Below are 51,621 nucleotides of genomic sequence, written 5' to 3'. Positions count from 1 at the left end.
CAAGCTTGACTGCCGCGGAACGCTCTTCCATCGAATAGTGCTCACCCGCACGCCGCGCCCGCGGCCTATCTCGTTCGTTCATCAAAATCACCCGAGAACAAGACTCCACCAAAACCGGGTCACCCCAGAGAGCATCCGTTTCACGCGAAGTCGTCGGTCTCGCCTGGCGTCGACCAGCGCGTGCCGTGCGAAGCCCGAACGCCCGCGCTACTCGATCTGGCCGATCGGCTCGCGCTTCTCGGCCTGGAACTGGTCCTCGGCGCGCCCGAGCGCCCAGTAGGCCGAGATCGAGAGCGACTCGCGCGGCACCTCGTGCTGCTTCAGCAGCGCACGCACCTGCTTGATCGTCCCCCGCTCGCCGTGTGCGAAGACGCCAGGGTGTCCCTCGGCCCAGGGCAGCGTCGAGAGCGCCTCGAGCAGCTCGGCATCCGTCTCGGTCCATCGCAGCGTCACGCCGGCCGGCACGGCGGGCAGCAGACGGTCGTCGGGGTTCGCGATCGACAGGATGACATGACCGACGGCATCCGCCGGCAGCGCCTCGACGGCGGAGGAGATCGCCGGCAGCGCGGTGTGATCGCCCACGAGCAGGTGCCACGGCGCCGACGGCGACGGCGCGTAGCCACCGCCCGCGCCGCTGACCACGATGGTGTCGCCGGGCTGCGCCTGCAGCGCCCAGGGACCGGCGACGCCCTCGTCGCCGTGCACCACGAAGTCGATCACGAGCCGACGGTTCGCCGGATCCGACCTGCGCACCGTGTACGTGCGCCGCGTCGGCAGCTTCTCGGGACTCTCCTCGCGCAGTCGGGCCAGATCATACGGCGGGGTCAGCCCGTGCCGAGGGTCCGCGAACAGGATCTTCACGTACTTGTCGGTCGAGTCGTTGTCGGCGAACTCCGCGTACCCGTCGCCACCGGCCGTGATGCGGATCAGATCGGGGCTCAGCCGCTCGACCTCCTGCACCGTGAGCACGGCCTGGCTGGGGGTTCTGCGCGGCTGATCCGACATTCCGACTCCTGACGTCGCTGATTCGTTGCCGCTCCAGTCTGCCCGCTCCCGACTGTGCAGGGCGCGGTTGCCCCGCCCGCTATCCAGAACCGGAGGCGCCCGGAGACACGAGCATCAGCGTCGAGCGGGTCGCCTCGGCGACGACCACCCCGTCCTGATTGCGCATCGTGTGGGCGAACTCGACCACGCCCTGCCCTGGACGCGACCGCGACAGCCGTTTGCCCGCCACGAGCGTCTCGGCATAGAGGGTGTCGCCGATACGCACGGGCGCGGGGAACCGCACGTCCGAGAAGCCCAGGTTCGCGACGATCGTGCCCTGCGTGAGCTGCGCGACCGAGAGTCCGACGAGAGTCGACAGCGTGAACATGCTGTTGACCAGCCGTTCCCCGAACTCGGTCGACGCCGACCAGACCGCGTCGAGGTGGAGCGACTGCGTGTTCATCGTGAGGGTCGTGAACAGCACGTTGTCGGCCTCGGTGACCGTGCGGCCGGGGCTGTGCACGTAGACCGCTCCTTCCTTCAGCTCGTCGAAGTACAGCCCGCGCTGTGTGATCCGCTCGGTCATTCATCCCCCTCACCCGGGTCCGCGACGATCGTCGCGAGCACCTGTCCTCTCGCCACGACGTCGCCCCGTGCGGCGCGCATCGTCACGACGCCCGCGACGGATGCCGTCACCGCGTGCTCCATCTTCATCGCCTCGACCGCGATCACCGGGTCGCCGACCGCGACCCGATCGCCGTCGGAGACGTAGGTCACGACGACCGTTCCCGGCATGGGCGAGACGATCTCCGGGTCGGCGACGCCTGCGGCATCCGCGGCGTACGAGACGACGTCCACGTCGACGCGGATCACCGCGCCCTGCCGCACGAGAGCCACGCCCGCCTCGTCGACGTGGGCGAGGAGCGTGCGCACCTCTCCGCCGACGTCGACCGTCACGCGTCCGTCGCCGACGTCGGTCATCCGCACCGGGACGAGCCCGTCGTCGGTGCGGACGGATGCTCCGACCAACCTCACCTCCCTCATCGAGTCGCCGTACCTCAGGCGGTACCGGCGATCCGCGGGAGCCCCGAGACGCCAGCCGTCGCGGCGCGCCCAGGGTCCATCGGCACGGGGACCCCCGCGGCCGGAGACTCCCGATCCGAAGGCCGACGCCGTCGCGCCCCCGGCCCCGTTCGCGCGCGGAAGCGCAGCAGGCTGCGCATCGATCAGCACAGCCGCCTCCACGAACGTCCGCTCATCCGCAGCCACGAACTCCAGCGAGTCGAGCACCCGGGCGATGAGCCCTGTGTCGAGATCGCCGGAGGCCACCGCCGGCACCTCGAGCAGCATCCGCAGGAACTCGACGTTGGTCGTGAACCCGAACACCGCGGTGTCGCCGAGGGCGGAGATCAGCCTGCGGCGGGCCTCATCGCGATCGGCCCCCCACGCGATCACCTTCGCGAGCATGGGGTCGTAGTCGACCGAGACGTCGAGTCCGTCCTCGAGAGCCGTGTCGACGCGCACCCCCGCGCCTGCGGGATGATGCACGCGATCGACATGTCCGCCGGTCGGCAGGAACCCGGCCGCCGGATCCTCCGCGTAGACACGGGCCTCGATCGCGTGCCCACGCAGCACGATGTCGTCCTGCGTCAGCGCGAGCGGCTCCCCCGCGGCCACGCGCAGCTGCTGCTCGACGAGATCGATGCCGGTGACCTCCTCGGTCACCGGATGCTCGACCTGCAAGCGCGTGTTCATCTCCATGAAGAAGAACTCGTCCGGCCGGTCTGCTGACACGATGAACTCGACCGTGCCCGCGCCGCGGTAGTCGACGCTGCGCGCGGTCTCGCACGCCGCCCGCCCGATGCGCTCGCGCGTCTCGGCGTCGAGCAGCGGCGACGGCGCCTCCTCGATGACCTTCTGGTGACGGCGCTGCAGCGAGCACTCCCGCTCACCGAGGTGGATCACCGCACCGTGCGCGTCGGCCAGTACCTGCACCTCGATGTGCCGGGGGTTGTGCACGTACCTCTCGAGGAACAGCGTGTCGTCGCCGAAGCTCGCTGCCGCCTCGCGCCGCGCCGCCGCGAGGGCCCCCGGCAGAGCATCCGCCGCCTCCACGACGTGCATGCCCTTGCCGCCGCCGCCGGCCGACGGCTTGATGAGCAGGGGGTATCCGACGGATGCCGCAGCATCCACCAGCTCGTCGTCGGTCATGCCCGCGTGCGCGACACCGGGGACCGTCGGCACGCCCCGCGCGCCCACCGCGGTCTTCGCCGTGATCTTGTCGCCCATGATCGAGATCGCCTCGGCGGTCGGACCGATGAACACGATGCCCGCCTCGGCACAGGCCCGCGCGAACGACGCGTTCTCCGACAGGAAGCCGTAGCCGGGATGGATCGCCTGCGCGCCCGTCCGGCGGGCTGCGTCGAGCACCGCGTCGGCATCGAGATAACTGCTCGCCGCAGGGGCCGGCCCCAGCCGCACGGCGACATCGGCGAGACGGACGTGCCGTGCGTCGGCATCCGCATCGCTGTAGACGGCGACCGAGCGGATGCCGAGCGCGCGCAGCGTGCGGATGATGCGGCAGGCGATCTCGCCGCGGTTGGCGATGAGCACGGTGTGGAACATGGGTGCGGCGTCGAACATCGTGGTCACATCCGGAAGACGCCGTAACCCGGCGCGTCGAGGGGCGTACGGGTGACGACGTCGAGGGCGAGGCCGAGTACGTCGCGCGTCTCGGCGGGGTCGATGATGCCGTCGTCCCAGAGGCGGGCGGTGGAGTAGTAGGGACTGCCCTGCTCGTCGTACGTCGCGCGGATCGGCGCCTCGAACTCGGCCTGCTCCGCGGCGCTCCATGTGCCGCCCGCCGCCTCGATCTGATCCCGGCGGACGGTGGACAGGACGGATGCCGCCTGCGGCCCGCCCATGACCGATACGCGTGCTCCCGGCCACAGCCAGAGGAAGCGCGGCGAGTAGGCGCGACCGCACATCGAATAGGTGCCGGCGCCGAAGGATCCCCCGACGACGACCGTCAGCTTGGGCACCGACGCGCAGGCGACAGCGTTGACCATCTTCGCGCCGTGCTTCGCGATGCCGGCCGACTCGTACTCCCGACCGACCATGAAGCCGGTGATGTTCTGCAGGAACAGCAGCGGGATGCCGCGCTGGTCGCACAGCTCGATGAAGTGCGCGCCCTTGAGCGCGGACTCGCCGAACAGCACGCCGTTGTTCGCGACGATCCCGACCCGATGCCCGTGGATGCGCGCGAACGCGGTGATGAGCGTGGTGCCGTACTCGGCCTTGAACTCGTGCACGCTGCCGCCGTCGACGAGGCGGGTCACGATCTCGCGGGCGTCGTAGGGCACCGTGAGCTCGACGGGTACGACGTCGACGAGCTCCTGCGGCGAGCGCGCCGGTTCTCGTACGCGCTCCGGTGCCACGGCGGGCTCGCGGTTCGGGGGCAGAGTGGCGACGATGTCGCGGACGATCTGCAGCGCGTGCTCATCGTTCTCGGCGAGGTGGTCGGCGACACCCGAGACCCGGGTGTGCACGACGCCGCCGCCGAGGTCCTCCGCTGAGACCACCTCGCCGGTGGCCGCCTTCACGAGCGGCGGGCCGCCGAGGAAGATCGTGCCCTGGTTCCGCACGATCACGGTCTCGTCGCTCATCGCCGGGACGTAGGCGCCGCCGGCGGTCGACGATCCCAGCACCGCGGCGATCTGCGGGATGCCGTCGCGCGACATCCGCGCCTGGTTGTAGAAGATGCGTCCGAAGTGATCGCGGTCGGGGAACACCTCGTCCTGCAGCGGGAGGTAGGCACCACCGGAGTCGACGAGGTAGACGCACGGCAGACGGTTCTCCGCGGCGACTTCCTGCGCGCGCAGGTGCTTCTTCACCGTGATCGGGAAGTAGGTGCCACCCTTCACCGTCGCGTCGTTCGCGATGACCATGACATGGCGGCCGTGCACGAGGCCGATTCCGGCGACGACTCCGGCCGCGGGAGCATCCCCGTCGTACATGCCGTCGGCCGCGAGCGGCGCGATCTCGAGGAAGGGGCTGCCGACGTCGAGCAGTACGTCGATGCGGTCACGGGCGAGCAGCTTGCCGCGCTCGACGTGCCTAACGCGAGCGGCCTCAGAGCCTCCGCGGGCGGCGATCTCACGCCGACGCCGGAGCTCGTCGACGAGGTCTCGATACGCGACGTTCTGCGCGGTCTCTGCCATGACAACTCTCCATCGGGTCATCGGCGGGTCAGCCGAATTCAGGTTACTCACCATTAACCGAGATGTCGAGGGTCGCCGGCGCGGAGCCCGATCCTCCAGACGGTGCCAGGATGGATCCGGCGCTCCCTCCGAGCGATGCCGTCCCCCTGGAAGAAGTCCCGTTTGTCCTCGAAGTCCCCCGTGCTCACCCCCAGCCGTCCGCATGAGATCGGGTTCTGGGTGGTCGCGATCTCGTTCCTGCTGGTCATGGCGTACTCGACCGTGCCGACGCCGCTGTATCCGCTGTACCAGCAGCTGGACGATTTTCCGGTGTCGACCATCACGATCATCTTCGCGGCGTACGCGGTGGGTGTGGTCGCCAGCCTCTTCCTGCTCGGCCATGTGAGCGACTGGATGGGCCGTCGCCGCATGATCGTCATCGCGATCCTCGTCTCGGCGCTCTCCGCGGTGTTGTTCATGGTCTTCACCGATGTCGCCGGCCTGCTCGTCGCCCGCGTCGTGAACGGCGTGAGCATCGGCGTGCTCACGGCAACCGCGACCGCGCACCTCGGCGAGCTGCGCGCGCAGGCGCGGCCCGATGAGAACGCGATCGTGGCGGCATCCGTCGCGGGTGGCGCCAACCTGGGCGGGCTGGGGCTCGGCCCCGTGATCGGCGGGCTGTTCGCGAACTACCTGCCCGACCCGCTGCACCTGCCGCACACGGTGTTCGCTGTCGTGCTGATCCTGCTCGCGATCGCGATCACGCTCGTCCCCGAGACGGTCACCCACACTCCGCGCGTCTACCGCCCGCAGCGCATCGCCGTGCCCGCCGCGGCGAAGAGCGCCTTCGTCGCGGCCGGCTTCGCCGCGTTCGCCGGGTTCGCGCTGTTCGGGCTCTTCACGTCCCTGGCGCCGAGCATCCTCGTCGGCACCTTCGAGGTGACCGACCATCTCGTCGCCGGTGTGACCGTCTTCCTCGTCTTCGGATCGGCGGCGGCCGCACAGATCGTCCTTGCCCGGATGGCGCGACACGGGCAGTTGCTGTTCGCCGCGATCGCCGCCGGCGTGGGTCTCGTCTCCGTGGCCGCGGGAGCCCTGCTGCCGTCTCTCGCCCTGTTCCTCCTCGGCGGCGTGATCTCGGGCGCCGGCGTCGGCGCCCTGTTCAAGAGCGCGCTGGCGGTGGCCGGCGAGGTCGCCGAGCCGGGCCGTCGCGGTGAGACGCTGGCCGGCATCTTCCTCGTCGCCTACTGCGGGCTGGCGCTGCCGGTGCTCGCTATCGGCGGAGCACTGACCGTGCTACCGCAGACCACGGTGCTGCTCGCGTTCGTCGTGATCGTCGCCGTCGTGGCCGTCACCGCGGCCCTGCGGATGCGTCGGCTCAGCCGCTGAGCGGACGCGGCTCCGCCGGCCCGCGCGTCGTCGCAGTAGCTGACCTTTTCCTGTGTACGCGTCGCTCGATTTGGTGAACCGGTCGTCCATCTGCTTATCATTACGAATCGATAACGGACTACCCGGCCGTTCGAGGAGCCTTCTCATCACTTCGTCATCACCCGATCTCACGCCTGCGCCCGAGGCGTCTCCCATGAACCCCACCGCCCCCTCCGGCATGCTGCGTCGAGACCGACGCCGTGCCCAAGAGGCGGCAGCCGCCGCAGAGGCTGCTGCGCAGCAGGCGATGGCCGCCGTCGCGGTCGGGATCGCCCAGGCATCGGCATCCGCCGGCATCGCGCACGAGACGCAGACGGTCGACGAGCCGGTTCCCGCTGAGATCGTCGCGGGTTCCGCTGAGCCCGTCGCCGTGGCTGAGCCTGTGGCTGCCGCTCACGTCGACCCGTTGTTCCCGGATGCTGCCGCTTCCGCGGAAGGCACCGTCGTCGGTGCCCCTGCATCCGACGTGGACACACCCGGGCAGGACCTGACCGATCTCGACGCCGACGCGTCGGACGAGGCCGACGCGCTCAGCGATGAGGTCACGGCCGAGCCGTCCGCCGAGACGTCGACGAACGCCCGCACTCCCCGCTTCTCCCGCGCTCGCCGCCCGAGGCGCCGCGGCGCTGCAGCATCCGTCGGATCCGGTCCGGCATCGGCATCCACTCCCCCCGTGGGTGGCCGTCGCAAGCTCCGGGTCGGCAAGTCCACGATCGCCGCATTCGCGATCGCGACGTTGGTCGGCGGCACCGCTCTTCCCGCGCTCGGCCTCGCCCAGTCAGGTCTCGGCACCGCATCGGCGGCATCCGCCGGCCTGTCGGTCGACGCGCAGTCGTTCACCGCGAGCTCCGACGTGATGCCGAACGTCCTCGTCTCCGGCGAGTTCTCGGCAACGACCCCCTCGGAGCTCGCCGACATCCGCGCATCCGCCGCAGCGACGGCGAAGAGCGGCATCGCACCCATCGCGAACCCCGGCCAGGTCATCATCCCGATGGCCGAGGGCACGTACGAGATGACCGACGGCTTCGGCGCGGCGCGTCCGGGTCGCAGCCACATGGGCCAGGACTACGCGGCACCGATCGGCACCCCGATCTACGCGGCCGCCGACGGCGTGGTCACCATGTCGCAAGACAGTTACAACGGGTACGGGGTCACCGTCCAGGTGCAGCACGTGATCGACGGCAAGGCCGTGACCACGCTCTACGGGCACATGAACTACGACAGCCGCGGCGTCGAGGTCGGCGACACGGTCGTGGCGGGTCAGTACCTGGGTCGCGTCGGCACCACCGGATACACGATCGGCTCGTGCCTGCACTTCGAGGTGCGCATCAACGGGACCCAGATCAACCCGATCCCGTGGCTCGAGGCGAACGTCCGCTAGACCTCCTCGCGGTCGCCACGGGTGTTCGGTGTGCTGGTGACGAGGAATCGCACCGGGCCGTCCGCCCAACTGGGTGATGGCTCCGCCCATGACTGCGCTCAGGAACGAGCGGTTCGGCGAGCAGCACGCTTCCCGTGCACCCACATCCCCACGGCGATCGCCACCGCGGTCACGTAGAACCACGTCGCCGCGTGGAAGACAGCGGAATAGGGCTCCGCAGACGCCGTTCCTGCTCCTGACGAAGAAAACACGACGGTGAGCAGCGCCAGACCGACCGTTCCGCCGAGCTGGTGCGCGGTATTGACGAGCCCGGATGCGGCCCCGCTGTCCTCGGTCGGGACTCCCGCCATGCCGAACTCGGTGAGCAGGATGATCGCGATGCCCTGCCCGGCGCCGAGCACGAGGAGGGGAAGAAGGATGCCGGGGAAGAAGACGCTGTCCCCGTCGATAGTGCTGAGCCAGAGCATCCCGAGCGTGGCCGTCGCCAACGACGTCACGAGGAGCGTCGGCTTGCTGATCCGCGCGACGAGGGGACGGATCACGTAGACCATCGCGAAGAACATGAGCGTCAACGGCACATACGAGAGCCCTGCGATGAACGCGCTGAACCCGAGCACGTTCTGCAAGTACTGGCTCAGGAAGTAGAAGGTCGAGAACATCGCGCCCACGGTCAGCACCCGCAGGGCGTAGGCCCCGGACCGGGTGACATCCGCGAAGAGCGCCAGCGGCGTGATCGGCTGAGCAGCGCGGCGCTCGATGAGGACGAACACGACGAGCAGCACCACCGCGGTCCCCAGCGAAGCGATCACCGTCACATCGGTCCATCCGCTCTCGCCGGCCCCCACGAGTCCGAACACCAGCGCCGTCATCCCCGCAGTCACGGCGAGCGCGCCGGCGATGTCGACGGTGCCGCGTCGGCGCGGAGTCTCCGAAAGGAACCGCGGCGCGAGCAGCAGCACGGCGATCCCGAGCGGGACGTTGATCAGCATCCCCCACCGCCAGGAGAGCAGATCCGTGAAGATCCCGCCGATGATGATGCCGACGCTGCCGCCGGCACCGATGACCGCGCTGTAGATGCTGATCGCCCGGGTGCGCTCCTCCGGTCGGGGGAACGACTGCACGAGAAGCGCGAGTGTGGCCGGGATCGCGAAGGCGGATGCGATGCCCTGAAGCGTACGGCCCAGGATGAGCAGCTCTGCCGTCGGCGCGAGCCCCGCGAGCAGGGACGCGGCGGCGAAGAGCCCGACCCCCGCGGTGAAGACACGTCGTCGACCGAGGAGGTCGCCGGCCCGCGCTCCGAGGAGCAGTAGCCCGCCGAATGCCAAGGCATAGCTGTTCTGCACCCACGACAGGGATGCCGCCGTGAAGCCGAGCTCGCGCTCGACGTGCGGCAGCGCCGTCGTGACGATCGAGGTGTCGAGCACCATCATCAGCTGGCACCCCATGATGACGGCGAGCATCACACCCCGGCGCCAGGCGGATGGGAGGGCCGAGGTGGACGGCAGGGAAGAGGTGGTCATGACGCTCCTAAGTAACCGACTAGTTGGTTACAAGAATGCGCGCACCTCTGCCGTTTGTCAACCAACTGGTTACTTGCTAGCGTGTGTCGCATGGTTCGCGACGCGGAAGCCACGAAGATCCGGATCCTGGATGCGGCAGAAGACGAGTTCGCTCGATACGGCATCGCCGGTGGACGGGTCGACCGGATCGCCGAGAACGCATCGGCGAACAAGGCGATGATCTACAGGTACTTCGAGAGCAAGGACCGCCTCTTCGACGAGGTGTTCGCGCAGCGGGTCGCGGCCTTCTCCGACGACGGGGAGTTCGACGCGGACGACCTGCCGGGCTACGCCGGTCGCTCCTTCGACGTGTACGAGAAGTATCCGAACACTCTGCGCCTGACGAACTGGCACATCCTCGAGCGCGGCGACAGCGAGGATCTGCGCATCCTGGTGGATGCGCACGCCGCGAAGCTCGCCGACATCGAAAGAGCACAGGGCGCAGGGACCCTGCCTGCGGACCGCAGCCCCATCGAGATCCTCACCACCGTGCGAGCGCTCGCGATGGCCTGGCACACCCTCACCCCGGAGATGAGCCGGATCGCCCTGCCGTCCGTGGAACGTCGTCGCGAGATCGTCGTCGAGAACGTGCGGGCGCTGCTGACGCCTCGCCCCTCCTAGAGAGTCACGCGACCGGCGCTTCACCCGCCACCCGATGCCGAGCGCGGAACTGCGACGCCTTGACCCTGTTGCCGCACGTGCGCATCGAGCACCACTCACGGCGCTGCCCGCGCGACCGGTCCACGTAGACCTGGGTGCACCCGGGCCTGCCGCACTCCCTGAGCAGCGACGCCTCGTCTCCCCCGAACAGTTCGACCGCATTCCGCGCGACGGATGCCAGTCCTTCTGCAGCCGATCCTCGGCGTCGCACGACATCGCCCTCGAGAACGAGGCGCGCCGGTGACGACGCCGACCATCGATTGAGCACGGCGACGGATGCTGCAGGCAACCGACCCCCCGCAAGACGAGCCGCTGCGGCCGAGTAGATCGCTTCGCGCAGCTCGACAGCATCCGACAGTCTCATAACCGTTCAAACCGGTTATCTCCGAAAGGCCGCTCATGTCCGTCACTCGCTTCCACGTCCTCTCCCCTCTCTCACCTGATGCCGTCATGGCCGTTCTCACGGACTTCAGTCCTCGGCGCACCGAGACCTGGCCTGGCATCGACACCGACCACTTCGAAGTGCACGGCCGCGGAGAGGGATGGGCCGAGGTGACCGAGGGCAACGCCGCCGCGTGGGAACGCGGACGGTACGAGTGGGACATCGAGTCGCGCACGGCGACGCTCACGACCCACGAATCGAAGCTGTTCGGCGCCGGCGGCGGATGGGACTTCCGCGTCTCCGACGCCCCGGAGGGCGCGCGGATCGACGTGGCGCTCACCCGCGAGCCCCGCGCCTTCGGCGCCAAGATCCTCGCAGGGCTCCTCCCGATCATCGGTGCGCCCGGCCTCAAGAGGTCTTTCGCCGCCGTCTTCAGCGCCTGATCCGACCGAGAAACGCAAGGAGAGCACTCATGAAGCTCGCACTCGAAGTCATCGTCATCCCGGTGAGCGATGTCGATCGCGCGAAGGATTTCTACGCCCGGCTCGGATTCCGCGAGGATGCCGACTTCTCGACGGAACGCGGCCTGCGCGTCGTGCAGTTCACCCCTCCGGGGTCGGGAGCGTCGATCATCTTCGGCGACAACCTCACATCGGCTCAGCCGGGCTCCGCGCGCGGCCTGCACCTCGTCACGGCCGATCTCGCCGGCATCCGTTCGGAACTCGTCGAGCGCGGCATCGAGATCTCCGAGATCTGGCACGACGCCGATGGCGTCTTCCACTGGGCCGATGGGCGCAATCGCGTCGCCGGCCCGAACGAGCAGCACGACAGCTACGCATCCTTCGTGTCGTTCGACGATCCGGACGGCAACGAGTGGATCATCCAGCAGGTCATCGACCGTCTGCCGGGGCGTTGACCGTGGAGACGGTCGACCTCCTGGAACGGATGCTGCGCGAGACGGCCGCCGCGCACGGCAGGTACGAGGAGGAGCAGCTCGGCGGCGTCTACGACACCGAATGGCCCGCCTGGTACGCGGAACACCTCGCCGAGATGCTCGCGCGGGAGGGCTTCACGCTCGTCCCCGCGGAGGGATGATTCTCGAGCCGGTGCCCTCGGGAGCGTGAACTGACCTCGAACCCTTGCGCCGTGGATCTCCGTTGAGCGTTCGACCGCATGAAGTCACTTGCCAAGTCTTGCGCGCGGCACAGTATCAATCATCGACGCAACTGCTCATCGCCTTCTGTAATTACGTTTTACCATACAATCGACGCATGAGTGCAGGTGATGTCGAGGCGCGGTTGCGCGTGATGGAGCTCGCCGTGGCGGAGCTGCAAGGGCGTTCCGCGACGGCATGCGGCACGGAATCAGCGAGCTCGAAGACTGAGGCGTTGCGGGCGTTGGAGGGGTTGAAGAGTCGTGCTCCCGAAGGTGGCACGGTGCTGTACACGGGCGCTGTCAATCTCCCGACAGGCGGTGCCGTGCAATGGCAGTACGGGCTGGCCGCGTCCGAGGTTCTGGCGCAGGACTGGACCGAACATGCGGGCACGCTGAATGCGTTGGGACATCCGGTCCGTCTGGCGATTCTGCATGCGGTGCTGCACGGGACGGTCACCGCGTCGGGTCTGGTCGAGGCGTTGGAGAGCGGGACGACTGGTCAGGTCTACCACCACCTGAAGGAGCTGACCACGACGGGATGGCTCGCCTCTCCCGGCCGGGGCCTTTACGAGGTGCCAGCTGCTCGGGTCGTGCCCTTACTGGCAGTCCTGGTGGCCGTAGGGACGCCACGATGAGTCCATCTATTCCTGGCTGGGCCGCGCGTCCTCTCGGATTGCCGGGACAAGTATCCTTTCGGCGATACCTGCCGATCGTCCGCGATGCCAACGCGCTCGAAGAGCGGATGCGAGCACTCGACGACGTCGGACTGCGCTCCGAAGCAGCAGTACTGTATCTGCGCACCGGGGAGAAGCGGCTGCACCGGGAGGCAACGGCACGATATCTCGCGGTTGCGCGGGAAGCAGCGGACCGCGCAGTGGGGCTGCGGGCATTCGATGAGCAGCTGGTGGGGTGCTGTGCGCTGTTGTCGGGTCACGCAGTGGAGATGGACACCGGGGAGGGAAAGACACTGGTCGGCGCACTCGCCGCTGCGGGGTTCGCGGTCGCGGGGCGGCGAGTGCATGTGATCTCGGTGAACGACTATCTCGCCGAGCGTGATGCGGCGTGGATGGGACCGTTCTTCGATCGACTGGACGTGAAGGCGGGCTGGATCGGCCAGCACACCTCGCATGAGGATCGCCGCCGCGCCTATGCACGAGATGTTGTGTACGCACCGGTGAGCGAGATCGGGTTCGATGTGCTCCGAGACCGTTTTTCTGTCGCCGCGCGGGAGACTGTCGCACCGGTGTTCGATGTCGCAGTCGTCGACGAGGCGGATGCGGTGATGATCGACGAGGCGATGCTCCCGCTCGTGCTCGCAGGATCGTCCGATCACGAGGCGGAGGAGTTCGACCAGGCCACTGCTCTGGTGGAAGCTCTCATCCCGGATGAGGACTTCACCGTTGACGGAGACCAGTGCGCTGTCAGTCTGACCGATGGCGGGCTCGATCGTTTGGAAGCGAGGCTCGGCCGGATCAACCTCTATGACACGGAGCATCTGGGGATGTTCACTCGCATCAACCTCGCTCTGCACGCCCGGGCACTGGTGCACCGGGACGTGGACTATCTGGTGACAGACGGGAAGGTCTCGCTGATCAACACCACCAGGGGCCGGGTCGCGCATATGCAACGCTGGCCCGACGGACTCCATGCGGCACTCGAAGCGAAGGAGCATCTGCCCGTGTCGGCTCCCGGCGTGATCCTCGACCAGATCACTGTCCAAGACCTTCTCCTCCAATACGAGACCAGGGCGGGGATGAGTGGCACCGTCACCACGGTCGCGGAAGAACTCATCGAGTTCTACAAGCTTCCCGCCGGTCGAGTCGAACGGCATGAACCGAGCCAACGAGTCGATGTCGCCGACAGCATCGTTCTGACCGAAGAAGCGAAGACCACGGCCATCGTCACCGAAGTGGCAACACGACACCGGACCGGGCAGCCGGTGCTAGTGGGGACGCAGAGCGTTGCCGAGTCCGAAGCCCTCGCCGCTCACCTCGATTCGGCCGGTGTGCCGGTGCGGGTGCTGAATGCGAAGAACGATGAGCAAGAGGCGGAGATCGTGGCTCGTGCGGGCGAGTACGGGGCGGTGACCATCTCGACGCAGATGTCCGGGCGAGGAACCGACATCCGTCTCGGCGGAGTGAGCGGATTCGACTACGACCGGGTCGTTACGGCGGGTGGCCTCGCCGTGATCGCGACAAGCCGATACCCGTCCCGACGCCTCGACGCCCAACTGCGCGGACGCGCGGGTCGGCAAGGCGATCCTGGCATCAGCCTCACGTTCCTCAGCTTCGAGGATGACGTGATCCAGTTGCACGCCACCGACCGCATGCTCACCCGCATCCGCCGGGAGCAAGATGCCTTGCCCGGCGTCACACGTCAGAAGATCGCCGATCAGTGTCAGGCGATCGCGGAGAGCCTGCGCACAGACCGCCATCGCGCAACCTGGGTCTACAACCGCGCCATAGCCGCACAACGAGCAACCGTCCTCGCCCATCGTGGAGAGATCATCGGCAGCTCCGCGGCGGACGAGCGAGTGCAAGACCTCATCCCCGAGCACTGGCGTCGACTCGTCGACGCTCGGGATCTGACGCGCATGTCGGAGACCACCCGAGCGGTCGCCCTGTTCTTCCTAGATGAGCAGTGGGTATCGCACCTGACCGTCCTGCAGGAGATCAGAGATGGCATCCATCTCCGAGCGCTCGGCGGAGAGAAGCCTGCCGACGAGTTCCACCGGCTCGCCCTGCGGGAGTTCCACGGCTTCTTCGACCGCACCTATCAGGCCGTCGCAGACTTCATCACCGGGCTCGGTGGCGACGATATCGGCCGTGACCTCACAGAGCTGGGGCTCAGGCGGCCCTCCGCGACCTGGACGTACATGGTCACCGACGACCCCTACGGAAATCCCGGCGACCGATTCATCCGCAGAGTCGGAAAGTTCGTCCGCTCCAGAATCCTCAACCTCGAATAGCACCGGAGACCGACGAAGGCGGGGGCGCCGATTCGGCACAACCGATGGAACGTCAGGACTCGCGGGCATCAGTCGACCTAGGCCCGCCATGGGGAGAACCGGGGCGCTTGCTCCATGTCTCGCCCCATGACAAGGGAATAGCCCCCCACCTGGATCATTGGATCCCTGGTGAGGGGCCACTTTCTCGCTGTGCGCGAGGGGGGACTTGAACCCCCACGTCCATACGGACACTGGCACCTGAAGCCAGCGCGTCTACCATTCCGCCACTCGCGCGAGCGTCTCGTTCCGAAGAACTCAACTTGCCGAGAATAGCACGGCATCCGGGCAGTCATGAAACCGAGGCCTGCAGCATCCGTCGCTGTGCAGGCGAGATGCACGGATTGCAGGCGCGGCTCGCCGGAAACCCGCCGACGAACCGCGGACCGCGCCTCCATTCCGCACAGCGGCAGCCCCGGAGAACCCCCGGAAACCCGCGCCATTCCGGGCCTCGACGGCAACCACACAGCACACCTGGCTACGATGTACCCACCGGTCGGCATGCCAGAGGAGCCCAGTGGGACTACTTGACAGCTTTGAGAAGGGTCTCGAACGCGCTGTGAACAGCGCCTTCGCGAAGACCTTCCGCAGCGGCATCCAACCGGTGGAGATCGCCTCTGCGCTCCGCCGCGAAGCCGACACGAAATCGGCCATCGTCAGCCGCGACCGCATCATCGTGCCGAACAGCTTCGTCGTGCGCCTCAGCCCCGACGACGCGGAGCGGATGCTGTCGCTCGGCGGCGCCCTCACCGACGAGCTGCACGCCCTGCTCACGACGCACGCGAAGTCGCAGCGCTACAGCTTCGCCGGGCCCCTCTCGATCACCCTCGAGGCCGACGACAAAGTCGCGACCGGAACCGTGCGCGTGAGCTCGGGCTCCGTCGAATCCCGCGTCAGTTGGAAGGGCGTCATCGACGTCGACGGTCAGCGCCACACCCTGAACCGCGCCCGCACCATCATCGGACGCGGATCGGATGCCGACATCACGATCTCCGACGCCGGGTCGAGCCGCAAGCACGTCGAGGTGCTCTGGGACGGCGAGCGCGCCATGATGCGCGACCTCGGCTCGACGAACGGCACCAAGGTGAACGGCGAGAAGGTCCTCGAGGCCGGCCTGCCCAGCGACACGACGATCACGATCGGACGCACCGACCTCGTGTTCCGCATCGTCCCCGACACCGCGCCCGCGCGTCCGTCCCGTCCGCGCGACGACGACGCGACCCGTGCGTTCGGGAGCCTGTGATGCCTGCCCTTCGATACTTCGACTCGCTGCGCTCGCTCAGCACGGCGCTCGCTCAGGAACCGGCCGTGGCTGCTGCCCCGTGGACGGGAGGGACTCATGCCTGAACTGCCCCTCCTCCTGCTGCGCATCGGGTTCCTCATCCTCCTGTGGTTCTTCGTGTTTGCGGTCGTCTACTCGCTGCGCGCCGACCTCTTCGGTGTGAAGGTGCGCAAGCTCCCCGCCGAGCAGACGCCGCAGCCCGCGGCCCCCGCCCCGGCCGCACAGGCGTCTTCTCGCCCGGCATCCGCGAAGCCCGCCACCACCGGTCCGGCGACGATCGCGACCGCGAAGCGCCTCGTGATCACCTCGGGCCCGAAGGCCGGCCTGGAACTCCCCCTCAGCGGCGAGAGCCTCTCGATCGGCCGCTCCAGCGAGTCGGCGCTCGTGATCCGCGACGACTACACCTCCAGCCACCACGCCCGCCTGCTGCTGCGCGGCGACCGCTGGGCGATCCAGGATCTGGACTCCACGAACGGCACCTTCGTCGACGGCAAGCGCGTCACCGGCTCTTCCGTCCCCCTGCTGCTCGGCACCCCCGTCAAGGTGGGCGCCACGACCTTCGAACTGCGAGCCTGACGGGGACATGGTCTTCGAGGGCTCGAGCGCCGCGATCTCCCACACCGGGAAGGTCCGCTCCAACAACCAGGACTCCGGATACTCCGGAGCCAACCTGTTCGTCGTCGCCGACGGTATGGGCGGCCACGCGGGCGGAGACGTCGCCTCGAGCATCGCGATCCAGCGGATGGAACCGCTCGACCAGGTCTACGCCTCGACCGAAGACGCCCAGGCCTCGCTGCAGGCCGCCGCGACGACGGCCGCAGGCGACCTGATCCGCGCCGCCAAGGACCGTCCGGAGCTCGCCGGCCTCGGCACCACCCTCAGCGCGATCATCATGGTCGACGACTACGCCGTGATCGGCCACATCGGCGACTCCCGCATCTATCTGTTCCGCGACGACGCGCTCACGCAGATCACCGCCGACCACACCTTCGTGCAGCGCCTCGTCGACTCCGGTCGCATCACGCCCGAAGAGGCGCGCTACCACCCTCGGCGTTCCGTGCTCATGCGGGTGCTCAGCGACATGGATGCCGACCCCGAGCTCGACATGTTCGTCATGCACGCGCAGCCCGGCGATCGCTGGCTGCTGTGCTCCGACGGACTCTCGGGTGTCGTCGACGAAGACCACATCCTCAAGGCGATGAACCTCGGGCTGCCCCCTGGGCGAACGGCCGACAACCTGCTCAAGCAGGCCCTCGACGGCGGCGCGCCCGACAACGTCACGATCGTGATCGTCGACGTCGGCGGCGCGCACGCCCTCTCCTCCGGCACGCCGACGATCGTCGGTTCGGCCTCGAACCCGGCCAACGTCACGGTTCCCGCCGCCCGCTCGACGTTCGGCGGCTGGCTGCACCCCGTGCGTCAGGCGGCCAACGACCCCAGCCACTTCGAGCCCGCGCCCGAGTACCTCGAGGAGCTCATCGAAGAGGACAAGCGTCGCGCCAAGCGTCGGCGCCTCGGCTGGATCGCCGGTGTGCTCGTCGTGATCGCGATGCTCGGCGTCGCGGCCTTCGCCGCCTACAGCTGGACCCAGACCCGCTACTTCATCGGCGCCGACGACGACAGCGTCGTCATCTTCCAGGGCGTGCAGCAGAACATCGGACCGATCACGCTCTCGACCCCGATCCAGGACACCGACATCCTGCTCGCGAACCTCCCCGAGTATCAGCGTCTGTCCGTCGAGCGCACGATCAACGCGCGATCGCTGTCGGATGCCGAGGCCATCGTCGCCCGCCTGCAGGCCGGAGCCGACGCGATCCAGAGCAACGCACCGCTGCCCACTCCCCTGCCGACGCCCACCCCGACGGAGGGTGAGGGATGAGCACCGACGTCGCCGCCGACACCAGCGTCATCAAGGCGCTCAGGCGCATCCGGCTGCCCCAGACGCAGCGCAACCGCGAGTTCTGGCTGCTCCTCTTCGCCGTCGCCATGAGCGGCGCGGCACTCACCCTCGTGCAGCTCGGTGCACTCGGCACGATCGACCCCGTGGTGCTCGGCATCGGCGGCGGTCTCGCGGTGCTCGCCTTCGCCGTGCACTTCGTGCTGCGCGCTGTCGCCCGCGACGCCGACCCCTTCGTGCTGCCGATCGGCACCCTGCTGACAGGGCTCGGCATCGCGATGATCTACCGGATCGACATCGCCAAGGCCCTCACCGGCTGGAACGCCTACTCGACCAAGCAGCTCGCCTGGACGGGCATCTCGCTCGCCGGCGCCATCGCAGCCGTCATCCTGCTGCGCAACTACCGCGTGCTGTTCCGCTACACCTACATCTTCGGCCTCACCGGAATCGTGCTGCTCCTGCTGCCGTTCGTGCCCGGCCTGCGCATCGACGACGCGAACGCCGCGGTCTGGGTGTCGCTCGGCGGCAACTTCGCCTTCCAGCCCGGCGAGCTCGCGAAGATCTGCCTCGCGATCTTCTTCGCCGGCTACCTCGTGCGAACGCGCGAGAGTCTCACCTCGGTCGGCACGAAGTTCCTCGGGATCACCTGGCCGCGCATGCGCGAGCTCGGCCCGGTGCTCGTCGTATGGCTCATCTCGCTCGGCATCATCGTGCTGCAGCGCGACCTCGGCACGGGAACCCTCATCTTCGGCATGTTCGTCGCGATGCTCTACGTCGCGACCGGCAAGACCAGCTGGGTGCTGATCGGCCTCGGACTCGTGCTCGCGGGAGCGGCGGCCGCGACCCAGGTGCTCAGCTACGTGCGCGGCCGCTTCACCAACTGGCTGTTCCTCTTCGACCCGAGCCAGGTCGACCCCGAGGGCGCCGGCTATCAGCCGATGCAGGGCCTGTTCGGACTCGCTCACGGCGGGATGCTCGGCACCGGATGGGGCCAGGGCCGACCCGAGGTCACGCCGCTCGCGCACAGCGACTACATCATCACGAGCCTCGGCGAGGAGATCGGCCTGATCGGCCTGTTCGCGATCCTCGCGCTGTACATGGTGTTCGTCAGCCGCGGCATCCGCATCGGAATGGCCGGTCAGGACGACTTCGGCAAGCTGCTCGCGACCGGACTGTCGTTCACGATCGCCCTGCAGGTGTTCATCATGGTCGGCGGCGTCACCCGCGTGATCCCGCTGACGGGTCTCACGACCCCGTTCCTCGCCGCCGGCGGATCGTCGCTGGTCGCGAACTGGCTGATCGTCGCGCTGCTGCTGCGGATCTCGGATGCCGTGCGCTCCCAGCCGAGGATGGTGATCGGATGACGGATCGGGAACCGGTCGTCGAGCGAGCCGTAGGCGAGACGAAACGCCGGGACGTTGCACGCTCGTCGACGCATTTCGTCTCGTCGCTGCGCTCCTCGCTCAATGACCGGAGAGGGGGAGCCTCATGACCAAGGAGCTCCGCCGCCTCAGCATCGTCATGCTGTTCATGTTCCTGTCGCTGTTCGTCGCGACGAGCTGGATCCAGGTGATCGATGCCGACGCGCTCGCCCAGAACGACAACAACAAGCGCACGCGCCTGGACAGTTACGAGATCCAGCGCGGATCGATCATCGTCGACGGCGTCGCGATCGCCTCGTCGGTTCCCAGCGACGACATGTACCAGTTCCAGCGGGTCTATGCGGATGCCGCCATGTGGGAGACCGTCACCGGCTACTACAACGCCGCACTCGACTCGAAGACCGGACTCGAGTCCGCGCTGAACACCGACCTCTCGGGCACCGGCTCCAACGCCTTCTTCGCAGAGATCGAGCGCATCGTCTCCGGGCAGCCGCAGCGCGGGTTCAGCGCCGAACTGACCCTGAACACCGCCGCGCAGAAGGCCGCCTACGACGCCCTGCAGGGCCTCGAGGGCGCCGTCGTCGCGATCGAGCCCAAGACCGGCCGCATCCTCGCCATGGTCTCCACCCCCGGCTTCGACACGAATCTCCTCGCCACGCACGATGCGGATGCCGCGAACGCGGCCTACGACCAGCTCGTGGCCGACGCCAACCACCCGCTGTTGAACCGCGCGATCGCCGGCACGCTGAACCCGCCGGGATCCACGTTCAAAATCCTCGTCGCGGCCGCTGCGTTCCAGACCGGCGACTGGACACCCGACTCCACGCTGCCGAATCCGGCGCGCTATCAGCTGCCGGGCTCGAACGACACGGTCTCGAACGCCTGGGGCGGCACCTGCGGTGACGGCGAGACGGTGACCATCGCCGAGGCGCTGCGGCTGAGCTGCAACATCCCGATGGCCGAGCTCGCCGTGCAGCTGGGTGACGACACGATCCGCGCGGCGGCGGAGAAGTTCGGCTTCAACCAGAGCTTCTCGATCCCGCTCGAGTCGACCCCCTCGTCGTACCCGCGGGGGCTCGACGACCCGCAGACCGCCCTCACCGGCTTCGGTCAGGGACAGGTCACCGCGACCCCGCTGCAGATCGCCATGGTCTCGGCCGGCCTGGCCAACGACGGGGTCGTCATGAACCCGCGACTGGTCGACACGATCATCGCGAACGACCTGTCGGTGGTGCGCACCTACGAGGACTCGGAGTTCGGTCAGGCGGTCGATGCCGATGTCTCCGACGAGGTCACCGCGGCGATGGTCGCGAGCGTCGCAACCGGTGCTGCGCAGGGTGCAAGAATAGACGGGGTCGACGTGGCCGGTAAGACCGGAACCGCGGAGAACGATGGCAGCGATCCGTACACGTTGTGGTTCACCGGCTTCGCGCCGGCGGACGACCCAGCGGTCGCAGTAGCGGTCGTCGTCGAGAACGGCGGCGGACAGGGACAATCCGGAACCGGCGACACCATCGCCGCTCCGATTGCGAAGAAGGTCATAGAGGCGGTGCTGGGCAGATGAGGCCGACGCAGGGTGTGTCGTTCGGTGGTCGTTACGAACTCCAGTCGCGTATCGCGATCGGCGGTATGGGCGAGGTCTGGGAGGCGACGGATCACGTCATCGGGCGTACCGTCGCGATCAAGATCCTCAAAGACGAGTACATGGGCGACCCGGGGTTCCTCGAGCGCTTCCGCGCCGAGGCCCGTCACGCCGCGCTCGTCAACCACGAGGGCATCGCGAGCGTGTTCGACTACGGCGAGGAGAACGGCAGCGCCTACCTCGTCATGGAACTCGTCCCCGGCGAGGCCCTGTCGACGATCCTCGAGCGCGACGGTGCCCTGAGCGCCGACAAGACGCTCGACATCGTCGCGCAGACGGCATCCGCTCTGCAGGCCGCGCACGCGGCCGGCCTCGTGCACCGCGACATCAAGCCAGGAAACCTGCTGATCACGCCCGACGGGCGCGTCAAGATCACCGACTTCGGCATCGCCCGCATCGCCGACCAGGTGCCGCTCACGGCGACCGGTCAGGTCATGGGCACCGTGCAGTACCTCTCGCCGGAGCAGGCGTCCGGTCACCCTGCGTCGCCGGCGACCGACACCTACTCGCTGGGAATCGTCGCGTACGAGTGCCTCGCAGGCAAGCGCCCCTTCACGGGTGAGTCGCAGGTCGCGATCGCGATGGCGCAGATCAACGAGCAGCCGCCGCCGCTGCCGCCGACCGTGCCGATCCCCGTGCAGAACCTCGTCATGGCGATGATCGCGAAGAAGCCGGCCGATCGCCCCTCGTCGTCGGCGACCGTCGCTCGTGCGGCTCAGGCGCTGCGTCGCGGCGACCTGAACTCCGCAGCGATCGCGGTGCCGGCCATCGCGACCGGCGGCGTGGCCGACGACGCCACGCGGATGCTGGCCACCGACGGCGACGATGCCACCCGCATCCTCACCACCACCGCATCGCTGCCGACCGAGGCGGACGACGAGGGTGAGGAGGAGACCGAGAAGAAGAAGCGCAGCCCGTGGACGTGGCCGCTCGTCGCTCTCATCGCGCTGCTCATCATCGTGCTCGGCGGAACGATCTGGGCGCTCACGACGCAGGGCGACGGCGAGGCCAAGCCCGCGCCGACCACGAGCTCGTCGACCCCGACTCCCACGGAACCGGAGCCGACACCCACGGAGACGGAAGACCCGCCGGTCGACGTCTCCGCCCTGGGGCTCGAGGGTCTCGGCTGCGACGCCGCCGTGCAGATCGCCCAGCAGGCCGGTCTCGTCCCGTCGTGCACCGACGGCTCCACCGCTGCGCCGAGCGCCGAGCAGGTGGGAACGGTCGAGCGGGTGACCCCCGAGGGGCTGCTCCCCGAGGGGACGCAGATCTCGCTCGTGCTGTTCATCGATCAGATCGCGATCCCCACGCCGGCGAACGCTCCGACCTTCACGACGGGCCCGGTCGTCGAGGGCCAGAACGGAACCGTCAACTGGACGAACTTCACGTGCCCCTCCGGCACGAGCAACCTCTCCTCCTATGAGGTGACGCTGACCAACGGCAAGTTCGCGAACGGCAGCGCCGTGAGCAGCTTCGACCCGAACACGCGCACGGCGACGTTCACGGTCGACACCGGCAAGGCGGGCCAGGTCGTCACCGCGACCTACCGCGCCTTCTGCGGCGACCGCCCCTCTGGGACGTCTCCGCAGGGACAGTCGATCGCGATCACCGCCCCCACAACGGGAACGAACCCGGGCACCGACGCCGCTGCCGACGCCGAGGGCGACAGCACAGCGGATTGACGGCCGGCGCATCGTAGGCTGAGAGCACTTTCATCAGGGCGTAACCAGGGGGGTCAGTACGTGTCGACAGAGCCACGTGTTCTCGCGGGTCGATACCGCGTCGACGAGCTCATCGGGCACGGCGGCATGGCGAAGGTGTACCGCGGCTACGACCTGACCCTCGGTCGCGAGATCGCGATCAAGATCCTCGACCCCGAGCTCGCTCGCGACACCGCATTCCGCACCCGGTTCCGCCTCGAGGCGCAGGCCGCTTCCCGCATGTCGCATCCGTCGATCGTGCGGGTGTTCGACGCGGGTGACGAGAGCGACCCCGCGTCGGGGTCGGGCAGTCAGGCCGCCGTCGTCCCGTACATCGTGATGGAGCTCATCAGCGGGACCCTGCTGAAGGACATCATCGCCCGGGGGCCGGTGCCCGTGGACGACGCGATCCGTTACACCGACGGCATCCTCGAAGCTCTCGACTACTCGCACCGGGCCGGCGTCGTGCATCGCGACATCAAGCCCGGCAACGTCATGGTCACCGACAAGGGCCAGGTCAAGGTGATGGACTTCGGCATCGCCCGGGCCGTCTCCGACTCCTCGTCGACGGTCGCCGAGACCACGCAGATCATCGGCACCGCGGCGTACTTCTCTCCGGAGCAGGCCAAGGGCGAGCCGGTCGACGGCCGCACCGACCTGTACTCCACGGGCGTCGTGCTGTACGAGCTGCTCACCGGCCGCCAGCCCTTCCGTGGCGAGTCGCCGGTGGCCGTCGCCTACCAGCACGTCAGCGAGACCCCGGTCCCTCCCTCCGAGGTGAACGAGGACTCCCCTGGCGCCCTCGACCCCATCGTGCTGCGAGCGCTCGCCAAGGCCCCCTACCAGCGGTATCCGGATGCTGCGCACTTCCGCGCAGCCCTCGACACGGCCGTCGCAGGTCGAGCCCCGAGCCGCAAGGAACTCGGCGCCCTCACCAGCGAGCTCTACGGCGCCAACCCGCGCCAGGCCCAGGAGACCGCTCGGTCGCTGCGGCAGCTGAGCACCGACACGACGATGGCCCGCACGCAATCGGGCCCTCCCGTGGCGTGGATCTGGGCCGGAGTCGCCCTGCTGGCCGTGCTTCTCGCCTCGGTGTTGTTCTGGGTCATCACCATCAGCACTCCGGACGACAGTTCGACGACCGCACGTACCGTGCCCGATCTGGTGGACATGTCGTCGGATCGTGCCCAGGACACCCTGAGCGAGATGGATCTGACCTCCAAACTCATTCTCGAGTCCAGTACGACGATCGCCGAGGGCAACGTCACCCGCACCGACCCGGGTGAGGGCGTCGCCGTCGCCAAGGGCGACGAGATCACGATCTACGTCTCGTCCGGCAAGGAGACCGTCGTCGTTCCCACCCTCGAGGGCCTCGCTCTCGACGGTGCGAAGCAGGCCATCGCGGATGCCGGACTGCAGCTGGGCACCGTGGTCCAGCGCAACGACAAGAGCCTGCCCGCCGGCACGGTGCTCGAGGCGAGCGAGACCGCCGAGTCCGAGGTCGCTCCGCGCACCGTCGTGAACCTCGTGGTCGCCAGTGGCAAGGTGACGCTCACGGATGTCAGCGGATGGACGGTCGAGTCCGCCGAGGCGCAGCTCACCGAGATCGGGCTCGTCCCGACCCGTGAGGAGCTCGCCGACTGCCCGGCCACCGATCCGCCGACCGTGGTGTCGATGTCGTCGGCGCCCGGCGACGTCGACCTCGGCGCGACCATTGCGCTGCGCTTCTGCACCGGCGCCGCCGGCTGATCCTCTGCCCGCGCGGCTGGTCTGCCGCTGCCGACCCTCGAGGGCCCTGAAGTTCTGCGGCCTATGTGAACTTCTGCGGCCTGAATCGCCCGGATTGGCCGCAGAAGTTCACATCTCCCTCGACACTTGCAGGGCAGTTCGAGGCGTGAGCGCCGCTCAGCGCACGGTCAGCGGATGCAGTCGCTCGGCCCGCGCGACGGCATCCGCGTCTCCCACCGACGCGAGCCAGTTCGCGAGCAGCCGGTAGCCGCCCTCGGTGAGCACGCTCTCGGGGTGGAACTGCACTCCGACGATCGGCAGGCTCACGTGAGCGAGGGCCATGACCGTTCCGGTTTCGGTCCGCGCGGTCGCGACGAGCTCGTCGGGCAGGTCAGACGAGGCGACGGCGAGCGAGTGGTAGCGTCCCACGTCGAAGGGCGAGCGGATGCCGTCGAACAGTGCCGAGCCGTCGTGGAACACCTGTGACACCATGCCGTGCATGAGCTCGGGTGCCGCGGTCACCGGCGCACCGAAGGCCTCCGCGATGCACTGGTGCCCGAGGCACACACCCAGCAGCGGCATCCGCTCCTCCGCGGCCACGCGCACGGCGTCGACGGATGCCCCCGCTGCGACGGGGGTGCCGGGGCCGGGCGAGACCATCACCGCGTCGTAGTGCGCATAGCGGGCGGCGAGACCTGCGGCATCGATCGCATCGGACTCGACGAGATCGACGTCGGCGCCGAGCTCGCGCAGGTAGCCGATCAGCGTGTGCACGAAGCTGTCGTGGTTGTCGACCACGAGCACGCGCGTCATTCCAGGTCGACCTCACCGGGGCTGATGATCGGGCTCAGCCAGGGGAACACGTACCAGAACAGCCCGTAGAGGACGGCTGCGACCAGAGCCAGCACGATGAACAGCTTGACCCACCACGGACCGGGCAGCAGGCGCCAGATTGCGGCGTACATGGATGCTCCTTAGAGGGACGGGCTGGCGGGTTCGACAGGGGCCAGGGAATCGGGCGGACCCTCGGCCCGCGGCGTGAAGCTCTCGTAGACGCCGTAGGCGACGATGCGCTCTGCGAGTGAGTACAGCGGCGAGCAGGCGGTGAGGGTGATGTACCGCTCCCCCGTTTCGACCTGCGGCATCTGCGGCACGTCGGCGAGCACGTCGACCTGACTGGGCTTGACGTACTCGAGGGAGCGGAACCGGTAGGTGAACCAGCCGTCCGGCGTCTCGACGACGATGGCGTCGCCGACCTTGAGCTTGTCGAGCTGGTTGAAGGGCTTGCCCCAGGTCGTGCGGTGTCCGGCCATCGCGAAGTTGCCGACCTCGCCGGGCATCTTCGAGTTGGTGTAGACGCCGATGCCGAGGTTGTCGAGGGTGCCGGAGCGGGTGGTGCCGCCGAAGATGCCCTTGTTGTAGTCGGCGCCGAAGCGCGGGATCAGCATCTGACCCATGTGCTCCTGCTCGGCGGGATGCGCAGGAATCACCGGCTCGTAGGTCGTCGTGCCGTCGTCGTTCTGCACGAGAGGCGGAAGCTCGGGGGTCGGAGCATCCGCCCACTCCTCCGACACCGAGGCACCCTCGTCGTTCTTCTGCGCGCTGATGATGATGTCGCCGATCCACATCTGCCAGGCGACGAACAGCAGCACCAGCACACCTGCGGTGAGCAGGAGTTCGCCGAGCACGCTGGTGAAGGTGGCCCGCGAGCGGCGCCGTCGATGACGGACGCGTCGCTCCCCCGCGACGACGGATGCACTCATGCGCCCGATCCTATCCCGGCGCTCTGAACGCCCACGCCGTGAGTGCCCTATGAGTCGCGCGACGGGCGGGCGGCTGAGGCCGTGGCGCCGGTGCGGCCGGCCGAGCCTCGGCGAAGTGGGCGTACGCGCGACCGCGGGAAACCGCTCTCGGTGGGACCGGGTGTCATGGGTAGAATGTCGGCATGGCACGAGACCGCAAGATCGAAGAGACCGAAGTGACGCGCGCCGACGGCGACGCCGCGCCCAACGCGGTGTGGTTCAAGCCGCTGATGATCGGCTTCATGCTGCTGGGCCTCGTCTGGATCCTCGTGTTCTACATCTCCGGCATGCAGTTCCCGATTCCGGGGCTGGACAACTGGAACCTCGCGATCGGTCTCGGCATCGCCCTCATCGGCTTCCTGATGACCACACGCTGGCGCTGACCGGCATCCGCTTCTTCACGAAAAGGCCCCTCCTCGGAGGGGCCTTTTCACATGTTGTCCCCGGTTTTCATCCGGTTCTGCACTGCTTTCCCCCGGTTCTACACAGCGTGACCACAGAGTTATCCACAGACTTCTCCACACCTGGGGAGAATTACACGGGTGTTATTCACAGGTCTTAACAACTCTGTTAACAACTCAGGAGAAGGAGAAGACCACCAGCGGGGGGATGAGGAACGCGGCGGCCAGAAGCAGGATCACCACTCCGGCGAGCGACACGATGAGCCACACTCGCTGCTCGCGACGCCGCAGCCGCGTGAAGAGGAACGACACGAGCGCGCCGACGACGACACCACCGAGGTGCGCCTGCCAGGAGATCCCGCCGGAGAACAAGCCGAACGCGAAGTTGATGCCGAGGATGATGAGGATCCCCGTGACGTTCGCGCCGATGTGACGACCGATGATGAGGAGCGCCGCCATGAGACCGAAGATGGCTCCGGATGCCCCCTGCACTCCGGTGAGCGGTGCGAGGCACGCCGCCATCACGGAGCCGCCCAAGCCGCTGATCAGATACAGCGCGAGGAAGCGCGCCCGACCGAGCATCGGCTCGAGGATCTGTCCGAGCATCCACAGGGCGAGCATGTTGAGGCCGAGATGGATGAACCCGCCGTGGACCAAGAGCGCCGTCAGCAACCGCCACGGCTCGAACGGGTACACCGACACGGTCGGCATGATGTACGGCGCTGCGAAGAACAACTGACTCTCGAGCGCTTGACCGAAGCCCGGGATCATCTGCACGAGGCTGACGAAGGAGGTGATGATCAGCAGCACATAGGTGACCAGCGGCCGGCCAGCCCGACCGTTGCCGATCGCGACCGCCGAAGCCCCGCTGCTGCGACCCCACCTGCGCGCGGCGCGCTTCTGTGCGGGGGTGCGGTTCTTGCGCTCGGCCTTCATGCATTCGGGGCAGATCACGCCCACCGCGGCCTGGGTCTGGCACTCGGGGCAGATCGTGCGCATGCAGCGCTGGCAGAGCACGAAGCTCTGCCGATCCGGATGCCGATAGCAGTAGTTGTCTCGATTGCTCGTGAACTCGGGGCTCGTCATCCGGATCGGCTCGCTCGAAAGGGTGTCAGGCAGCGACGATGTCGACCGACTGGAGGACGACCGGCTCGATGGGGCGGTCGCCCGCTGCCGTGGGGACCGAGGCGATCTTGTCGACGACGGCCTTCGAGGCGTCGTCCGCGACCTCGCCGAAGATCGTGTGCTTGCCCTGCAGCCACGGGGTCGGATCGGTGGTGATGAAGAACTGCGAGCCGTTGGTGCCCTCGGCCTGACCGGTGATGGCGTTGCGACGCAGACCGGCGTTCGCCATCGCGAGGATGTAGGGCTCGTTGAAGTTGAGCTCGCCGTGGATCTCGTCGTTGAAGTTGTAGCCGGGGCCGCCGACGCCCTGTCCGAGGGGGTCGCCGCCCTGGATCATGAAGTTCGGGATGATGCGGTGGAAGATGACGTCCTTGTAGAGAGGACCCTCGCCCGGCTTGCCGGTGGCGGGGTGCGTCCAGTCCTTGGTGCCGTCGGAGAGGCCGACGAAGTTCGCGACCGTCTTCGGAGCGTGGTCGCCGAAGAGGTTGATGACGATGTCACCGTGGTTGGTGTGCAGAGTTGCGACATGAGAAGCGTGAACCATGCCTGTATTCTCGCAGAGCTTCTCAGGGAGAGGACTGACTAGCGTGCTCGGCGAACTCGCGCAAGGGTCCGGCGATTCCCTCCCCCTGTTCAGACTCGCATGGCAAGATGGGGAACCCGTACTCCAATGGACAGGAGAGCATCGTGAGCCTCAGCCGCAAGCGGAAGAAGGAACTGCGTCGTCTTCAGGACGACGCGACCCAGCTCTGGGAGAACCAGCAGGTGCTCGTCGGCCACGCCGCCGATGTCGCTCGTGAGGCCGGCCGTCAGCTCGGCAACTTCAGCCGTGAGCAGGTCGCCCCTGTCGTGCAGGACACGTACAACCGCCGGGTCGCCCCGGTCGTCGACCAGGGCGTGCGCTTCGGCAAGCACGTCGTCGACGACAAGGTCGTCCCGATCGTCGGCGGCGTCGTCGGCACCGCGCTCAGCGCGTGGGATGTCGCGAACGCCAAGCGCCACGGTCTGAGCGCGCCGCGTGCACGCGTGATCGTTCCCGAGAAGAAGGGCCTCGGCCTGGGTTCGGTCGTCGCGATCGTGCTCGGTGCCGCGGCAGCGGTCGGCGTGCTCTACGCCGCGTGGCAGGCGCTGCGCGCGGACGATGAGCTCTGGGTCGCAGACGACCCGCTCACTGCCCCCGACGCGTGAGCGACGACGTCACCCATTCCCGGGTGAAGGATGCTGCGGCGGCTCGCGGTCTCGAGATCGAGATCCGCGAGCGGCCGCAGGCGAACAGCCTCGTCGAGGCCGCCGCGCTGCTCGGCATCGATCCCTCCGGCATCGTGAAGACCCTCGTCGTCAAGCGCTCGGACGACACCTATCTGTTCGCGCTGGTGCCGGGTGGTCGTTCGATCTCCTGGCCCAAGCTGCGCGCTGTCGTGGGCGTGAACAAGCTGCGTCTGCCCGAGCCGGACCTGGCCCTCGCAGCGACAGGTTACGAGCGGGGGACGATCGTGCCGATCGGCAGCACGACCGACTGGCCCGTGTACGCCGACGAATCGATCGTCGGCCAGCGCATCGCCATGGGTGCCGGTGCGCACGGCTACAGCCTTTTCGTGGACGCCGACGACCTCATCTCTGCGTACGGAGCGGTCGTGGCCGACATCTCGGTCCCCGAGGAACCTCGCGGCAACTGAGCTTCGGCGCCTGCCTTCGGCGCACGCCCTTCGTGACGAAAAACGCCCGTCACAAGACCATCGTCTCGCTGCGCTCGCTCAGGGATCGAAGAAGGTCAGCGGAGTCCGGCCATCCGCAGGGCGATGTCGATGAGCTTGACCCGCTGCAGAGCGGCCGCGTCGCTCAACGAGAACCACTCCGCCCGGTCGGTCGATCCCTCGGTCTCGAACCGCAGCTTTCCCCCGGTGACCTTCGCGCGATAGACGATGCGAAGAGTGTGCAGCGGCACGGACGACTCCTGCACACGCTGGCTCGCGGGGATGACCCGCGAATGGATGCCGAGCAGTTCGCCGACCTCGACCGTGTAGCCGGTCTCTTCGCGCACCTCGCGCCGCACGGCCGCCTCTGGCGCTTCCCCTGGCTCCAGCCCGCCTCCCGGCAGCGTCCAGGCCAATCGTCGGCCCTCTGTCCAGCGCGCGAGCAGAAGCCTGTCGTCATCATCGGTGACGACGGCATATGCCGCGACGCGCATGTCCATGGGTCACACCCTAGCCTCCTGGCCGACGAGCCGGCCGCCGTGTGTCGTGACGCGGGCGTCACGATCGATCAGGAATCGAGAAGCACAGGTTCTCGCAGGTTTCTAGGCTGAAGGCACCACCGACGAGGAGACACCATGTCCGATACCAAGAACTTCACCGACGAAGAGCGCGAGGCCATGAAGGCCGCCGCGGCCGAGAAGAAGACGGCGCGCTCGCGCGCGAAGAAGTCGCCTGAAGAGGTGCGCGCCGAGGGCGAGGCCGACCTCAAGGCCTCGCTCGAGAAGCTCACAGATGCGGATCGCGCGATCGCCGAGGGGCTGCACGAGCTCGTCACCGAGGCCGCTCCGCACCTCGTGCCGCGTACGTACTACGGAATGCCCGCCTGGGCCAAGGAGGGCAAGGTGCTGTGCTTCTTCCAGCCGGCCAGCAAGTTCAAGACCCGCTACGGCACTTTCGGGTTCGAACAGCCGGCGGCTCTCGACGACGGCACACTGTGGCCGACCGCGTATGCCGTGCTCGAGCTCGATGACGCGAACCGCGCCTTCCTCAGCGAACGCGTCCGTCTCGCGGCCGGCTGAGGCCGCACGGTGCGGTAGGGTCGTCTGCATGACCCGTTGGTATGCGTATTTCGAGTCGGCTCTGGAGGGGCCGTCGCGACACTGACGCGTACCGACACCTTCAGAGCCGACAGGGCAGAGCATCCGCTCTGCCCTTCGCCGTTTCGGCGGGCTCTGCACCGGGTCCGCCGTCCGACAGGACAGGACACATGAACACCATCGACGCCACCGCCGACCTGCACGTCGCGGGCTTCACCACGATTCCGTCGCCCTCCGAGGTCGCCGCCGAACTCCCGGTGGGCGAGGAGCGCGCCGCGCTCGTCGCCCACACCCGTGACGACATCCGCCGGATCATGAACGGCGAGGACGACCGTCTGCTGGTCGTCGTCGGTCCGTGCTCGATCCATGACCCCGATGCCGGTCTGGAGTACGCGGGCCGGCTGGTCCGTGAGGCGGAGAAGCACCGCGACGACCTGCTGGTCGTGATGCGCACGTACTTCGAGAAGCCGCGCACGACCGTCGGGTGGAAAGGACTGATCAACGACCCGCACCTCGATGGTTCGCACGACATCGAGGCCGGCCTGCGCATGGCTCGGTCGTTCCTGCGCGATGTGACCGCGCTCGGGATGCCGACGGCGACGGAGTTCCTCGAGCCGATCAGCCCGCAGTACACGGCCGACCTGATCAGTTGGGGCGCGATCGGCGCTCGGACCACCGAGAGCCAGATCCACCGCCAGCTCGCATCGGGCCTCTCGATGCCGATCGGTTTCAAGAACGGCACCGACGGAGGGCTTCAGGTCGCATTCGACGCCGCATCCGCAGCATCCGCTCCGCAGGCCTTCCTCGGCATCGGCGGCGACGGACGCGCGAGCCTGGTGACCACGACCGGCAACCCCGACACGTCGGTGATCCTGCGCGGCGGCGCCGATGGGCCGAACTACGGCACCGAGCACGTGCGTCGCGCCTCGGAGCGGCTGGCCGCTGCCGGGCTCGTCGACCGGCTCGTGATCGACGCGAGCCACGGCAACAGCGGCAAGGACCACGTGCGGCAGTCGGTGGTCGTCACCGAGCTCGGCGCTCAGATCGCGACCGACGGTCGGGCGATCGCCGGGGTGATGATCGAGAGCAACCTCGTCGCCGGGGCGCAGAAGCTCGACGTGGACGCGGGGCCTGCGGGACTCGTGCGCGGACAGAGCGTGACGGATGCCTGCATGGGCTGGGATGCGACGGTCATCGCGCTCGACGAGCTCGCGGAGGGTGTCCGCCGTCGGCGGTGACGTGCGGGCGTCAGGCGCTGCGTACGCTAAGCAGCTGCCAGCCCTCGGGGACCAGAGCGTGCAGTCCGTCGAGGTCGTCGGCCTGGATCTCGGTGACCTGATCGCGACGTGCGAAGGTCCCCTCGGTCTTGAGCACGGCGGCACCCTTGATCATCTCGACGGGCGAGGAGATCAGGTCGAAGCCCGCGGGGCGGTGGGACTCGAGCAGCGTCTGGATCTCTTCGAGGCTCGCGCCTTCGACGCGGACGGACGTCGTTTCCACGGGACGCATGAGACCGATCAGCACTCCTCGAGTGTACGCGGCGCCTCGGACACCCGGTTGCCGAGCGAAGAGCGCAGCGACGAGACGAAACGCCCAGACGAACGAAGGGCACCCCGCCTCCGGGGAGGAGGAGACGGGGCGCCCTGGGTGACCGAGGCTCAGGCCTGAGACCTGCGCCTCAGCACGAGGACACCGCCCGCCGCAAGCAGGGCGAGCAGCAGCCCGACCAGCACCACGGGAACCGTGCCGCCCGTTCCAGCGAGACCGTCACCGCCGCCGGTCACCGCCGCAGCGGTCACCGTCAGGGCAGCCTCATCGGAGAGGCCCGTGGTGGCTCCGCTCGCGACCACAGTGTGGTCACCGGCCGGTGCATCCGCCGGGATCGTGACGTCCACGCGGAACGATCCGTCCGTCGAGGCCACCACGTCGGTCAGGTGGACCGGCTCGGAGTGCAGCACGATCGAGACCGTCTCCCCCGCTCCGAATCCGCGACCGACCACCTCGAGCGATCCGCCCTGTACCACCGATGTGGCACCGAGGACGATCTCGGCATCCAGCACGGGGGTGTCCCGCACCTCGATGGTCAGTGGCGCAGACGTCGACTCGAGGAAGGCCTCGGCATCCGTCGGCGAGAACCGCGCCACGAAGGTGTGCGCACCCGCCGTCTCGATGCGGACCTCCGCGACGGCGGTGCCGCCCGAGACAGGTGCCGTGCCGACCACCGTCTCGCCCTCGAGGAACTCGACCTGACCCGCGGCCTCCGTCGGAGCGACGGTCGCGATCAGCGACACCGACTCCCCCGCCACGACATCGGTGGCCGTGGTCGACAGCTCGGTCGTGGTGCTCTCGGCACCGGACGGCTCGGTCACGACCGTGATGAGCGCGCGGGCCTCGACGTTCGAGACGCTGCCGATCGCGATGACCGGATGCTCGCCGTCGACGGCATCCCGCGGCACAGTCACCTCTGCGCTCACGACGCCGTTCTCGTCGGCCTCGACCACCACCGGCTCCTCGCCGTCGATCCGGATCGAGACGCTCTCGCCCGGGGCGAAGCCCTCGCCTGCGACGTGGATCGTGTCACCGGCATGCGCCGTCGCAGCATCGACCGTGATCGTCGGCGTGTACTCCGGCATCGGGTCGACGACCGCGATCTCCAGGGAGGCGTCAGCGGAGCGAGCTCCGTCGTCGGCCGTCACGGTCACGGTGTACATGCCGGCTGCGGCATACGTGTGACCCGCGTTCACCGCGCCGTCCACGACCTCGACCGTGGTGAGCGGAGAACCGTCGCCCCAGTTGACGACCGCGCTCGACTCGGCTGCATCCGCACCCGAGACCGTCGCGAGCTGCGCGTCGAACGCCTCGCCCGTGATCTGCTCACCGACGGATGCCGCCTCCACGGTCAGCCAGTTGGACGTCGACCGGTCGCCGTCCGAGGCGATCGCGAACACATGCACACGTCCCTGGCGGAGCGTTCCCTCCTCCTGCGGCATGGTCAGCGACTCGACCACCTTCGGCGCGCCGTCGGCGTCCAGGTCGAGCACGATCGGCGCTGTCGCGTAGATCGCCGTGTTCTTGATCGACGACTCCGCCGAGGTGCCGGACAGACGTCCCTCCGAGACCGCGAGCACGGAGTTGCCGAAGGCGGGGTTGCCCGAGGCTCCGACCCAGTCGCCGAAGGAGATCTGCACCCGTTGCTCTGTGCCGTCCGTGAAGTGCAGCACGGCCTCTGGCTGGCGGGCCTTCTCGGTCGCGGTGCCGACGAACGCGATCCGCGTCGCGCCGGTGCCGAGGTCGAGTCGGACGGTCTGTCCCTCACCCGTGATGTTGTCCGGCGCGCCAGGGGCGACCGCGGGCAGATCGTAGGTCAGGCCGGTGTCACCGATCGGGTGGGTCTCACCCTGCACGAATCCGTCGGCGGCCAGTTTGTCGCGGAAGTAGCCGTAGCCCTGGTCGTCGCAGTTCGCGGCCGTCCGGTCGAGGTCGCCGATGCAGACGTTGGCGAAGCTGCCCGCGAGCGTCTCATCGCGGTAGACGACGACGGTGGACGACGCGGACGCCGTGGCACCGGTCGAGTCCCGCACGACGATCGACGCCGTGTAGGTACCCGGTGCGGTGAAGGTGCGCGGTGCGCTCACCTGCCAGCCGCCGAGGTCGTCCTTCGTGAGGACCGCGTCCACCGCTCCGTCGCCATAGTCGACGGTCACCGTGTAGCCCGCGGCATCCGTCTCCTCTCCGATGATCGTGGCGAGGCGTCCTGCGAAGGCCGTGTCGACCGCGACCCGCTGCTCGGAAGCGGGCGTGATCGACAGGCCCTCGGCTCCGGCCGCGGTGGCGAACAACTCGATCTCCGAGAGCGACAGCGCGGCGCCCGTGGTCGTCAGAGACAGCTTGAAGCTCGTGAAGCCGCCCGAGCCCTGCACCGAGAACGGCCGGGTCTGGGTGTCCCACGTGAACGCCTCGTCCTGGCGGGCGTCGAGCTCGGTCCAGGTCGTGCCGTCGGTGGAACCCGAGAGCGTCCAGCTCGTCGGAGCAGTGCCCTTCGCCGCATCCGTCAGCGTGTACTGCCCGACCGAGACCGGACCCGAGGTCGACGACCAGACCAGCTCGGCCGTGGTGCCCGAGAAGGTCGTCTTCGAGTTCATGTTGTCGTCGTTCAGGGCGCCGACCGCGGTGCCGTCGGTCGCGACGAGCGTGCCGCGGCCCGCCTTGGTCGCATCGACCAGAGCGACCGGAGCCTCGACCGGGGCGGTGAGGTCCTTCGCACCCCACTCCGAGGGGTCCGTGCTCATCGTGAACTCGAGAGTGCCGCCGGCACGGACGAGGTCTCCGTCGAACGTGGTGTCGGTGATCGGGGTGCCGTTGATGCTGACGCCCGCGACGTAGTCCGCGCCCTCGGATGCTCCGGCGGCCTCGACGACCAGATCGGTGTCGCCGATCGACAGCGTCGCGCTGTCGAAGAGCGGCGTGCCGATCGTGTAGTCGCCCGAGCCGACCTCCAGCGGGTAGAAGCCGAGCGCCGAGAAGACGTACCAGGCCGAGAACTCGCCGTTGTCCTCATCGCCGGGGTAGCCCTGTCCGATGTCGGAGCCGACGAATAGACGGTCCTGGATGTCGCGGATCAGCTCCTGCGCGCCCGAGGGGTCGCCTGCTTCGGCGAGCACGTACGGGATGTGGTGCGCGATCTGGTTGGACATGCCGAGCATTCCCAGGCGCACGTCGCGCGCCTCACGGGCCTCGTGGATGCCGGAGTGGTCGGCCTTCTCGCGGGTCGTGAGGAACTCGTGCAGGTTGTCGATGAGTCCCTGGCGCCCGCCGTAGAGAGCCGAGAGGCCTTCGACGTCATGCGGCGCGTGGTATCCGAAGGTCCACGCGCTGGCCTCGGTGAAGGCACCGCCCCACGCCTTCTTGTCGAAGTCGGCACCCGAGGTCCAGCTGCCGTCGGCGTTGCGCGAGGTGAAGGTGCCGGCATCCGGATTGAACATCTCGGCGTAGTGCTCGGCGCGGGCCTCGAAGTAGACGGCCTCCTCCTTCAGCTGCTCCACGCGGGCGGCCGGGGTCTCCGGGTCCTCCGCGAGGGCCTTCGCCATCTCGGCGATGCCGAAGTCGTTGATGAAGCCCTCCAGACCCCACGATGCGCTCTCGTGCGTCGAGGCCTCGGTGTACCCGAGGAAGATCGACTGCGCGAGTCCCTTGCGACCCACCGCGTTGGAGGCGGGCAGCACGGTGGCGTTCTTGACCGCCGCGTCGTATGCCTCGAGCGCCGTGTCGGTGTCGAGGGCGCCGGCGAGGTACGCCTCGGCGAACGCGACGTCTGAGCTCGTGCCGGTCATGAGGTCGGCGTACCCGGGCGAGGACCAGCGGGCGATCCAGCCGCCGTCACGGTACTGCTGCACGAAGCCGTCGACCAGTTCCTGGGTGACGTCGGGGTAGAGCAGCGAGTAGAGCGGCCAGGCGGTGCGGTAGGTGTCCCAGAAGCCGTTGTTGACGTAGATCTTGCCGTCGACGATCTTCGCGTTGGTGGTCGTGTCCGTCGCGGCGCCGGTGGTGGGCGACACCGGGCTGGCGTACTTGTAGACCGGGTCGGCCGCGGTTCCCGTGTTCTCGAACTGCGAGTTGGGGTACAGGTTCAGCCGGTACAGGCTCGAGTACAGGTTCACCAGCTGCGCGTCGGTCGCGCCCTCGACGTCGTGCACGACGCCCAGGCGGTCGTTCCAGGCATCCTGCACGGCGGCGTGCGCCTGCTCGAACGAGACGCCGGCGAGCTCGAGGTCGTAGTTGTGCCGGGCCTGATCCTGCGAGATGAAGGAGGTGGTCAGGCGCAGCTCGACCGAGCGGTCGCTGGAGGTGTCGAATGCGGCGTAGCGAGCGGAGCTGCGGTTGCCCTGCGGGGTCTGACCGGATGCCGAGGGGGCGCGGTCGAACGTGCCGTAGACGAACATGCGGGTGCGGCCGGGATAGCCGGAACCGCCGTCGACCCATCCGCTGACGGTGTCACCCGAGATCGTCAGCTTGGACTGCTCGATGAGCTGGTCGACGATCACGGAACCCGCGTTCCCCGCGAAGGTGAAGCGGTAGACGACGCCGTGGTCGGTTGCGGTCACGTCCGTCGTGATGCCGTTGTCGAACGCGACGCTGTAGAGGTCGGGGCGGGCGATCTCGTTCTCGTGGCGGAAGGCGAGCTTGCGCGCATCGAGCGACGAGCTCGGGTTCGCGGTCGCCGCGGGCATCACGGCGAGCGAGTTGCGGTCGCCCATCCAGATGCTCGGCTCGTGCGAGATGCCGATGCCGTTGAGGGTCGGCACGTTCTGCGCGTTGTTCGCGGACTGGTAGTTGTACAGCGTGCCCGCATTGTCGGCGTTCGTCATCGGGGTGATGAAGTTGAAGCCGTTCGGCCACGCGGTCGCGGGGAAGTTGTTGCCGCGCGAGAAGCCGCCGGAGGAGTTCGTGCCGCGACGGGTGTCGACGTAAGAGACCAGGCCGTCCGAGGTGTCGCGCGGGGTGGCCGGTGCGATCGTCACGTCGTCGAGCCACCCCGTGAACGCGGTCTCGCCGGAGGGGATCTCCACGGCCTTCACGTCGTCACCGGGGTGGTCGTAGGTGAAGAGGATGTCCTCGACCGTGCGTCCGGCGAACTGCCCCAGGTCGACGGAGATCTTGTTCCACTGATCGGGCCACAGGCTGTTCGAGCTCCCCTGCTCGCGCGCACTCACGCCATAGCCGTTGGCGTCGACCGCACCCGTCGTCGACAGGGTCGTGCCGTCGGTGAAGCGCAGGTCGACCGCGACGAAGGTCGCCGCGTAGGTTTGCCCGCCGTCGAGCACCGGGAAGACGAGGTACGACAGCTCGGTGTCGTCCTCGACCGCGACGTCGACGTCTTCGTAGAGCGCGGTGGTCGAGCTCGCAGGACCCGCGGCGAGGTGACGGCCGGAGTACTGCAGCGCCTTGACGCCGGTGAAGCCGACGCCGGTCTTGGCCGTGTAGGAGCTCTTGGGTCCGGAGCCGACGGAGAGGTAGAGGTCGGACGGCGGCGGAGTCACCCCATCAGCGGAGATGGGCTCCCAGCCAGCCAGCTGGACGATGTTCTTGCTGGGGTCGCGGGTGGCCTGCACGTCGAGCCGGTAGTACGTGTACGCGGGGCTCGGCGTCGCCAGCGTGAAGCTGCGGGTCTCGCCGCGCGAGGCGAACATCTCGCCCGTGCGCTGGTCGACCGTGGTCCAGGTCGTGCCGTCGTTCGACCCCTGGATGCGGAAGTCCTTGGGGTCGCGTTCCTGCGCATCGTTGCCGGAGGTCAGCGTGTAGCGGACCATGGGCTGGGCCGTGTCGAGCCGGTACTGCACCCATCCCGTGTTCGCGAAGGCGAGCCACTTCGACCCCGCATCGCCGTCGGCGAGATTGGCGGCGACCTCGCCGGGTGCGTTCTGGGCGGATGCCGTCACCTCGGCAACCCCGCCGAGCACACTGCCTGGCGTGAAGCGGTCGCCGCTCACGTTGACGGGGGTTCCTGCACCGGCCAGGACCGGTGCGGTGTCGCCCGTCTCGAAAGACGAGCGGAACGATGCCGCGCCTGCGGCCGACGCCTGCAGAGGCGTGAGGGTCGCGAGTATCACCGCCAGCGCGATGCCTCCGGCGATCCAGCCTCTGCGGCGTGGTCGGATGTCCCTCTGGATGGGAACAGTCATGGTTGCTCCTTGAACTCCACTGCTGTGTGTCGTCATGCGCGGTCGATGTGCGGCAATTCCGCAGCATCCGAATGACAGCGCTGTCATAATAGAAGGACGCTATCACAGCCGATGCGTGCACGGAAGGACGGATCCCCACCCGACCGACCGCGATAATGAGAGCGACCTCGGACCGGGGTCGAAGGAGGGGGACGATGAACGCACCGGAGACGTCGCCGCCGACCCGGACGACTCTCGCCCAGGTGGCCGAGCGTGCCGGGGTCAGCCTCAAGACGGCATCCCGCGCCCTGGGCGGAGAGTCGTATGTGAGCGAGAAGACGCTCGCACTGGTCCTCGCGGCTGCGAAGGAGCTCGACTACCAGCGCAACTCCGCAGCGAGTCTGCTGGCCTCCGGGCGCCTGGCCGACTCGATCGGCCTGATCACCGGCGACTTCACCAACCCGTTCTACTCCGCGCTCGCCCAGGGGATCGAGGACGAGATCCGAGCGCACGGCATGCACCTGTCGGTGACGAACTCGCGGGAGTCCGCCGAGCAGGAGCGCCGCGTCGCCCTCGACCTCGCCGACAGGCAGACGAAGGCTGTCATCACGGTGTCGGCCATGCCGGACCACAGGGATTACGCCGCCCTGCAGGCCCGCGGCATCCCCGTCGTGTTCGTCGACCGGCCCGCCGAGGACGTCGACGCCGATTCCGTCGTGTTCGACAATCGCGACGGGGGACGCCTCGCGGCCAGGCACCTGATCGACGGAGGCCACGACCGCATCGCGTTCATCGGCGACTACGCCTGGCTGCCCACGTATCGGCAGCGCATGGCGGGCATGGGCGACGTGCTCGATCCGACCGGGTCGACCTGGCGGGAACTGCTGCGCACGGACGCCCACGACGTCGCCTCGTCACGGGCCTGCGTGCGCGAACTGCTGGCGCTCGAGGATCCGCCCACGGCGATCGTCGCGGGGAACAACCGCATCCTGCTCGGTGTGATGGAGGAGATCGCCGGATCGGATGCTCCACCGGCGGTGATCGGGTTCGATGATCCCGAGTGGGCGCAGGTGCTGGGCGTCACGGTGGTCTGCGGCGACATCGAGGAGCTCGGGCGGCGGGCCGCTCGGCTCGCGGTCCGGCGTCTGGCCGATCGCTCAGGCGCCGTCGAGAAGGTCGTGCTGCCGATGCGGTTGGTCGTGCGGGGTTCGAGTTCTGCGACCTCCCCGCGCTGAGTCTGCGCACGTGCGTCCGCCCGAGAGGCGGTCGGCGCCTCCCCGAGGTCGTGGCGCCGATGCACGGTTTTCGAGAACCGAGTGCTGTGCGTCGAGCATCCGCGTTCACGCTGTGCGTCGAGCATCCGTCGTGCGCTTTGTCGGGTGAGATCACGAGTGTCGGGTGAGAAAGCGCGTTCTGAGCCGACATCCCGCCTTCTCACCCGACATTCCGCACGGATGCTCCCGCTTCGCGGTTCCTGAGCGAGGAGCGCCAGCGACGAGACGAAGGGCGCTCAGAGACCGGGTGGGTCTGACGCCGGGGTGACCGAGAGACCGGACACAGGGCGAAGCACCGCCGTGCACTCCTCCGGCGTGATGAGGTCGGCCATGGTGACTGCATCCGTCGTTCCGGACTCCACCAGACGCTCGGTGGCCAGAGCGGTGAGCCGACCCGTCGCCTCCGATTGCCCCTGCCCCGACACCTCCCGCCGCTCCTCCGTCCGCCGGTTGCGGGCGACGACGTGCCAGGCGTCCGACCCGAAGTGCGGTGCGGACGTCAGCAGCCCGCGCAGCGCCGGCATCCGTCCGACCAGATCCAGCGCCGCGGTCATCGGCGATGAGCCCAGAGCGAGGTACGAGCGCACGGGCGCGTTCAGCAGCACATGATCAGGGAAGTCCGCGCGCAGGTATCGGCGCACCCGCCCATTCGGACCCGGGGCGCGCAGGCTCTCCCGGAGGTTGCGAACAGAACCGCCCTCAGCTGGCCGGTACAGGTCGGTCCCGACGAGTCCTGCGGTCCACGCCACGGCGGCCGGGCCGTGCCGTTCACCGCTGCCGAGCATGATCAACACATCGACATCGTCTACACCGTTCGCGACCGACGATGCGAGGACCGTGCTCAGGCCCGGTGCGAGACCCGCGCCGAGCAGGACGCCACCGGATGCAGTCAGGCGCAGCGCTTCGAGGTACGCCCCCGTGGCGGAGATCTCGATGAAGGGAGTCTCCCCCACTGCGACAGCCACGTCGGCGCGCTCGATTCCCGAGGCGTTGATCACGGCGTCGAATCCGCCAGCGAGGCCGGCGAGGGCACTCAGATCACCGCCGAGATCGACCTGCACATCCTCCGTCTCGCTTCGACTCGTGGCCGTCACGAGGTGTCCTCGCTTCTCGAGATCCCGGCGCACGACGCGTCCCACCGCTCCGCGAGCGCCCAGCAGCAGCATCCTCATGATTGTCCTCTCCTCGCCCCGTCCGTGGCGAAGACCATCGTCTCTACGTGTTCGAGCAGGGGACCAGCAGGTTTGCGATATCTGCAAAACTGACGGAATGGATGCCAAGACCGCGGAGCTCCTCGAGGCGATCGGGCCACGCCTGCGTCGCCTCCGACGGTCGCGTGGACTCTCGCTCGATGGCATCGCGAGGATGACCGGACTCTCGATCAGCACCCTGTCACGGCTTGAGACCGGACATCGCCAGCCGACACTGGATCTACTGATCCCGCTCGCCCGGGCCTTCGAGATCTCCCTCGATTCGTTGATCGCTGTTCCCGAGACAGGAGATCCGCGCGTGCATCTCGAACCCCAGCGGCTGGTAGCCGGAGGTGTGGCGGTACCTCTGAGCCGGCATCCGAGTCGCGTCCAGGCATTCAAGCACGTGCTCGGACCGCGCGAAGAACAGCTCGCGACGCATCCCGGTGAGGCGTGGATCCACGTGCTCGCCGGACGCCTGCGCCTGATCGTCGGAGGTGAGGTGCACCTGATCGACCCGGGCGACAGCGTCGAGTTCGACGCCGCGATCCCGCACTGGTTCGGCCCGGCCGACGGGCTCTCCGTCGAGATCCTGCACTTGTTCGCACCGGACGGAGCTCGATCCGACACTCGGAGGATCCCCTGACGGATGCCGAGGCACCGGCGACCGCGGTGCCCACCCGTCGGGACCCCCGCTGATCGCCGAGGCCCCCGCCCATTCACGTGAACGAACGGGGGCGTCGGAGCCGGGCGGGGGCGTCGACGCCGGGGCGACGCCGGTCAGAAGTCAGACCAGAGCGGATGCCGCGCGCAGCTCCTGCTCGCGCAGCGCGCGCTCCACGGCCTCGACGTCGCGCACGGCGCCGCGGTCGGCCGAGGTCGCCATCGTCGCGTACGAGCGCAGAGCCAGCGAGACCTGGCGCTGACGGTCCTTCGGACGGAATCCGCCGTTCTCGACGAGCTGCGCGCGACGGCGCTCGAGCTCGGCCTCGTCCACCCGTAGGCTGAGACCGCGCGTGGGGATGTCGATGTCGATGATGTCCCCGTCCTCGACCAAGGCGATCACGCCACCGCTCGCCGCCTCGGGCGAGACGTGTCCGATCGACAGGCCCGAGGTTCCGCCCGAGAAGCGTCCGTCGGTGATCAGCGCGCAGACCTTGCCGAGGCCGCGGCCCTTGAGGAACGACGTCGGGTGCAGCATCTCCTGCATGCCCGGTCCGCCCTTCGGCCCCTCGTAGCGGATCACCACGACGTCGCCGGGGACGACCTTCTTGCCGAGGATCTTCGCGACGGCCTCCTCCTGCGACTCGCAGACCACGGCCGGTCCCGAGAACACGAGGATGGACGGATCGACGCCCGCGGTCTTCACGACGGCGCCGTCGACGGCGATGTTGCCGCGGAGCACCGCGAGCCCGCCGTCGACCGAGTACGCGTGCTCCGCATCGCGGATGCAGCCGTTCTCGGCATCCGTGTCGAGCGCGGCCCAGCGCTCGGACTGCGAGAACGCGCTGGAAGAGCGCACCCCACCGGGGGCCGCGTACCAGAGGTCCTCGGCCTCGGGAGAGACCTTGCCGCCGCGGATGTCCCAGTCATCCAGCCACGTCGTCAGCGAGGGCGAGTGGATCGAGGTGACGTCCTCGTTGAGCGCACCGGCACGATGCAACTCGCCGAGGATGCGCGGGATGCCGCCGGCGCGGTGCACGTCCTCCATGTAGTACATGCGGCCGTAGGCGGGGTTCGGGGCGATCTTCGCGAGACACGGCACACGGCGCGAGATCGCGTCGATCTCGTCGAGACCGAAGTCGACGCCGGCCTCGTGGGCGGCGGCGAGCAGGTGCAGGATCGTGTTGGTCGATCCACCCATCGCGATGTCGAGCGCCATGGCGTTCTCGAACGCCTTGAAACCGGCGACCTCGCGCGGCAGCACCGAGGTGTCGTCCTCGTCGTAGAAGCGCCTGGTGATCTGCACGGCGACCTCGCCGGCCTTCTCGTAGAGCGCACGGCGGGCGGTGTGGGTGGCGAGCACCGAGCCGTTGCCCGGGAGTGCGAGGCCGAGCGCCTCGACGAGGCAGTTCATCGAGTTGGCGGTGAACATGCCGGAGCACGAGCCGCAGGTCGGGCAGGCGTTCTCCTCGATGCGCTGGATGTCGGCATCCGACACGGTGTCGTTCGCCGCCTCGGAGATCGCATCGACGAGGTCGAGCGTCTTCACCGTGCCGTCGACGAGCGTGGCGCGGCCCGACTCCATCGGGCCACCCGAGACGAAGACCGTGGGGATGTTCAGCCGGAGCGCCGCCATGAGCATGCCGGGGGTGATCTTGTCGCAGTTCGAGATGCAGACGAGAGCATCGGCCTGGTGCGCGTTGACCATGTACTCGACCGAATCGGCGATGAGGTCGCGCGAGGGCAGCGAGTAGAGCATGCCGCCGTGGCCCATGGCGATGCCGTCATCGACCGCAATCGTGTTGAACTCGCGAGGGATGCCGCCGGCGGCGGAGATCGCGTCGGAGACGATGCGGCCGACCGGCTGCAGGTGCGTGTGGCCGGGGACGAACTCGGTGAAGCTGTTCGCGACGGCGACCATCGGCTTGCCGAAGTCGGCGGCGTTGACGCCGGCGGCGCGGAAGAGGGCGCGGGCTCCGGCGGCATTGCGCCCGTGGGTGACCGTGCGTGAGCGAAGAGGGGTAGGCATCGTTCCACTGTGCCCGTTCGCGCGCGCAATGCGAAGACGGCGCTGACACTAGTAGTGGGAGTACTAGGTTTATGGGGTGGCCACGAACGAGCAGCAGCGCAAGGAGCTCGGCGCGTTCCTGCGGGCCCGTCGCGAGCAGCTCGATCGCGTGGCCTACGGGCTCCCTCCCGCGGGGCGCGGCCGCACGGTCGGTCTGCGCCGCGAGGAGATCTCCTACCTCTCCGGCGTGAGCGTGACCTGGTACACGTGGCTCGAGCAGGGGCGTGACATCAACCCGTCGCGTCAGGTGCTGGATGCCGTGGCCACAGCTCTCCATCTCACCGTGACCGAGCACGACTACGTGCTCACGCTCGCAGGGTTCGCCCCGAGCCGCCCGGGTGGCGGGGAGGCGGTCGAGACCGCTCCCCCGCACGTGCAGCGCTTCCTCGATGCGCTCGACGAGCATCCCGCCTATGCGCTCGCACCCGATTGGGGCATCGCCGGCTGGAACAGTGCCTACGAGGCGCTCTACCCGAACGTCGCGACGGCGATCGCCGAACAGCGCAACCTGCTCTGGCTGATCTTCATGGATCCGGCGGTGCGCGCGCTGCTCGACGACTGGGACGACACGAGCCGCCGCTTCCTCGCCGAGTTCCGCGCGGAGGCCGGCCCTCGACTCGGCGACCCCCGGTACCGCGACCTCGTGGGCAGGCTCCTGGAGTCGAGTCCCGACTTCCGCGAGCGCTGGGAGAGCCATGGCGTGCGCGGCTTCGAGTCGCGCGAGCGCGTGTTCCAGCATCCGACTCTCGGCCGGCTCGTCTTCGAGCACCATCAGATGCGTCCCTCGGATCAGACCGACATCCAGCTGGTCGTATACACGGCGACGGATGCCGTGACCAGGCAAAGGTTCCTCGGGCGGTCCTGAGACGCGGGGCCCGCCCGCACTCGGCACTCGCCCGCACTTCAGCCCCTGCACTTCGGAGGGGATCTGCGCTTCAGAGGGAGATACCCGCCCTGAGCCCCTCCCGAGTGCCGATCTCCTCCGAAGCGCAGGACCAAACGGCATCCGTCCGGGAGCGGGAGCTTAGATTGGAGGTATGCGTATGAGACGAGTCGTGTCCACCCTGCTGATCGCCTCAGGTGCGGCCCTTGTGCTGAGCGGATGCCTGCCGACGCCGGGCGGTGGATCAAGCGGCTCCGATCTCGCCGGATGCTCCGACTTCCTGGTCGCCACCGACGCCTTCATCCCGGCCGCCACCGCTGCCGGTGACTCGAGCGATGCCTACGCCGACGTGACCGAAGACCTGTCCACAGCGATCACCGCGGCCGCTGCCAAGGCCACCGATTCCGGTCTGCAGGCGGCGCTGGAGAACGCCGCCGAGGAGACCACGACCATGACCGGGATGCTGCGCACCGAGATCGAGTGGTCGGAGACCCAGGACGAGACCTGGCTTCGGGCCCTCAACGTCGTGACGAAGACCTGCGGCCAGGAGGAGATCACTTTCTAGGTCTCTCGAATCAGGATCCCGCCCGGACGCCCTGGTTCTTCCTAGGACGCCAAAGTTGTTAACAAATCGATCCACAGCTGTGGATGGATCCGCACCTCTTGCGGCCGCGACTCAGCGGGGATGCACGACCTCGGTCGAGTCGACGTCCACACGATCCCCCCGGGAGTCGACCGGCCAGATCGTGGCGACGGAAGCTCCGGTCCGGTCGACGAGGACCGATCGAGGCTCCCCGTCGCGGAATGCGTGCCTCTCGCCCCATTGCCGCATCGCCACGACCACCGGGAAGAGGTCTCGCCCCACCTCCGTGAGCGCGTAGACCTGGCGGCGCCCCGTCGTCGCCGGAACTCGCTCGAGGATGCCGTGTTCCGTCAGCCGTCGCAGGCGCTCGGTGAGGATGTTGCGAGCGACCCCTGTGCGCTGCACGAAGTCGGTGAACGAGCGCGCGCCGTCCATCGCGTCTCTCACGATCAGCAGTGACCAGCGATCACCCACGAGATCGAGTATCCGCGCCACCGGACAGGTGGGATCGGTCCAGGTGATGTCGTCTGCCGTGAGATCCATATCCCCTCCTCATGAGTTGCGGATTGCAACCATTATGACGTACGGTCCTTTTGGTTGCAATTTGCAACTCATTATCCGGAGGATCCCATGACACACGGCCGACGACTGCTCCTGGCGACCGTCTGCACGGTGGCCGTCGCGACGATCTACGTCGCTCAGCCGGTGCTCGGTCAGATCGGCCGTGATCTCGGCATCCCCGACTCCGATCTCGGCTGGATCGTCGCGGCGGGCCAGATCGGATATGTGGTCGGCCTTGCCGTCGTCGTGCCGCTGGGCGACCTGCTCGACAGGCGCAGGCTCATAGCCGCACAGTTGCTCCTCGCGGCGATCAGCACTCTGGTCGTCGCATTCTCATCGACGTCCTGGATGCTGCTCATCGGCCTCGCCGCCATGGGCCTGTTCGCGGTCGCTGTGCAGTCCGCCGTCGCGTTCGCCGCCGATCTGTCGACGCCGAACGAGCGCGGTCGCACTCTCGGATCCGTCACATCGGGGGTCATCATCGGCATCCTCGGCGCCAGAGTGGCGGCGGGCGTCCTCGCCGATCTGTACGGATGGCGGAGTGTCTATCTCGTGCTCGTCCTGCTGCTCGTCGCGCTGAGCATCGTCGTGATCACGTGCCTGCCGCCGGATCGCGTGGCCGTCGGCACGCGTTACCGCGACGTATGGAGGTCACTCGGTGGTCTCGTGCGCGAGCCGCTGTTCCTCTCTCGCGGGTTCATCGCCTTCTTTCTCTTCGCCTCGTTCGGCGCACTCTGGAGCGGCCTCGCTTTGCCCCTGGCCGCGGATCCGTGGCGCCTCAGCACGGGGGAGATCGGACTCTTCGGCATCGCCGGACTCGCGGGCGCCATCGGTGCGGCACGCGCCGGAAGGTGGGCGGATGCCGGAAGGGCGCGGCCCGTGACCGGCGGAGCCCTCGCACTGCTGGCGGTGTCGTGGTTCGCTCTCGGTCAGGCCGGCTGGTCGCTCTGGTGGGTGGTCATCGGCGTCGTCGTCCTGGACTTCGCCGTGCAGGCCGTGCACGTGAGCAATCAGAGCCTGCTCACCGCCGCCCACCCGGATCGCACCAGCAGCACCATCGCCGGCTACATGATCTTCTACTCCCTCGGATCCGGGCTCGGCGCGACCACCACGACAGCGATGTACTCCGCTCTGGGATGGACGGCATCCGCTGTTCTCGGCGCCGTCTTCGCGCTCTGCGGACTGCTCGTCTGGGGCCTCGGTCGGCGGCCCTTCGGCCCCCGCGCGTCGACGATGCCCGGACACCGGGTGCGCGAATACTGACCCGGATCGCGAGAGGCGACGCCGAAGCCCCTGGAACGGAAGAAGGCTCCGAGCGGACGCTCGGAGCCTTCTTCACTTCGTCGTCGCTGCGGCTCAGCCCACCTGCGCCTTGCGGCGGCGTGCGATCAGCAGCACCGAACCGCCGATGAGCAGAGATAGTGCGACCGTCACGGCGATCAGCGGGATCGTTCCTCCGGTCGTCGCCAGCGGGGTGGACGGCGGCGTCACCGGAGGCACCACAGGCGCCGGCGGCGTCGTGTGCTCGGTGCTGCAGGGGTCATCGACAGTGCAGTCCGTGGGCGGCACTTCGCCGGAACCGGTGACGACGTTGCGGATCGTGGCATCGAATGCCTCGCTCCCCACGACGACCGTGTAGGTGACCGACACCGAGCTGTTCGGTGCGATCGTGCCCACGTTCCAGGTGATCGTGTCACCCGAGCGCGTCGCACGTCCGTCGTCGTCGTTCGTGAACTCCCCGAACGAGGCGTCATCGAGCACGTCGCTCAGGTCATCCGACACCACGACATCGTTCACCGCGTAGTCGGTGTCGTTCGACGCCGTCAGGGTGTACGAGATCGTAGAGCCGGTGGCGACCTCAGTGCCGGATGCAGGATCGGACGTCTTTGCGAGCGTCCACTCCCCTGGAGTCGGGTTCTCGGTGACGCACGGCTCCTCGGGCGTGCAGTCCGTCGGCGGGGTCTCTCCCTCGCCCGTCGCGGCGTTGCGGATGGTGACGCCGAGGGCGTCCCCATGCACGGTCACCGTGTAGGTCACCGTGCGTACCGTGTTCGCGGCCAGCGTGCCCACGTTCCAGGTGATGGTCTCACCCGAGAGTGCGGCGAGACCGGCATCGTCGTTCGTGAACGAGCCGAAGTCGGCGTGCGCGAGCACCTCGGAGAGGTCATCCGTGATCACCACGTCAGACACATCCCCCTCCGTCGCGTTCACCGCGGTGAGCGTGTACGTGATCGTCGAACCTGGAAGAACCACCGTTCCCGAAGCCGGGTCAGAGGTCTTCGACATCGACCACTCCGCCGGAGTCGTGTGCTCCGTGGTGCACGGCTCTTCCGGCTGGCACTCCTCCGGCGGGGTTTCACCCTCGCCCGTGGCCACGTTCCGGAGGGTGACTCCGAGCGCGTCCTCGTTCACCGTGACCGTGTAGGTGACGACTCTGGTCGAGTTCTCGGCCAGGGTGCCCACGTTCCAGGTGAGGATGTCGCCGACGCGCTCTGCGAGACCGCCGTCGTCGTTCGTGAACGATCCGAACGAGGCATCGTCGAGCACGTCGCTGAGGTCGTCCGTGATGACCACGTCGTCGACGGGGTATTCGGAGTCGTTCACCGCCGTGAGCGTGTAGGTGATGGTGGAGCCGGGAAGCACGACCGTTCCGGATGCCGGATCAGAGGACTTCGACATCGTCCACTCTCCGACCGGACGGATGTTCTCGATCGCCCCGAGGTCGAGTACGAACGTGTCGCGATCCACGTCGGCGGCATTCACGTCGACGGCGATCGGATCGGTCAGCAGCAGGTAGCCGGCCGGTGCGGCCGTCTCCGTGAGCTCGTACTCACCCCACGGCACACCCGTGAGCAGGAACTCTCCAACGGTCGCGTTCTGGTCGACGCCGGTGCACGGAGCACCGGTACAGTCGGTGACCGCCAGCGGGAAGCCCTCGGGCATCTCCTCTCCGTCGGCCAGGACCGGGGAGAGCTCCCATTCCGAACCCGCGAGCGCCTGCCCGGAGTCGCCGTCGATCTTCTCCCAGGCGACATCAGGAAGCACCTGCAGCCCGACGGGCGACGCCTCGGTCGGCAGGATCGCCGTGCCCGAGGATGCCTCACGTCCGAAGACGGCCGTGTTGTTCCAGGCGATGCCGTCGAGCGCGGCCGAAGCCGTCTCGTTCGGCCCGTCGGCCCTCACGTCGACCGAGACGACCTCGGTCTCACCGGCGACGAACACCCTGGCACCGAAGTCGATGCGCAGTCCCGTCACCGCGGCGTAGTCACCGCCGGGCGGCGTCGCCGACCAGTCGTCGACACAGCCCGCAGGTGCACTGTTCACCGCGCCACCGCCGCCTCCGGCGAGGTCGCCGCGGCACGGGTTGGTGCTGGTGCTGTACTGCACGGCCGCCCCGGTCGGCGCCGCGACGGGTCCGGTCAGACGAACGGGGAACTCCGACTCACGTGCTGCGCCACCGGGGAGCACCAGCGTGTCACCGATGCGGGGCAGCAGGTCGTACGCGACGACATCGCGGATGTCGACGGACCCCGAGTTCTGCACGCGGATGTCGTAGCCGGCTGCGCCGCCGATGTTCGTCGTGCCGACGCCGGGTGCTTCCACCGGAGCGTCATCGTACGTTCCCTCGACGGACTTGCTCGTGGTCACCCCGGGAACCGGGAGCACCGTGTATCGCGCGTCCGCACGGCATCCGATCGCCAGCGACCGGTCGGTGGTGAGGTTGAGGTTCGCATCCACCATGGTTCCGGTCGCGCAGACGAGGTAGGTGTCGTCTACGCCCACGCCGCCCTCTTCACCGGTCAGCAGGTACGAGTTGTTGTAGGTCGCCGCGGGCACACCCGGGTTCACCCGCACCTGGAACCGCGCGAGCGCCGTGCGGTTCATGGTCGCCGATGACGTGATCTCGGCATCGGGGAAGGTGATCGTGACCTTCGTGCGCGGCTCGCCGAAGAAGCTCACCGGCTCGGTCTCGACGTGCGGTGCACCCAGCGCCGTGACGAAGGCCTGGCTGCTCGGGGCGCTCGGCACGATCTCCAGCGAACCGTCCACCATGGCCAGGTTGCTCGCCAGGTACTCGGTCACAGTGGGTGTGAACGTCGACGCGGCGATCTGCGCCGCCGACGCACCCGACCAGGTGTCGCGCTCGATCGCGAGATCGACGGTGAGAGTGTCACCGGTCTGGACCGCAGGTACGGCCGGGCGGGATGCCGGTGGGATGGAAGGGTCATACATGGTCTTCACCGGTCGCAGCTGGAACGGGTTCGTCATGATCTGGCGATAGCCGCAGATGCCACCGTTGTCCGTACGATCCTGAGTGGCGTCAGGCAGATACTCGGTGCCATCGGAAAAGCGGATGATGTTCTCCGCCGGGCAGTTCTCCGCCGTGACGTACCACGGGTGCTCATCCGAGCGCTCCACGTCGAGGTTCGGGTTGGTGTAGACCGTGTCGACGTTGGAGGTCTGGACATCGGCGGCCGGGCGGGCGTGGATGTACAGACGTCCCCCACCGAAGATCGGAATCGGAGCGTCGACCTGGATCTTCGTGATCCACTCCCCTGCCGGGACCGGCGTCGGTGTGGAACCGTTCGTGTTGTCGCAGAACCGCTTCGTGTTGTCGCTCACGGACGTGCCCGCGGCGATCGCGCACGAGCCCGTCGTACCTGTGTTCGTGGTCCAGTTCACCGCAAACGCAGGAATGTAGCCGTCTGCCGAGAACTGCAGGTCGGTGAATGTGGGCGTCGCGCAGTCGGTGTCGTTGACGTCGGTAGGAGAAGTGAGCGAACACGGCATCATGTCGGTGAGGCTCCAAGTGCCCCCGACAGACTTCGCCGACGTCGCGACGAAGCTGTAGACGTAATTATCACCCGTGGGCACTTCTCGATACAGCGGATTCCCGATGGCCCAGTCGTAGCCCGGTTCCTTCGCGACGGTGGCACCGGCGCTGCCTTCACGAAGAGCATGTGAAGTCGTCGCGTCGGAGGTCAGCACGGTCTCCTGGCCCCACGGATTCGCTGTCGCGACCACATTGTTCGAGACGGCGGTCGGGCTCGTGTCGGCGGAGAATTCGCTGCTCGGGTAGGTGACGGTGGCCTGCAGCGCGCTACCGACCCACATGCTTGCAGCGTTGTACGGGCGGCAGGCGTACGGTGCGCTGTCGTTGATGGACGAACCGAGGGTCCACGTGATCGTGTGCGTCGCGGAGTCGTACACCCCACCGTTATTCGCACTCACGAAGACCGAGCCCGGCTCGAGCGTGTCGACGACTTTCAGGTTCTGCAGCGCCTGAGTACCCAGATCCGAACAGACATCGAACATCGTCCGTGCGTACAATGTGCTCGACTGATTGGTCGGCATCTGCTCGTCATAGCCCACCAGGATCGAGTACGTGACCTGCTCATCGACGTACGGGACCGACGTCGGCGCTGCCTTCATCTTGCGCGTCGTCAGCGAGACTGCGGAATCGACCGTCGCGGTCGCGGTGTCGGTCACGGTCGTGGCACCAGTCGCGGCGTAGGTGGCCACGGGTGAGATCGTCGTTCCGTCCGGTGTGACGGAGTTGGGCGCGAGCAGCGTGAAAGAGACGGTGCCCGAGGTGCCCGTCGGCACGACTGCGGGGAACGTCCAGACCATGGTCTGGTTCGGCGCGGTACCGGTGACACCGGCCGCCCCCGGCACATCGACGCCGCCGACCTGCAGGGCGCTCTGACCAGTGATGGTCAGTGGCACACCACTGGGGAACGCGGATGACGGACTGCCGGCCGGCACGACGCCCACAGGCACCGGCACGCTGATGGTCGAACCATCACAGGATCCGGCCCCGGAACACGTCCACTGCACGCGGAACGAGGCGCCTTCGCCGGAGTCGACGTTGGCCGACACAGCCTCGACGGAGACGTTCAGTGAACCCCCGGCCGCCATGGCCGGCATCGAGCTGAACATCATCATGGGTACGGCGAGCAGGAGCGCCAGCACCCCTCTCAACATGCGACTCATTCGTGTCCGGACAGTCGCCGTCCGGATATGCGCCCCTCGGCGTGCGGTGCTTCTCATCAGTGTCCCCCTGGTGTGATGACTCGGCAGATGCCCCGTCATCCGTACTCAGGTCACGCACCTAGGGCGTGTCTCCTAAATGGTGTAGCCAGGCGATGACGGCGTTGAGGACGACGGCGGCTCGGTAGACGATGGCGAGTTTGTCGTATCGCGTTGCCAGGCCTCGCCATTGCTTGAGTCGGCAGAAG

The 51,621-nt window shown here is 68.1% G+C and carries 43 protein-coding genes, 1 tRNA gene and 1 pseudogene; 25 read left to right on the top strand and 20 right to left on the bottom strand.

All coding sequences use genetic code 11. From position 1 onward, the window contains the following. Positions 1-207: 207 nt before the first annotated feature. The 4 genes from ACI3KS_RS14600 to ACI3KS_RS14585 form a co-directional block, all read right to left on the bottom strand. Positions 208-1,005 carry a siderophore-interacting protein gene (locus ACI3KS_RS14600; RefSeq protein WP_404919267.1) on the bottom strand — a complete coding sequence of 266 codons (798 nt, stop codon included), beginning with the start codon at positions 1,003-1,005 and terminating at the stop codon, positions 208-210. A 79-nt stretch (positions 1,006-1,084) separates the two neighbouring features. After that, positions 1,085-1,570: a MaoC family dehydratase gene (locus ACI3KS_RS14595; RefSeq protein ID WP_404919266.1), complete on the bottom strand. Its 486-nt coding sequence runs from the start codon at positions 1,568-1,570 to the stop codon at positions 1,085-1,087. After that, a complete protein-coding gene (locus ACI3KS_RS14590; RefSeq protein ID WP_404919265.1) occupies positions 1,567-3,627 on the bottom strand; it encodes an acetyl-CoA carboxylase biotin carboxylase subunit in 2,061 nt (686 codons plus the stop codon). The genes ACI3KS_RS14595 and ACI3KS_RS14590 overlap by 4 nt, the downstream gene beginning before the upstream one ends. Positions 3,628-3,632: 5 nt before the next feature. Further along, entirely contained in the window at positions 3,633-5,204 is a 1,572-nt protein-coding gene (locus ACI3KS_RS14585) for a carboxyl transferase domain-containing protein (protein ID WP_404919264.1), read from the bottom strand. A 162-nt stretch (positions 5,205-5,366) separates the two neighbouring features. Here ACI3KS_RS14585 and ACI3KS_RS14580 point away from each other — a divergent pair, with 162 nt between their 5' ends. Next, the gene (locus ACI3KS_RS14580) at positions 5,367-6,572 is read left to right on the top strand and encodes an MFS transporter (RefSeq protein ID WP_404919263.1); all 1,206 of its coding nucleotides are present in this window, start codon (positions 5,367-5,369) and stop codon (positions 6,570-6,572) included. A 193-nt stretch (positions 6,573-6,765) separates the two neighbouring features. Beyond that, on the top strand, positions 6,766-7,992 hold the full coding sequence (locus tag ACI3KS_RS14575; protein ID WP_404919262.1) for a M23 family metallopeptidase: 1,227 nt from the start codon (positions 6,766-6,768) through the stop codon (positions 7,990-7,992). A 98-nt stretch (positions 7,993-8,090) separates the two neighbouring features. Here the strand turns inward: ACI3KS_RS14575 and ACI3KS_RS14570 are convergent, their stop codons facing one another. Continuing rightward, positions 8,091-9,512 carry an MFS transporter gene (locus ACI3KS_RS14570; RefSeq protein ID WP_404919261.1) on the bottom strand — a complete coding sequence of 474 codons (1,422 nt, stop codon included), beginning with the start codon at positions 9,510-9,512 and terminating at the stop codon, positions 8,091-8,093. A 90-nt stretch (positions 9,513-9,602) separates the two neighbouring features. On the opposite strand from ACI3KS_RS14570, the gene ACI3KS_RS14565 reads away from it, so the two are divergent. Beyond that, complete coding sequence (locus ACI3KS_RS14565; RefSeq protein WP_404919260.1) at positions 9,603-10,172, top strand: TetR family transcriptional regulator; 570 nt, start codon at positions 9,603-9,605, stop codon at positions 10,170-10,172. 4 nt (positions 10,173-10,176) lie between these two features. Here the strand turns inward: ACI3KS_RS14565 and ACI3KS_RS14560 are convergent, their stop codons facing one another. Then, on the bottom strand, positions 10,177-10,575 hold the full coding sequence (locus ACI3KS_RS14560) for a CGNR zinc finger domain-containing protein (RefSeq protein WP_404919259.1): 399 nt from the start codon (positions 10,573-10,575) through the stop codon (positions 10,177-10,179). 35 nt (positions 10,576-10,610) lie between these two features. Between ACI3KS_RS14560 and ACI3KS_RS14555 the strand changes: the two genes are divergently transcribed. The 5 genes from ACI3KS_RS14555 (at position 10,611) to secA2 (ending at position 14,716) form a co-directional block, all read left to right on the top strand. Continuing rightward, positions 10,611-11,036, top strand: coding sequence for a hypothetical protein (locus tag ACI3KS_RS14555; protein ID WP_404919258.1), 426 nt, complete (start codon positions 10,611-10,613; stop codon positions 11,034-11,036). 29 nt (positions 11,037-11,065) lie between these two features. Beyond that, positions 11,066-11,509 (top strand): VOC family protein, encoded by a 444-nt coding sequence (locus ACI3KS_RS14550; protein ID WP_404919257.1) that lies wholly within the window; start codon positions 11,066-11,068, stop codon positions 11,507-11,509. A gap of 2 nt (positions 11,510-11,511) precedes the next feature. Beyond that, on the top strand, positions 11,512-11,688 hold the full coding sequence (locus ACI3KS_RS14545) for a hypothetical protein (protein ID WP_404919256.1): 177 nt from the start codon (positions 11,512-11,514) through the stop codon (positions 11,686-11,688). 176 nt (positions 11,689-11,864) lie between these two features. Continuing rightward, positions 11,865-12,383, top strand: a complete 519-nt coding sequence (locus tag ACI3KS_RS14540) for an ArsR/SmtB family transcription factor (RefSeq protein WP_404919255.1) — start codon at positions 11,865-11,867, stop codon at positions 12,381-12,383. Beyond that, complete coding sequence (gene secA2 / locus ACI3KS_RS14535; RefSeq protein ID WP_404919254.1) at positions 12,287-14,716, top strand: accessory Sec system translocase SecA2; 2,430 nt, start codon at positions 12,287-12,289, stop codon at positions 14,714-14,716. Before ACI3KS_RS14540 ends, secA2 begins: the two co-directional genes overlap by 97 nt. Before the next feature lie 190 nt (positions 14,717-14,906). Here the strand turns inward: secA2 and ACI3KS_RS14530 are convergent. Further along, positions 14,907-14,989 (bottom strand) — tRNA-Leu (locus ACI3KS_RS14530). Positions 14,990-15,269: 280 nt separating this feature from the next. Between ACI3KS_RS14530 and ACI3KS_RS14525 the strand changes: the two genes are divergently transcribed. From ACI3KS_RS14525 to pknB, 7 genes are all read left to right on the top strand, one after another. Next, a complete protein-coding gene (locus tag ACI3KS_RS14525) occupies positions 15,270-15,995 on the top strand; it encodes an FhaA domain-containing protein (protein WP_404919253.1) in 726 nt (241 codons plus the stop codon). Positions 15,996-16,091: 96 nt separating this feature from the next. Beyond that, the gene (locus ACI3KS_RS14520) at positions 16,092-16,610 is read left to right on the top strand and encodes an FHA domain-containing protein (RefSeq protein WP_404919252.1); all 519 of its coding nucleotides are present in this window, start codon (positions 16,092-16,094) and stop codon (positions 16,608-16,610) included. 7 nt (positions 16,611-16,617) lie between these two features. After that, a complete protein-coding gene (locus ACI3KS_RS14515; RefSeq protein WP_404919251.1) occupies positions 16,618-17,913 on the top strand; it encodes a PP2C family protein-serine/threonine phosphatase in 1,296 nt (431 codons plus the stop codon). Then, on the top strand, positions 17,910-19,295 hold the full coding sequence (locus ACI3KS_RS14510; RefSeq protein WP_404919250.1) for an FtsW/RodA/SpoVE family cell cycle protein: 1,386 nt from the start codon (positions 17,910-17,912) through the stop codon (positions 19,293-19,295). The genes ACI3KS_RS14515 and ACI3KS_RS14510 overlap by 4 nt, the downstream gene beginning before the upstream one ends. A 124-nt stretch (positions 19,296-19,419) precedes the next feature. Then, the gene (locus ACI3KS_RS14505) at positions 19,420-20,877 is read left to right on the top strand and encodes a peptidoglycan D,D-transpeptidase FtsI family protein (RefSeq protein WP_404919249.1); all 1,458 of its coding nucleotides are present in this window, start codon (positions 19,420-19,422) and stop codon (positions 20,875-20,877) included. After that, positions 20,874-22,637 (top strand): serine/threonine-protein kinase, encoded by a 1,764-nt coding sequence (locus ACI3KS_RS14500; RefSeq protein WP_404919248.1) that lies wholly within the window; start codon positions 20,874-20,876, stop codon positions 22,635-22,637. The genes ACI3KS_RS14505 and ACI3KS_RS14500 overlap by 4 nt, the downstream gene beginning before the upstream one ends. A gap of 60 nt (positions 22,638-22,697) precedes the next feature. Continuing rightward, positions 22,698-24,404, top strand: a complete 1,707-nt coding sequence (gene pknB / locus ACI3KS_RS14495; RefSeq protein ID WP_404919247.1) for a Stk1 family PASTA domain-containing Ser/Thr kinase — start codon at positions 22,698-22,700, stop codon at positions 24,402-24,404. Between the two features lie 156 nt (positions 24,405-24,560). Here pknB and ACI3KS_RS14490 read toward each other — a convergent pair whose 3' ends face one another. The 3 genes from ACI3KS_RS14490 to ACI3KS_RS14480 are packed head-to-tail and all read right to left on the bottom strand — an operon-like array spanning position 24,561 to position 26,146. Continuing rightward, a complete protein-coding gene (locus tag ACI3KS_RS14490; protein ID WP_404919246.1) occupies positions 24,561-25,196 on the bottom strand; it encodes an anthranilate synthase component II in 636 nt (211 codons plus the stop codon). After that, positions 25,193-25,348 (bottom strand): hypothetical protein, encoded by a 156-nt coding sequence (locus tag ACI3KS_RS14485; protein WP_404919245.1) that lies wholly within the window; start codon positions 25,346-25,348, stop codon positions 25,193-25,195. The genes ACI3KS_RS14490 and ACI3KS_RS14485 overlap by 4 nt, the downstream gene beginning before the upstream one ends. Positions 25,349-25,357: 9 nt before the next feature. Next, the gene (locus ACI3KS_RS14480; RefSeq protein ID WP_404919244.1) at positions 25,358-26,146 is read right to left on the bottom strand and encodes a class E sortase; all 789 of its coding nucleotides are present in this window, start codon (positions 26,144-26,146) and stop codon (positions 25,358-25,360) included. A 182-nt stretch (positions 26,147-26,328) separates the two neighbouring features. Between ACI3KS_RS14480 and ACI3KS_RS14475 the strand changes: the two genes are divergently transcribed. Then, positions 26,329-26,568 (top strand): cell division protein CrgA, encoded by a 240-nt coding sequence (locus ACI3KS_RS14475; protein WP_404919243.1) that lies wholly within the window; start codon positions 26,329-26,331, stop codon positions 26,566-26,568. Between the two features lie 195 nt (positions 26,569-26,763). On the opposite strand, the gene ACI3KS_RS14470 is transcribed toward ACI3KS_RS14475, so the two are convergent. Further along, on the bottom strand, positions 26,764-27,672 hold the full coding sequence (locus ACI3KS_RS14470) for a rhomboid family intramembrane serine protease (RefSeq protein WP_404919242.1): 909 nt from the start codon (positions 27,670-27,672) through the stop codon (positions 26,764-26,766). 25 nt (positions 27,673-27,697) lie between these two features. Next, positions 27,698-28,255: a peptidylprolyl isomerase gene (locus ACI3KS_RS14465; RefSeq protein WP_404919241.1), complete on the bottom strand. Its 558-nt coding sequence runs from the start codon at positions 28,253-28,255 to the stop codon at positions 27,698-27,700. 143 nt (positions 28,256-28,398) lie between these two features. On the opposite strand from ACI3KS_RS14465, the gene ACI3KS_RS14460 reads away from it, so the two are divergent. Next, positions 28,399-28,899, top strand: a complete 501-nt coding sequence (locus ACI3KS_RS14460) for a DNA helicase (protein ID WP_404919240.1) — start codon at positions 28,399-28,401, stop codon at positions 28,897-28,899. Then, on the top strand, positions 28,896-29,387 hold the full coding sequence (locus ACI3KS_RS14455; RefSeq protein WP_404919239.1) for an aminoacyl-tRNA deacylase: 492 nt from the start codon (positions 28,896-28,898) through the stop codon (positions 29,385-29,387). The genes ACI3KS_RS14460 and ACI3KS_RS14455 overlap by 4 nt, the downstream gene beginning before the upstream one ends. Positions 29,388-29,482: 95 nt before the next feature. Here the strand turns inward: ACI3KS_RS14455 and ACI3KS_RS14450 are convergent, their stop codons facing one another. After that, positions 29,483-29,905: an NUDIX hydrolase gene (locus tag ACI3KS_RS14450; protein ID WP_404919238.1), complete on the bottom strand. Its 423-nt coding sequence runs from the start codon at positions 29,903-29,905 to the stop codon at positions 29,483-29,485. Between the two features lie 135 nt (positions 29,906-30,040). Here ACI3KS_RS14450 and ACI3KS_RS14445 point away from each other — a divergent pair, with 135 nt between their 5' ends. After that, entirely contained in the window at positions 30,041-30,484 is a 444-nt protein-coding gene (locus ACI3KS_RS14445) for a hypothetical protein (RefSeq protein ID WP_404919237.1), read from the top strand. A gap of 188 nt (positions 30,485-30,672) precedes the next feature. Further along, entirely contained in the window at positions 30,673-31,740 is a 1,068-nt protein-coding gene (locus tag ACI3KS_RS14440; RefSeq protein WP_404919236.1) for a 3-deoxy-7-phosphoheptulonate synthase, read from the top strand. Positions 31,741-31,750: 10 nt separating this feature from the next. Here the strand turns inward: ACI3KS_RS14440 and ACI3KS_RS14435 are convergent, their stop codons facing one another. Together ACI3KS_RS14435 and ACI3KS_RS14430 are read right to left on the bottom strand one after the other, a co-directional pair. Continuing rightward, positions 31,751-32,026, bottom strand: coding sequence for a hypothetical protein (locus tag ACI3KS_RS14435; RefSeq protein ID WP_404919235.1), 276 nt, complete (start codon positions 32,024-32,026; stop codon positions 31,751-31,753). 134 nt (positions 32,027-32,160) lie between these two features. Beyond that, the gene (locus ACI3KS_RS14430) at positions 32,161-38,181 is read right to left on the bottom strand and encodes a GH92 family glycosyl hydrolase (RefSeq protein ID WP_404919234.1); all 6,021 of its coding nucleotides are present in this window, start codon (positions 38,179-38,181) and stop codon (positions 32,161-32,163) included. Between the two features lie 194 nt (positions 38,182-38,375). Between ACI3KS_RS14430 and ACI3KS_RS14425 the strand changes: the two genes are divergently transcribed. Continuing rightward, the gene (locus tag ACI3KS_RS14425; protein ID WP_404919233.1) at positions 38,376-39,395 is read left to right on the top strand and encodes a LacI family DNA-binding transcriptional regulator; all 1,020 of its coding nucleotides are present in this window, start codon (positions 38,376-38,378) and stop codon (positions 39,393-39,395) included. Between the two features lie 275 nt (positions 39,396-39,670). On the opposite strand, the gene ACI3KS_RS14420 is transcribed toward ACI3KS_RS14425, so the two are convergent. Next, positions 39,671-40,606: a hypothetical protein gene (locus ACI3KS_RS14420; RefSeq protein ID WP_404919232.1), complete on the bottom strand. Its 936-nt coding sequence runs from the start codon at positions 40,604-40,606 to the stop codon at positions 39,671-39,673. Between the two features lie 97 nt (positions 40,607-40,703). Between ACI3KS_RS14420 and ACI3KS_RS14415 the strand changes: the two genes are divergently transcribed. Next, positions 40,704-41,270: a helix-turn-helix domain-containing protein gene (locus tag ACI3KS_RS14415; protein ID WP_404919231.1), complete on the top strand. Its 567-nt coding sequence runs from the start codon at positions 40,704-40,706 to the stop codon at positions 41,268-41,270. A gap of 141 nt (positions 41,271-41,411) precedes the next feature. Here ACI3KS_RS14415 and ilvD read toward each other — a convergent pair whose 3' ends face one another. Further along, complete coding sequence (ilvD, locus tag ACI3KS_RS14410; RefSeq protein WP_404919230.1) at positions 41,412-43,316, bottom strand: dihydroxy-acid dehydratase; 1,905 nt, start codon at positions 43,314-43,316, stop codon at positions 41,412-41,414. Positions 43,317-43,392: 76 nt separating this feature from the next. On the opposite strand from ilvD, the gene ACI3KS_RS14405 reads away from it, so the two are divergent. Then, positions 43,393-44,220, top strand: a complete 828-nt coding sequence (locus ACI3KS_RS14405) for a helix-turn-helix transcriptional regulator (protein ID WP_404919229.1) — start codon at positions 43,393-43,395, stop codon at positions 44,218-44,220. Between the two features lie 190 nt (positions 44,221-44,410). Then, complete coding sequence (locus ACI3KS_RS14400) at positions 44,411-44,803, top strand: hypothetical protein (protein ID WP_404919228.1); 393 nt, start codon at positions 44,411-44,413, stop codon at positions 44,801-44,803. A 111-nt stretch (positions 44,804-44,914) separates the two neighbouring features. Here the strand turns inward: ACI3KS_RS14400 and ACI3KS_RS14395 are convergent, their stop codons facing one another. After that, positions 44,915-45,364 carry a winged helix-turn-helix transcriptional regulator gene (locus ACI3KS_RS14395; RefSeq protein ID WP_404919227.1) on the bottom strand — a complete coding sequence of 150 codons (450 nt, stop codon included), beginning with the start codon at positions 45,362-45,364 and terminating at the stop codon, positions 44,915-44,917. Between the two features lie 87 nt (positions 45,365-45,451). Between ACI3KS_RS14395 and ACI3KS_RS14390 the strand changes: the two genes are divergently transcribed. Beyond that, complete coding sequence (locus tag ACI3KS_RS14390; RefSeq protein ID WP_404919226.1) at positions 45,452-46,645, top strand: MFS transporter; 1,194 nt, start codon at positions 45,452-45,454, stop codon at positions 46,643-46,645. Between the two features lie 93 nt (positions 46,646-46,738). On the opposite strand, the gene ACI3KS_RS14385 is transcribed toward ACI3KS_RS14390, so the two are convergent. After that, the gene (locus tag ACI3KS_RS14385) at positions 46,739-51,376 is read right to left on the bottom strand and encodes a SpaA isopeptide-forming pilin-related protein (RefSeq protein ID WP_404919225.1); all 4,638 of its coding nucleotides are present in this window, start codon (positions 51,374-51,376) and stop codon (positions 46,739-46,741) included. A gap of 118 nt (positions 51,377-51,494) precedes the next feature. Continuing rightward, positions 51,495-51,621: pseudogene (locus ACI3KS_RS14380) on the bottom strand (IS5/IS1182 family transposase); the annotation flags it as partial.

This window comes from Microbacterium sp. ZW T5_45, assembly GCF_044987415.1.
Lineage (GTDB): Bacteria > Actinomycetota > Actinomycetes > Actinomycetales > Microbacteriaceae > Microbacterium.
Note: the sequence above shows the minus strand (reverse complement) of the source record. Positions and strands in the feature narration are given on the sequence as shown.

Bases quoted from the DNA above. Each gene is read 5' to 3' on its own strand.
- ACI3KS_RS14600 (WP_404919267.1), bottom strand. From the start codon at position 1,005: ATGTCGGATCAGCCGCGCAGAACCCCCAGCCAGGCCGTGCTCACGGTG.
- ACI3KS_RS14485 (WP_404919245.1), bottom strand. From the start codon at position 25,348: ATGTACGCCGCAATCTGGCGCCTGCTGCCCGGTCCGTGGTGGGTCAAG.
- ACI3KS_RS14550 (WP_404919257.1), top strand. From the start codon at position 11,066: ATGAAGCTCGCACTCGAAGTCATCGTCATCCCGGTGAGCGATGTCGAT.
- ACI3KS_RS14555 (WP_404919258.1), top strand. From the start codon at position 10,611: ATGTCCGTCACTCGCTTCCACGTCCTCTCCCCTCTCTCACCTGATGCC.
- ACI3KS_RS14470 (WP_404919242.1), bottom strand. From the start codon at position 27,672: ATGACGAGCCCCGAGTTCACGAGCAATCGAGACAACTACTGCTATCGG.
- ACI3KS_RS14575 (WP_404919262.1), top strand. From the start codon at position 6,766: ATGAACCCCACCGCCCCCTCCGGCATGCTGCGTCGAGACCGACGCCGT.
- ACI3KS_RS14520 (WP_404919252.1), top strand. From the start codon at position 16,092: ATGCCTGAACTGCCCCTCCTCCTGCTGCGCATCGGGTTCCTCATCCTC.
- ACI3KS_RS14510 (WP_404919250.1), top strand. From the start codon at position 17,910: ATGAGCACCGACGTCGCCGCCGACACCAGCGTCATCAAGGCGCTCAGG.
- ACI3KS_RS14395 (WP_404919227.1), bottom strand. From the start codon at position 45,364: ATGGATCTCACGGCAGACGACATCACCTGGACCGATCCCACCTGTCCG.
- ACI3KS_RS14490 (WP_404919246.1), bottom strand. From the start codon at position 25,196: ATGACGCGCGTGCTCGTGGTCGACAACCACGACAGCTTCGTGCACACG.
- ACI3KS_RS14565 (WP_404919260.1), top strand. From the start codon at position 9,603: ATGGTTCGCGACGCGGAAGCCACGAAGATCCGGATCCTGGATGCGGCA.
- ACI3KS_RS14425 (WP_404919233.1), top strand. From the start codon at position 38,376: ATGAACGCACCGGAGACGTCGCCGCCGACCCGGACGACTCTCGCCCAG.
- ACI3KS_RS14430 (WP_404919234.1), bottom strand. From the start codon at position 38,181: ATGACTGTTCCCATCCAGAGGGACATCCGACCACGCCGCAGAGGCTGG.
- ACI3KS_RS14475 (WP_404919243.1), top strand. From the start codon at position 26,329: ATGGCACGAGACCGCAAGATCGAAGAGACCGAAGTGACGCGCGCCGAC.
- ACI3KS_RS14480 (WP_404919244.1), bottom strand. From the start codon at position 26,146: ATGAGTGCATCCGTCGTCGCGGGGGAGCGACGCGTCCGTCATCGACGG.
- ACI3KS_RS14390 (WP_404919226.1), top strand. From the start codon at position 45,452: ATGACACACGGCCGACGACTGCTCCTGGCGACCGTCTGCACGGTGGCC.
- ACI3KS_RS14500 (WP_404919248.1), top strand. From the start codon at position 20,874: ATGAGGCCGACGCAGGGTGTGTCGTTCGGTGGTCGTTACGAACTCCAG.
- ACI3KS_RS14515 (WP_404919251.1), top strand. From the start codon at position 16,618: ATGGTCTTCGAGGGCTCGAGCGCCGCGATCTCCCACACCGGGAAGGTC.
- secA2 (WP_404919254.1), top strand. From the start codon at position 12,287: ATGGCTCGCCTCTCCCGGCCGGGGCCTTTACGAGGTGCCAGCTGCTCG.
- ACI3KS_RS14420 (WP_404919232.1), bottom strand. From the start codon at position 40,606: ATGAGGATGCTGCTGCTGGGCGCTCGCGGAGCGGTGGGACGCGTCGTG.
- ACI3KS_RS14540 (WP_404919255.1), top strand. From the start codon at position 11,865: ATGAGTGCAGGTGATGTCGAGGCGCGGTTGCGCGTGATGGAGCTCGCC.
- ACI3KS_RS14465 (WP_404919241.1), bottom strand. From the start codon at position 28,255: ATGGTTCACGCTTCTCATGTCGCAACTCTGCACACCAACCACGGTGAC.
- ACI3KS_RS14570 (WP_404919261.1), bottom strand. From the start codon at position 9,512: ATGACCACCTCTTCCCTGCCGTCCACCTCGGCCCTCCCATCCGCCTGG.
- ACI3KS_RS14415 (WP_404919231.1), top strand. From the start codon at position 40,704: ATGGATGCCAAGACCGCGGAGCTCCTCGAGGCGATCGGGCCACGCCTG.
- ACI3KS_RS14450 (WP_404919238.1), bottom strand. From the start codon at position 29,905: ATGGACATGCGCGTCGCGGCATATGCCGTCGTCACCGATGATGACGAC.
- ACI3KS_RS14560 (WP_404919259.1), bottom strand. From the start codon at position 10,575: ATGAGACTGTCGGATGCTGTCGAGCTGCGCGAAGCGATCTACTCGGCC.
- ACI3KS_RS14590 (WP_404919265.1), bottom strand. From the start codon at position 3,627: ATGTTCGACGCCGCACCCATGTTCCACACCGTGCTCATCGCCAACCGC.
- ilvD (WP_404919230.1), bottom strand. From the start codon at position 43,316: ATGCCTACCCCTCTTCGCTCACGCACGGTCACCCACGGGCGCAATGCC.
- ACI3KS_RS14440 (WP_404919236.1), top strand. From the start codon at position 30,673: ATGAACACCATCGACGCCACCGCCGACCTGCACGTCGCGGGCTTCACC.
- ACI3KS_RS14385 (WP_404919225.1), bottom strand. From the start codon at position 51,376: ATGAGTCGCATGTTGAGAGGGGTGCTGGCGCTCCTGCTCGCCGTACCC.
- ACI3KS_RS14445 (WP_404919237.1), top strand. From the start codon at position 30,041: ATGTCCGATACCAAGAACTTCACCGACGAAGAGCGCGAGGCCATGAAG.
- ACI3KS_RS14595 (WP_404919266.1), bottom strand. From the start codon at position 1,570: ATGACCGAGCGGATCACACAGCGCGGGCTGTACTTCGACGAGCTGAAG.
- ACI3KS_RS14585 (WP_404919264.1), bottom strand. From the start codon at position 5,204: ATGGCAGAGACCGCGCAGAACGTCGCGTATCGAGACCTCGTCGACGAG.
- ACI3KS_RS14505 (WP_404919249.1), top strand. From the start codon at position 19,420: ATGACCAAGGAGCTCCGCCGCCTCAGCATCGTCATGCTGTTCATGTTC.